Source organism: Thalassotalea sp. SU-HH00458 (assembly GCF_040362795.1).
Lineage (GTDB): Bacteria > Pseudomonadota > Gammaproteobacteria > Enterobacterales > Alteromonadaceae > Thalassotalea_H > Thalassotalea_H castellviae.
Window position 1 is genome coordinate 57,672 of sequence record NZ_BAABWW010000004.1, and the last position, 57,671, is coordinate 115,342.

50 protein-coding genes and 1 pseudogene (1 of these 51 only partly in view) are annotated in these 57,671 nt (G+C 37.7%); 27 read left to right on the forward strand and 24 right to left on the reverse strand.

What is annotated here, in order from left to right; translation table 11 throughout:
- From ABXH06_RS07270 to ABXH06_RS07300, 7 genes are all read right to left on the reverse strand, one after another.
- Positions 1 to 57, reverse strand: partial view of a hypothetical protein gene (locus tag ABXH06_RS07270; RefSeq protein ID WP_353517795.1) — the beginning only. It extends 453 nt beyond the left edge of the window; the window shows 57 of its 510 coding nt (coding positions 1-57); it begins with the start codon at positions 55 to 57; its stop codon lies off the left edge, out of view.
- Positions 54 to 629, reverse strand: coding sequence for an RNA polymerase sigma factor (locus ABXH06_RS07275; RefSeq protein WP_353517796.1), 576 nt, complete (start codon positions 627 to 629; stop codon positions 54 to 56). The genes ABXH06_RS07270 and ABXH06_RS07275 overlap by 4 nt, the downstream gene beginning before the upstream one ends.
- A gap of 197 nt (positions 630 to 826) precedes the next feature.
- Complete coding sequence (locus ABXH06_RS07280) at positions 827 to 976, reverse strand: hypothetical protein (RefSeq protein WP_311583969.1); 150 nt, start codon at positions 974 to 976, stop codon at positions 827 to 829.
- Positions 977 to 1,191: 215 nt separating this feature from the next.
- Complete coding sequence (gene panP / locus ABXH06_RS07285) at positions 1,192 to 2,829, reverse strand: pyridoxal-dependent aspartate 1-decarboxylase PanP (protein WP_353517797.1); 1,638 nt, start codon at positions 2,827 to 2,829, stop codon at positions 1,192 to 1,194.
- Between the two features lie 489 nt (positions 2,830 to 3,318).
- Complete coding sequence (trmB, locus tag ABXH06_RS07290; RefSeq protein ID WP_353517798.1) at positions 3,319 to 4,008, reverse strand: tRNA (guanine(46)-N(7))-methyltransferase TrmB; 690 nt, start codon at positions 4,006 to 4,008, stop codon at positions 3,319 to 3,321.
- Positions 4,009 to 4,033: 25 nt separating this feature from the next.
- The gene (locus tag ABXH06_RS07295; RefSeq protein ID WP_311583975.1) at positions 4,034 to 4,807 is read right to left on the reverse strand and encodes an ABC transporter permease; all 774 of its coding nucleotides are present in this window, start codon (positions 4,805 to 4,807) and stop codon (positions 4,034 to 4,036) included.
- Position 4,808: 1 nt separating this feature from the next.
- A complete protein-coding gene (locus ABXH06_RS07300) occupies positions 4,809 to 5,753 on the reverse strand; it encodes an ABC transporter ATP-binding protein (RefSeq protein WP_311583977.1) in 945 nt (314 codons plus the stop codon).
- A gap of 501 nt (positions 5,754 to 6,254) precedes the next feature.
- On the opposite strand from ABXH06_RS07300, the gene ABXH06_RS07305 reads away from it, so the two are divergent.
- Together ABXH06_RS07305 and ABXH06_RS07310 are read left to right on the forward strand one after the other, a co-directional pair.
- Positions 6,255 to 8,258 carry a S9 family peptidase gene (locus ABXH06_RS07305; RefSeq protein ID WP_353517799.1) on the forward strand — a complete coding sequence of 668 codons (2,004 nt, stop codon included), beginning with the start codon at positions 6,255 to 6,257 and terminating at the stop codon, positions 8,256 to 8,258.
- Positions 8,259 to 8,517: 259 nt separating this feature from the next.
- Complete coding sequence (locus ABXH06_RS07310; RefSeq protein ID WP_353517800.1) at positions 8,518 to 8,832, forward strand: DUF4389 domain-containing protein; 315 nt, start codon at positions 8,518 to 8,520, stop codon at positions 8,830 to 8,832.
- Between the two features lie 170 nt (positions 8,833 to 9,002).
- On the opposite strand, the gene efp is transcribed toward ABXH06_RS07310, so the two are convergent.
- Positions 9,003 to 9,572, reverse strand: coding sequence for an elongation factor P (gene efp, locus ABXH06_RS07315; protein ID WP_311583983.1), 570 nt, complete (start codon positions 9,570 to 9,572; stop codon positions 9,003 to 9,005).
- A 50-nt stretch (positions 9,573 to 9,622) separates the two neighbouring features.
- Between efp and epmB the strand changes: the two genes are divergently transcribed.
- A complete protein-coding gene (gene epmB / locus ABXH06_RS07320) occupies positions 9,623 to 10,639 on the forward strand; it encodes an EF-P beta-lysylation protein EpmB (RefSeq protein WP_353517988.1) in 1,017 nt (338 codons plus the stop codon).
- Positions 10,640 to 10,687: 48 nt separating this feature from the next.
- Positions 10,688 to 10,993 (forward strand): hypothetical protein, encoded by a 306-nt coding sequence (locus ABXH06_RS07325; protein ID WP_311583985.1) that lies wholly within the window; start codon positions 10,688 to 10,690, stop codon positions 10,991 to 10,993.
- Between the two features lie 104 nt (positions 10,994 to 11,097).
- Here the strand turns inward: ABXH06_RS07325 and ABXH06_RS07330 are convergent, their stop codons facing one another.
- Together ABXH06_RS07330 and ABXH06_RS07335 are read right to left on the reverse strand one after the other, a co-directional pair.
- Positions 11,098 to 11,580 carry a DUF3016 domain-containing protein gene (locus ABXH06_RS07330; RefSeq protein ID WP_353517801.1) on the reverse strand — a complete coding sequence of 161 codons (483 nt, stop codon included), beginning with the start codon at positions 11,578 to 11,580 and terminating at the stop codon, positions 11,098 to 11,100.
- Positions 11,581 to 11,782: 202 nt separating this feature from the next.
- Positions 11,783 to 12,634 (reverse strand): sensor histidine kinase, encoded by an 852-nt coding sequence (locus ABXH06_RS07335; protein ID WP_311583989.1) that lies wholly within the window; start codon positions 12,632 to 12,634, stop codon positions 11,783 to 11,785.
- Between the two features lie 362 nt (positions 12,635 to 12,996).
- Between ABXH06_RS07335 and ABXH06_RS07340 the strand changes: the two genes are divergently transcribed.
- The gene (locus tag ABXH06_RS07340) at positions 12,997 to 13,788 is read left to right on the forward strand and encodes a hypothetical protein (protein ID WP_353517802.1); all 792 of its coding nucleotides are present in this window, start codon (positions 12,997 to 12,999) and stop codon (positions 13,786 to 13,788) included.
- Between the two features lie 73 nt (positions 13,789 to 13,861).
- Positions 13,862 to 14,806 carry a hypothetical protein gene (locus tag ABXH06_RS07345; RefSeq protein WP_311583993.1) on the forward strand — a complete coding sequence of 315 codons (945 nt, stop codon included), beginning with the start codon at positions 13,862 to 13,864 and terminating at the stop codon, positions 14,804 to 14,806.
- Positions 14,807 to 14,861: 55 nt separating this feature from the next.
- On the opposite strand, the gene ABXH06_RS07350 is transcribed toward ABXH06_RS07345, so the two are convergent.
- A complete protein-coding gene (locus ABXH06_RS07350; RefSeq protein ID WP_353517803.1) occupies positions 14,862 to 16,247 on the reverse strand; it encodes a S8 family serine peptidase in 1,386 nt (461 codons plus the stop codon).
- A 130-nt stretch (positions 16,248 to 16,377) separates the two neighbouring features.
- Here ABXH06_RS07350 and ABXH06_RS07355 point away from each other — a divergent pair.
- From ABXH06_RS07355 to ABXH06_RS07370, 4 genes and pseudogenes are all read left to right on the forward strand, one after another.
- Positions 16,378 to 16,860 (forward strand): annotated as a pseudogene (locus ABXH06_RS07355) (RNA polymerase sigma factor).
- Complete coding sequence (locus ABXH06_RS07360; RefSeq protein WP_353517804.1) at positions 16,857 to 17,654, forward strand: anti-sigma factor family protein; 798 nt, start codon at positions 16,857 to 16,859, stop codon at positions 17,652 to 17,654. The pseudogene ABXH06_RS07355 and the gene ABXH06_RS07360 overlap by 4 nt, the downstream one beginning before the upstream one ends.
- Positions 17,654 to 18,175, forward strand: coding sequence for a CC0125/CC1285 family lipoprotein (locus tag ABXH06_RS07365; RefSeq protein ID WP_311584002.1), 522 nt, complete (start codon positions 17,654 to 17,656; stop codon positions 18,173 to 18,175). The genes ABXH06_RS07360 and ABXH06_RS07365 overlap by 1 nt, the downstream gene beginning before the upstream one ends.
- Before the next feature lie 678 nt (positions 18,176 to 18,853).
- Positions 18,854 to 20,062, forward strand: coding sequence for an acetyltransferase domain-containing protein (locus ABXH06_RS07370; protein ID WP_311584004.1), 1,209 nt, complete (start codon positions 18,854 to 18,856; stop codon positions 20,060 to 20,062).
- A 428-nt stretch (positions 20,063 to 20,490) separates the two neighbouring features.
- On the opposite strand, the gene groL is transcribed toward ABXH06_RS07370, so the two are convergent.
- The 3 genes from groL to ABXH06_RS07385 form a co-directional block, all read right to left on the reverse strand.
- On the reverse strand, positions 20,491 to 22,143 hold the full coding sequence (gene groL / locus ABXH06_RS07375; protein WP_311584006.1) for a chaperonin GroEL: 1,653 nt from the start codon (positions 22,141 to 22,143) through the stop codon (positions 20,491 to 20,493).
- A gap of 150 nt (positions 22,144 to 22,293) precedes the next feature.
- On the reverse strand, positions 22,294 to 22,584 hold the full coding sequence (locus ABXH06_RS07380) for a co-chaperone GroES (RefSeq protein WP_311584008.1): 291 nt from the start codon (positions 22,582 to 22,584) through the stop codon (positions 22,294 to 22,296).
- A 129-nt stretch (positions 22,585 to 22,713) separates the two neighbouring features.
- Positions 22,714 to 23,223: an FxsA family protein gene (locus ABXH06_RS07385; RefSeq protein ID WP_311584010.1), complete on the reverse strand. Its 510-nt coding sequence runs from the start codon at positions 23,221 to 23,223 to the stop codon at positions 22,714 to 22,716.
- 162 nt (positions 23,224 to 23,385) lie between these two features.
- Here ABXH06_RS07385 and cutA point away from each other — a divergent pair, with 162 nt between their 5' ends.
- Together cutA and ABXH06_RS07395 are read left to right on the forward strand one after the other, a co-directional pair.
- A complete protein-coding gene (gene cutA / locus ABXH06_RS07390; RefSeq protein WP_311584012.1) occupies positions 23,386 to 23,697 on the forward strand; it encodes a divalent-cation tolerance protein CutA in 312 nt (103 codons plus the stop codon).
- Positions 23,698 to 23,701: 4 nt separating this feature from the next.
- Positions 23,702 to 25,522 (forward strand): protein-disulfide reductase DsbD, encoded by a 1,821-nt coding sequence (locus tag ABXH06_RS07395; RefSeq protein ID WP_353517805.1) that lies wholly within the window; start codon positions 23,702 to 23,704, stop codon positions 25,520 to 25,522.
- A 55-nt stretch (positions 25,523 to 25,577) separates the two neighbouring features.
- Here the strand turns inward: ABXH06_RS07395 and ABXH06_RS07400 are convergent, their stop codons facing one another.
- The 3 genes from ABXH06_RS07400 to ABXH06_RS07410 are packed head-to-tail and all read right to left on the reverse strand — an operon-like array spanning position 25,578 to position 29,580.
- Complete coding sequence (locus ABXH06_RS07400) at positions 25,578 to 28,022, reverse strand: bifunctional diguanylate cyclase/phosphodiesterase (RefSeq protein WP_353517806.1); 2,445 nt, start codon at positions 28,020 to 28,022, stop codon at positions 25,578 to 25,580.
- 3 nt (positions 28,023 to 28,025) lie between these two features.
- Positions 28,026 to 29,252 carry a hypothetical protein gene (locus tag ABXH06_RS07405; RefSeq protein WP_311584018.1) on the reverse strand — a complete coding sequence of 409 codons (1,227 nt, stop codon included), beginning with the start codon at positions 29,250 to 29,252 and terminating at the stop codon, positions 28,026 to 28,028.
- On the reverse strand, positions 29,230 to 29,580 hold the full coding sequence (locus tag ABXH06_RS07410) for a hypothetical protein (RefSeq protein ID WP_311584020.1): 351 nt from the start codon (positions 29,578 to 29,580) through the stop codon (positions 29,230 to 29,232). Before ABXH06_RS07410 ends, ABXH06_RS07405 begins: the two co-directional genes overlap by 23 nt.
- Before the next feature lie 404 nt (positions 29,581 to 29,984).
- Here ABXH06_RS07410 and aroQ point away from each other — a divergent pair, with 404 nt between their 5' ends.
- The 6 genes from aroQ to ABXH06_RS07440 all read left to right on the forward strand — a co-directional run bounded on the left by aroQ (position 29,985) and on the right by ABXH06_RS07440 (position 33,425).
- Positions 29,985 to 30,440 (forward strand): type II 3-dehydroquinate dehydratase, encoded by a 456-nt coding sequence (aroQ, locus tag ABXH06_RS07415; RefSeq protein WP_311584022.1) that lies wholly within the window; start codon positions 29,985 to 29,987, stop codon positions 30,438 to 30,440.
- Between the two features lie 61 nt (positions 30,441 to 30,501).
- The gene (gene accB, locus ABXH06_RS07420) at positions 30,502 to 30,957 is read left to right on the forward strand and encodes an acetyl-CoA carboxylase biotin carboxyl carrier protein (RefSeq protein ID WP_311584024.1); all 456 of its coding nucleotides are present in this window, start codon (positions 30,502 to 30,504) and stop codon (positions 30,955 to 30,957) included.
- A gap of 24 nt (positions 30,958 to 30,981) precedes the next feature.
- Positions 30,982 to 32,328 (forward strand): acetyl-CoA carboxylase biotin carboxylase subunit, encoded by a 1,347-nt coding sequence (accC, locus tag ABXH06_RS07425; RefSeq protein ID WP_311584026.1) that lies wholly within the window; start codon positions 30,982 to 30,984, stop codon positions 32,326 to 32,328.
- Positions 32,329 to 32,411: 83 nt separating this feature from the next.
- Complete coding sequence (locus tag ABXH06_RS07430) at positions 32,412 to 33,002, forward strand: hypothetical protein (RefSeq protein WP_353517807.1); 591 nt, start codon at positions 32,412 to 32,414, stop codon at positions 33,000 to 33,002.
- Positions 33,003 to 33,053: 51 nt separating this feature from the next.
- Positions 33,054 to 33,218, forward strand: coding sequence for an oxidoreductase-like domain-containing protein (locus ABXH06_RS07435; RefSeq protein ID WP_311584030.1), 165 nt, complete (start codon positions 33,054 to 33,056; stop codon positions 33,216 to 33,218).
- 12 nt (positions 33,219 to 33,230) lie between these two features.
- Positions 33,231 to 33,425 (forward strand): oxidoreductase-like domain-containing protein, encoded by a 195-nt coding sequence (locus ABXH06_RS07440; RefSeq protein WP_353517808.1) that lies wholly within the window; start codon positions 33,231 to 33,233, stop codon positions 33,423 to 33,425.
- A gap of 43 nt (positions 33,426 to 33,468) precedes the next feature.
- Here ABXH06_RS07440 and ABXH06_RS07445 read toward each other — a convergent pair whose 3' ends face one another.
- Together ABXH06_RS07445 and ABXH06_RS07450 are read right to left on the reverse strand one after the other, a co-directional pair.
- On the reverse strand, positions 33,469 to 34,668 hold the full coding sequence (locus ABXH06_RS07445; protein WP_353517809.1) for a multidrug effflux MFS transporter: 1,200 nt from the start codon (positions 34,666 to 34,668) through the stop codon (positions 33,469 to 33,471).
- A complete protein-coding gene (locus tag ABXH06_RS07450) occupies positions 34,665 to 36,110 on the reverse strand; it encodes an aminotransferase-like domain-containing protein (RefSeq protein ID WP_353517810.1) in 1,446 nt (481 codons plus the stop codon). Before ABXH06_RS07450 ends, ABXH06_RS07445 begins: the two co-directional genes overlap by 4 nt.
- 154 nt (positions 36,111 to 36,264) lie before the next feature.
- Here ABXH06_RS07450 and ABXH06_RS07455 point away from each other — a divergent pair, with 154 nt between their 5' ends.
- A complete protein-coding gene (locus ABXH06_RS07455; RefSeq protein ID WP_311584038.1) occupies positions 36,265 to 36,426 on the forward strand; it encodes a hypothetical protein in 162 nt (53 codons plus the stop codon).
- 182 nt (positions 36,427 to 36,608) lie between these two features.
- Here the strand turns inward: ABXH06_RS07455 and ABXH06_RS07460 are convergent, their stop codons facing one another.
- Complete coding sequence (locus ABXH06_RS07460) at positions 36,609 to 39,035, reverse strand: zinc-dependent metalloprotease (RefSeq protein WP_353517811.1); 2,427 nt, start codon at positions 39,033 to 39,035, stop codon at positions 36,609 to 36,611.
- 276 nt (positions 39,036 to 39,311) lie between these two features.
- On the opposite strand from ABXH06_RS07460, the gene ABXH06_RS07465 reads away from it, so the two are divergent.
- From ABXH06_RS07465 to ABXH06_RS07490, 6 genes are all read left to right on the forward strand, one after another.
- Positions 39,312 to 40,280, forward strand: a complete 969-nt coding sequence (locus ABXH06_RS07465; RefSeq protein WP_311584043.1) for a class 1 fructose-bisphosphatase — start codon at positions 39,312 to 39,314, stop codon at positions 40,278 to 40,280.
- 238 nt (positions 40,281 to 40,518) lie between these two features.
- Entirely contained in the window at positions 40,519 to 41,061 is a 543-nt protein-coding gene (locus tag ABXH06_RS07470) for a GbsR/MarR family transcriptional regulator (protein ID WP_311584045.1), read from the forward strand.
- A gap of 15 nt (positions 41,062 to 41,076) precedes the next feature.
- A complete protein-coding gene (locus tag ABXH06_RS07475; RefSeq protein ID WP_353517812.1) occupies positions 41,077 to 42,486 on the forward strand; it encodes a cytochrome ubiquinol oxidase subunit I in 1,410 nt (469 codons plus the stop codon).
- Positions 42,483 to 43,499, forward strand: coding sequence for a cytochrome d ubiquinol oxidase subunit II (gene cydB / locus ABXH06_RS07480; protein ID WP_353517813.1), 1,017 nt, complete (start codon positions 42,483 to 42,485; stop codon positions 43,497 to 43,499). Before ABXH06_RS07475 ends, cydB begins: the two co-directional genes overlap by 4 nt.
- A gap of 155 nt (positions 43,500 to 43,654) precedes the next feature.
- A complete protein-coding gene (locus tag ABXH06_RS07485) occupies positions 43,655 to 44,575 on the forward strand; it encodes a manganese-dependent inorganic pyrophosphatase (protein WP_311584052.1) in 921 nt (306 codons plus the stop codon).
- Between the two features lie 309 nt (positions 44,576 to 44,884).
- Positions 44,885 to 45,424 (forward strand): GNAT family N-acetyltransferase, encoded by a 540-nt coding sequence (locus tag ABXH06_RS07490; protein ID WP_353517814.1) that lies wholly within the window; start codon positions 44,885 to 44,887, stop codon positions 45,422 to 45,424.
- A gap of 69 nt (positions 45,425 to 45,493) precedes the next feature.
- Here ABXH06_RS07490 and ABXH06_RS07495 read toward each other — a convergent pair whose 3' ends face one another.
- The gene (locus tag ABXH06_RS07495) at positions 45,494 to 48,193 is read right to left on the reverse strand and encodes a M14 family metallopeptidase (protein WP_311584061.1); all 2,700 of its coding nucleotides are present in this window, start codon (positions 48,191 to 48,193) and stop codon (positions 45,494 to 45,496) included.
- Between the two features lie 190 nt (positions 48,194 to 48,383).
- On the opposite strand from ABXH06_RS07495, the gene ABXH06_RS07500 reads away from it, so the two are divergent.
- Complete coding sequence (locus ABXH06_RS07500; RefSeq protein WP_353517815.1) at positions 48,384 to 50,303, forward strand: DNA topoisomerase III; 1,920 nt, start codon at positions 48,384 to 48,386, stop codon at positions 50,301 to 50,303.
- Positions 50,304 to 50,407: 104 nt separating this feature from the next.
- Here the strand turns inward: ABXH06_RS07500 and fadA are convergent, their stop codons facing one another.
- Together fadA and fadB are read right to left on the reverse strand one after the other, a co-directional pair.
- The gene (gene fadA, locus ABXH06_RS07505) at positions 50,408 to 51,571 is read right to left on the reverse strand and encodes an acetyl-CoA C-acyltransferase FadA (protein ID WP_353517816.1); all 1,164 of its coding nucleotides are present in this window, start codon (positions 51,569 to 51,571) and stop codon (positions 50,408 to 50,410) included.
- A gap of 9 nt (positions 51,572 to 51,580) precedes the next feature.
- Positions 51,581 to 53,740 carry a fatty acid oxidation complex subunit alpha FadB gene (gene fadB, locus ABXH06_RS07510; RefSeq protein ID WP_353517817.1) on the reverse strand — a complete coding sequence of 720 codons (2,160 nt, stop codon included), beginning with the start codon at positions 53,738 to 53,740 and terminating at the stop codon, positions 51,581 to 51,583.
- Between the two features lie 313 nt (positions 53,741 to 54,053).
- Here fadB and ABXH06_RS07515 point away from each other — a divergent pair, with 313 nt between their 5' ends.
- Complete coding sequence (locus ABXH06_RS07515; protein WP_311584075.1) at positions 54,054 to 55,229, forward strand: MFS transporter; 1,176 nt, start codon at positions 54,054 to 54,056, stop codon at positions 55,227 to 55,229.
- A 105-nt stretch (positions 55,230 to 55,334) separates the two neighbouring features.
- On the opposite strand, the gene ABXH06_RS07520 is transcribed toward ABXH06_RS07515, so the two are convergent.
- The gene (locus tag ABXH06_RS07520) at positions 55,335 to 57,557 is read right to left on the reverse strand and encodes a bifunctional diguanylate cyclase/phosphodiesterase (protein ID WP_353517818.1); all 2,223 of its coding nucleotides are present in this window, start codon (positions 57,555 to 57,557) and stop codon (positions 55,335 to 55,337) included.
- Positions 57,558 to 57,671 lie beyond the last annotated feature (114 nt).

Below are 57,671 nucleotides of genomic sequence, written 5' to 3' on the forward strand. Positions count from 1 at the left end.
TTTGGGTAATTGTTCCACTTGCTCGTCAAGTGTTGCTTCTGAAATAGGCTTTTTCATACTAACTGCTCACTTAATGATTCTCTTAATAAATTTCTTGCTCGATGATATTGTGACTTACTCGAACCCACTGCCATATTTAACATTTTGGCAATTTCTTCATGTCGGTAACCTTCAACGGCAAATAACACAAAAACTAACCGTGCTCGTTCAGGCAATTGTTGAATTTTTACATCTAAAGCTGACGAAACAGTAGCGTCGATTAACTCAACACTGGCTTCTGTGACGGTTTGCTCTTCAATGCTAAAAATACGTTGTAACCAGTTTTTTTGTTTTCGTAAGTGACCCAAAACAATATTAGTTGCAACGCTATGTAACCACGTTGAAAACTTACTATCGCCACGAAAATTACTAATTTTTTGCCAAAGTTGTACAAACACCTCTTGGCAAACATCTTCAGCACTATCTTTATCGGCAAGCATACGCCAACACAACGCAAAAATTCGACGGTGATAGGTTTCATATAATTGATGAAAAGCTTGTTGATCACCTTGTTGAGCACGAGTGATTAATTCATTCTCATGATCAGCAACGAACAACTCTTTTGCATCGATGACTTTAGACTTATCCAAACAATGTTTCTCAAAAATATTGATACCTATTAACTTAGATGCAGTATGCAGGTATAGGGTTTAAATAGATGTAAATATTTTTTATTAAGTAAGAATATCAAGAATAATACCCTGCTTTTTCGTACATTCAAGGTTATGCACGCATAAAAAAACCGAAAGCCATACAGCTTTCGGTTTTCGTACGTTGGGTTGAGAACTTATTCGTAAGGGCGTTCTAACCACATAATTTGAATTTTTAGATCATCAATTTCTTTTTGCGCGGCTAATAGTTGCTGCTCAATTGATAACTCTTCAGTTTTATTTTCTTCAATGATTTCTGGCATTGTACTCTCTCCAATATGCATCATACGACTCCCGAAAAATGTAACCACAACTGAATTATTACACAACCACTTTCATAATGAAAGCACATCGAAAGATTTATGTTACGAAAAGAAATGAAAAGTTTCATTTCAAGCGCTAATCGGAAGGTTAAAATATCTTAAAAATCAGAAGATTAATCGATATCACACCGATATATAAATCCTTATAAAAGTTTTCAGAATAAACGATTAAAATATCGTTATCGTGAAGTAGATAGACTGATCAGTTTTGGTAAGAAAGTGTGGCTTTCTTTTGCAAGTTCGTTTTGCTCAATCAATACATCCTCTAAAATTTCTCTAGATGTCAATGGATTAGCAAGAACCACACGAAAAACTAGCGTTTTGCGGCCGCGATACTTTTGAACTTCGATACGAGTACGAGAAACAAAAGATTTACCGTTTTCTCGTTGTCGTTTTTGAATAAATTTGGTGAGCTTATCCAATATGCTATTTGCCAGATCTTGGGCATCATCATCCGCTTGCGTTAAAAACGTTTGTACCACTTTAGGATTATATCGGTAGGTTAATAAACATAATTCTGGTTTTGTGATCAATTCAAAATCTGGGTGTTGCTCAATAATATCAGCAAAATAATTCGCTTTATCAATACTTTGATTGATTAATAATTCATAACCGGGACGACTGATCACATGTAAGCTAGCATAAACTAACATTGCCATTCCTGGCCGTGAGCCTTCTAGCGTATGAGAGCCTAAATCTTTTGAGCCTTTCCGTAAAATATATTCTGCATGATGTTCAATGGATGCCACCGATGCCGGATTTTTAAAGACAACCAACCCAGCTCCCATAGGAACATACATTTGTTTATGCGCATCAATGGTAACAGAGTCAGCCAGTTCAATGCCTTGTAACAACGGACGATATTTCTCTGAGAGTAACGTTGCTCCGCCCCATGCTGCATCAACATGGAAGTGACAATCATACTGTTGAGCAATCTTCGCCATTTCAGTTAATGGGTCAATATTTCCCGTCTCTGTAGTCCCTGCAACACCAACAATACTAAGTACACGTATGTTTTTAGCGGCAAGTGCTTGGCATTTTTCTTTAAGTTTTTGGCAATCAATTTTATTATGCTCATCGGTAGGAATAGCTATGACACTATCTTGCCCTAACCCTAAGATATCTGCGGATTTTTTTAATGAGTAATGGCCACGGCTCGACACTAAAATAGCGAGGCCTTCATATTGATAATGTTTGAGTGCCTGAAAGATTCCTTCTCGAGCAACACCTTTAAATGTTCCATCAGGTCCGAGTAAGTTATTCCGAGCAACCCAAAGCGCTGTTATGTTAGCGACTGTACCACCAGAACAAAAAGCCCCTAACGAATGATTGGCGCTATGCATCCATGTATCATAAAAGTTATCATCGTTTTGATACACTAAGCGATGCAGCATTCCTAACACTTGACGCTCTAAAGGCGTAAATGCTTTTGAGGTTTCAATTTTAACGAGGTTTTGATTTAAGCCGACCATTAATTTTGATAGTGGAAGTATAAAATAAGGTAAGGCAGAGGTCATATGACCTATAAAACTAGGGCTTGAAGTATGAACAGATTGCGACACTAACTTATCTAATAAGTGATGCATGTGATCGGAAACAAACGTTGGTTGTTCCGGTATTTTTGAACAATCGAAATCCTTCTCTATTTCAGATAACAATTGTTCTTTTGCCGCAATATGATTACCAAGAAAACCGGCTAAGTTTTCTGAGATCTCTTTCTCTATACGCCCTAATGTAGAATTTGGCGCTTCCGGAATGGTAAAAATTCGATGCAAAGACTCTTGAGTCGCCTGAGCTTTTCTTTTGCTACCCGTCATACTTATTCACTGTTCATAGCTTGAACTAATGCAAGCGATAATGATGTTATAAGTGCGGCACTTTAATAAAATTTACGTCAAATGTCTTGTATTTTCATCGATGCGTTGGTCTTTTATAGTATTTATGCAACTAATGTCGCCAAATATACAAAACCTAACTCTACGATTGCTAAACTGCTTAAGGCCATCATTAATACATTTTTTTTAATATTGTAAGTCATTTTTAATCTTCCTTTAATTGAACTTACAAACCACTATTCAAATTACAAGCCAAAATCATAACTACATGTTTTAATTGAATTTTTAAAATATAATACGCGAAAAGAAGAATTGCAGATTGAAATTTATAACTATTTTTTAGTGAAAATAACCACTATTTATTAGCATTTTTCGTCATGAAATATTCTAAGAATTAAACAAAAGTAGATTTATAAAGGATACCTTTATTGAAGTATTCAGCCTGCTTAAAACAGGCTGGTAATGTACCGCTTACTTAATAGATAACTGCCAACACACTTGTCCGCTTAATTGATATTTCGCCTCAAACGGGGTTAAAGGTTGCTCATCATTAACTTGACTGATGGTACCGGATCTTCCTGTTATATCGGCAGAGAACTGAAACTCTTCTAAATATAATCGCCAATTACTTCTTAAAATGATTTCTTTACCAATAGCGATTATTTCGGGAAATACAGCACTGCCATGCCAACGACGTTGAACATGTTTAGCTTTCGGCCAAGGATTCGGATAGAGAATATAGTGTTGTGATACAGACCATTTCGCTTGTTTAACTAATCGATAAAAATCATTTAAATCGGCACGTACTAAAATGAAATTATCAACTTCATGGGTATCGGTTGAAGTTCTTAATTCTTCGTCATTCCGTTCAATTCGATGAGCAGACTTATCAACACCAATAACTAACGCTTGCGGATTTTTTTTGGCCAACAATCGCGTACTTTGACCTACACCACAGCAAGAGTCTAAGATAATTTCACCTTGGTGCGCTAACACGCGACGATGAGCTAACTCAAATGCTTCTACGGTATGTGCTTGAAAAGGTTTTTTCGATGGGTGTGCCAAATGCTTTTGTACTATTTCAGCCAGTTTTTCGTGTATTCCTGGCTGGTTAGTTACAATCTCTTTTGAATCACCTAATGGCTTGTTGTTAACTGTCACAATATATTCTTAATTAATGAAGTGATTAACTTCTTAAACCAATACCTTTCGTTATTAACGTCATAGCAATAACAAAAAGGGTAATAATAAACGCGGCTAATACTGAAAAAGCAGCCACTAAACTCACATCTGAAATCCCAAGAAAACCATATCTAAAAGCATTGACCATATAAACAATGGGGTTAATTTGAGAAACACCTTGCCAAAATTCAGGTAACAAGGTGATAGAATAAAACACCCCGCCTAAATAGGTAAGTGGCGTTAATATAAAAGTAGGTATGATTGAAATATCATCGAAACTTCCTGCAAAAATAGCATTGATTAAACCGCCTAAGGCAAATGTCGCTGACGTTAGCGCTACCGTAACTATGATGATCCAAATATTATGAACTTGAATTTCCGTAAATAATAATGAAATAAGCGTGACAATACAGCCTACTAAGATGCCACGACACATACCTCCGCCAACGTAACCTGCAACAATTACCCAGTTTGGAACTGGTGCAACTAACATTTCTTCGACGTTTCGTTGCCATTTAGCGCTAAAAAACGAAGAAGCCACATTAGAGTATGAGTTGGTAATAACACTCATCATGATCAAACCTGGGACAATAAATGACATATAGTCAAAACCGCCCATCTGACCGATACGAGAGCCGATTAACTCGCCAAAAATCACAAAATATAAACTGATAGTGATTGCAGGCGGAACTAAGGTTTGCACCCAAATGCGCATAAAGCGGTGAACTTCTTTATGTAAAATACTTTTTAGCGCGATCATATTTCTTGCGGACGACATATTATTGCGCTCCTTGTGTTTGTTTTTCGCTATTGGCACCTGTACCTATGATACTGACAAATAATTCTTCAAGACGATTACTTTTATTACGTAAACTTAATACATTGATATCTTGCTCGGTGAGTTGGCTAAAAACATCATTAATTCGCTGTGATTTTTTTACATCCACTTCGATGGTGTGATCATCAATAATTCGATAACAAAATCCGTTCAGTGTTGGCTCTGCGCCACCGACACTTAAATCAAGCACGATAGTTTCTACATCCAACTTGGCTAATAATGATTTCATATCAGTGTTTTCAACAATAATACCTGAATCAATTATCGCGATATTACGACATAACATTTCAGCTTCTTCTAAGTAATGCGTAGTTAATATAATAGTAATTCCTTGCTTGTTGAGCTCACGTAAAAAATCCCACATTGAGCGACGTAGCTCAATATCAACTCCAGCAGTAGGCTCATCAAGGATCAGCATTTTTGGTTCATGCATTAATGCGCGGGCGATCATCAAACGTCGTTTCATACCGCCTGAAAGCATTCTGGCAGCGTCGTTACGCTTTTCCCACAAGTCTAATTGTTTTAAGTATTTCTCAGCTCTTTCATGAGCAACACTTCTTTCAACGCCATAATAACCAGCTTGATTCACCAAAATTCTAATTAAAGATTCAAATTGATTAAAATTAAATTCCTGAGGTACTAAACCAATATAACTTTTTGCATCTTCAAGTGCTTGATCAATATCATGACCAAACACTTTTACTTGGCCTGCTGTTTTATTCACTAACGAAGTAATAACACCGATGGTAGTTGACTTACCAGCACCATTGGGTCCTAACAAGGCAAAAAAATCACCTTGTTTTACCGTTAAATCTATTCCTTTTAAGGCCTGAAAACCGCCTTTATATACTTTTTTCAAACCAGAAATATCTAACGCATTTTGCATATCTATAACCATTAAGCCAAGTGAGCGAATTAATCTTCTTTTAATGGGGGATAAAATAGAATTTTCAATGAAAAACGATAAATTATCTTTACAAAAACACGAAAAATTCGGATATTTTTTATAGTAAAAAGTATTGCCAACATATTGTATACAATTTAAAGTGTCGCCATTCAAAAAAGGAAATACACTATGCAACGTACAACAGTAAAACTGTGGTTTGTTGGAGCCGTAATGTTCACAGCATTAGCCGCTTGTCAAAGTACAGATAAACATAACAATTAGCAAACGACTTTAACAAACCCGTTAACGCTAGAACGCATTTATAAAGATAGAGAATTTAGCTCAGACAGAATTGGGAGAATTCGTTGGTTAGCTGATGGGAGTGGCTATACAGCCATTGAAAAGTCAGCAACAACAAAAACGGATGAAGATGGCAAAAATCACAGTATCGGAAAAGACATTGTTGTATACGATCCAGAAACATTAGCGCGCAAAATATTAGTGAGTGCCGAGCAATTAACGCCTGAAGGCGCAGAACAACCATTATCAATTGATAATTACATTTGGTCTGATGATAGAAAAAAATTACTTATTTATACCAATAGTAAAAAAGTCTGGCGTTCGAACAGTCGTGGCGATTACTGGGTGTTAAATCTAACGAGCAACGCGCTCACACAACTTGGCGGCGAAAACGTAAAAGCAAGCTCTTTGATGTTTGCTAAATTTTCTCCTGATGCGTCTAAAGTAGCGTACGTGGTTGATAATAATATTTATCTAGAAAATCTAACCTCTACTAAAATCACCCAATTAACGCATGATGCGGGTAACGGTATTATTAACGGTTTATTTGACTGGGTATATGAAGAAGAATTTGGTATTCGTGATGGTTTCCGTTGGAGTCCTAATGGCGAAAAAATTGCTTACTGGCAGCTTGATACCAGTGGTAGTAAAGATTTTCACATGATCAACAATACCGATGAACTGTATCCAACTATTGTGTCATTTCCTTACCCTAAAGTAGGCGAAACGAACGCCTTAGCCAATGTCGGTATTATCGATTTATCCAACCAGAAAACCACTTGGGTTAACCTGCCCAACAACTCACGTGAAATGTATATCCCACGCATGAATTGGTCTGGTAATAGTGAAGAAGTGTTAGTTCAGCACCTTAACCGTAAACAAGACCGAAACGCGCTTTATCTCGCAAATGCCGCAACCGGAAAAGTCAATAAAATTTACACGGAAAAAGATGAGCATTTCTTAGATGGCATTACTGACGCTAAATGGATAAACAATGGTAAAAATTTCATCTGGACCAGTGAGGCCTCAGGTTGGAGACATTTTTATAGCATTTCACGTGATGGAAAAACTAAGCTTGATTTAACGCCAGGCGAGTTTGATACCGTTAGTTTACAAGCGGTTGATGAAGACGGTGGTTGGTTATATTACATTGCATCCCCTAAAAATATCGGCCAACGTTATTTATTTAGAAGTAAACTAGACGCCAGTATCGTTAATCAACAAATTACCCCTGAATCGTTTGCAGGCAACAATAGTTATCAAATGTCTGACGATGGACAATGGGCGATTCATTCTTATTCTTCTTTTACGCAACCAACACAAAAACGATTAGTTAAGCTTGAAGGTCATCAAGAAAAACACATGATGATGGATAACAAAAAGCTTATTGATAAGTTAGCGTCTTTAGAGCAACCCGACCACGAGTTCTTTCAGGTTCAAGCACAAGATGGGTTAACTCTTGATGGTTACATTATGCGCCCTGCAAACTTTGATGCCAGTAAAAAATACCCGATTATTTTTTACGTTTACGGTGAAGCATGGGGACAAACAGTACAAGACAGATGGCGTGGTAACTCATACCTTTGGGATCAAATGCTAACCGAGCAAGGCTATATTGTTGCTTCTATCGACAATCGCGGTACTCGTGCCCCTAAAGGCAGAGAATGGCGTAAACAAGTGTATGGCGCAGTAGGCGTATTATCTTCACGTGACCAATCTGACGCCTTAAAAGCGATGGCAAAACGATGGAATTATATAGATACTAACCGAGTTGGCATTTGGGGACATTCAGGTGGTGGCTCAATGACATTAAATATGATGTTCCGCTACCCAGAGCAATACCATGTCGGTATTTCATTAGCACCCGTACCTGATCAGCGTTTATACGACACTATTTATCAAGAGCGTTACTCTGGCATTTTAGCCGATAATGAAGAAGGCTATAAACAAGGTTCACCGATTACCCATGCGAAAAACTTACAGGGTAACCTATTGTTAGTGCACGGTACTGGCGATGACAATGTTCACTACCAAGGCTCTGAGCGATTAATTAATGAGTTGGTGAAACATAATAAGCAATTTCAGTTTATGTCTTACCCTAACCGCAGTCACGGTTTATGGGAAGGAGAAGGCACAACCCTTCATTTAAAAAGTTTACAGACTGAATATTTTGATCGCTACTTAATGAATAAAAAAGTGCAATAATTATTGATGTTAATAACTATTATCGAAAGCCTGCAAATGCAGGCTTTTTTATTATTTAACGCGCATTCGGAAGGTTATTTATCGATAGTTGCACGTACAAACAATAAAGTAAAAAATGGTCAAATGTGCTGAGATTTAGTTCATTTAACATTACTTAGCAAACAGAAAAACTGTAATTCACTGAAAATTATAATAAAAATAATTGGTTTTGATTTTGCAGAGTATTGATAAAACGCGAAAATATGAACAGAGGTAATAGATGCGAGATTTAAATTCGACCCCAACTAAAAACTGGCAAAATACGAGTGTATGGATGCGCGGCCTATTTATGATCCTATTCGGGTTTATTGGTGGTTTTGCACGATTTATGATCACGCTAATTGCGATATTTCAATTTTTCTATTTATTACTGACCAGAAAAGCTAACTCTGGGCTAAAAGTGTTAGGTCAAAGCTTAAATAACTATATTTACCAAATAAACGATTTTCTTACCGCTAACTCTGACACCTACCCGTTCCCTTTAAGCGGCTGGCCAGAAGATAAATCTACGTATAAGTATTCGTCAAGAAGTTAATCAATCCTGAAACAAAAAAGCTCACTATTCAGTGAGCTTTCCAATATAAATTCTTAACAGTTTTTACGCAGAAAAAAACTTTTAAAACAAGGCATTGTAATCGAAGCATAGTGTTTCTTATGCGAGTGCAACAATAACGTAGTTATCAAAGCTTTTAGCCAGTAAAAATTTTATTTGCTGGCGCGCGATACATACTCACCGGTACGTGTATCAACTTTTACCACTTCACCAATTTGCACAAATAATGGAACACGAATTACCGCGCCTGTTGCTAAAGTTGCAGGTTTACCACCGGTACCAGCCGTGTCACCTTTCAAACCAGGATCTGTTTCAGTAATTTCAATTTCAACAAAGTTAGGTGGATCTACCGAAATTGGATTACCATTCCAGAAAGTAATCGTACAAAGATCACCTTCTACTAACCACTTTTCATTATCGCCAACCGCTTTTTCATCAGCTGCCACTTGCTCAAAGGTGTCATTATTCATAAAATGCCAAAATTCGCCATCGGCATATAAATAACCAAGTTCAGAATCCATAACATCAGCGCCTTCACATGAATCGCCAGATTTAAATGTTTTTTCAAGCACTTTGCCTGAAATAAGTTTACGGATTTTTACACGGTTAAACGCTTGGCCTTTACCCGGTTTTACAATTTCGTTATCTAAAATATTGCATGGTTCGCCATCGATCATAAGTTTAAGACCGTTTTTGAACTGATTAGTACTGTAGTTCGCCATAAGAGTGTTCTCTTTTTATTAACGCAGAGAGTTAAATGTTGAAAATAGAAATGCCGCAAATAATACCTCAAATTCACGATAATTTGCACACTTCTTGGCAAAAAGAATTATCAAATGTGGTAACTGATCCAGAAAAGCTACTCGAAGCACTCAATATTAGTCCGGAAAAATACCGAGCGCACTTTAATGCGAGGCAATTATTTCCGGTTAGAGTGCCTCGTCCTTTTATCGCTAGAATGAAAAAAGGCGATATAAACGACCCTTTGTTAAAACAAGTGATGCCGTTATTACATGAATTCATTGCTACTGACGGTTTTACAACCGACCCTTTGGAAGAACACGACTCAGTTGCCGAAGGTTTATTACACAAATATAAACATAGGGTATTAATGATAGTCAAAGCAGGTTGCGCTATTAATTGCCGTTACTGTTTTCGTCGTCATTTTCCCTATCAAGATAACAGCCCTAACAAACAACGTTGGCAAGAAGCGCTTACTTATATTGCGCAACACAATGCAATTAATGAAGTGATTTTTAGTGGTGGTGACCCTTTAATGGCAAGCGATGAGCATTTAGCGTGGTTAATTCAGCAACTTGAAAATATACCACACATTAAACGTTTACGTATTCATACCCGTATGGCGATAGTGATCCCTCAAAGGATCACGCAAACTTTAGTCAATTTACTTGCAAATACTCGATTAAAAGCCACCTTTGTCTTTCATATTAATCATAAAAATGAAGTTGATCAGCAAGTAATAAAAGCCATAGAGCCATTACGCGAAGCTCGAATTCCTTTGTTAAATCAAAGTGTTTTACTGAAAGCGGTTAATGATAATGCCGAGGTTTTATGTCAATTAAGCGAAACATTATTTGATAACGGCATTACTCCATACTATTTGCATTTATTTGACAAAGTACAAGGTGTTGCACATTTTGATACCGATGACAGCTCAGCAAAAAACATCGTGAAACAAATGATGGCCACTTTACCAGGCTTTTTAATGCCAAAAGTTGTCAGAGAAATTGCAGGTGAAGCTAACAAAACACCATTCAGTTTGGCATAATAGACCGATTAGAAATGTCTGTTAATATTTTAGGTAAGTTTAAACATTATGAGTGCAACAGTTAGTCAACAATTGGTAGAAAATGTTTCTATCATCTTAAAAAAATCATTGGCAGCCGATGCTACGTTAAGTGATTTACGTGAGAAGAACCAAGCAGGTTTTGAAGCTATTTTTACTAAAGATGCTGGTTTTAAATGCTCAGCAAATACCTTTCAACCTTACGTGGAAGAAGTAGCTAACGACTTAGTATTTTGGCAAAAAACATCTGATCAAGCCACGTTAATAGCTATGGTGAAAAAAATTGAGCAACTTTTTACAGTGCTAGGAAATTTTGAACAAAGCTACACAGCTTGATACTTTAGTATTTCAGAACAAGACAGCCGCCTATAAAAAAGCCGAAATAATTTTCGGCTTTTATTTGGCATATGAATGACCTTAACTAGGTCGAGCATTCAGATTTATTGTAAGAGTGTTTTTTCAAACCATTCATCTAACATTTTCTTTTCATAACCTAAACTATCGCGATTATAACGAAGATTTGATCCCATCATAAAATTCATGTCTTTAAGATTAACATCCCCAGATGTCAGCACGTTTTTATTGCCATCAAGCACCTGATATGAAAACTCGATACGTGGGAAAAATATTTCTTTTATCACTCGAATGCGCTGCATGTTTTGATGCACATCGCCGGCTAAATCAACATATTTAACATCAATTAACAGTGTTTGACCTTCCGGTAACTTTTCCGCTAATCCAGAAAAATGCTCTTCAAAATTAGCAAAAACACGCGCTTTAAATTTAGCACGATGGCCGTCACCCGCATGAACATCTCGATATTTATCTGAATTAGTCCACTTAACTTCACTGGTTGCCGCAGAAGAAACAAACGTTAACAACATTGACGATACCGCGAGTAAAGTCACACTTAGCTTTTTCATCAGACTCTCCTTTAACTTTTCGTTAGTTTAAACATGGTTTACATAAACCATTGTACAGATATCAATAAGCTTATTATGTATATTTAATAGACCATCAATTTCATAAAAAAGTCACTTTTAAGTGTAGTTTAATTATATCCAAAAGTTACAATCGCAGAAACTCTCTTTTTGAATGGTTTAACATAACGTTTAAACAGAGAATTTATTTGAACGTAACAGTGACCTGATTGCAACCATCTGACGTTTGCGCGTAATGAAGTTGCCAATGTTGTCGTCTGACGATTTTGCTGACAATACTTAAACCAATACCATAGCCATCGCCACGAGTAATCCCCCGTTCTAACTGCTTTTCTTCGATAACAACGTGGCTTTCAATTGAATTGGAAATGATCACAGATGCATCAACAATCTGAATTCGCACTATACCACTTAAGGTATGTTCAAAAGCGTTTCGAATAAGATTACTCAAGACAATTTGACATAACGTCAATGGTAGTTGATGCGAGCAGTTTTCATCATTGATGATACTGACCTCGATAAACTTATCCTCTATTAAATATTGATGCGTTTTTACCATGCTAGTCACAATGGCATTTAAATCAACAAGTTCGATGGGATAGTCTTTTTCATTTTTCCGACTAAGTAATAAAAGCGCTTCAGTTAACTCTTTCATATTTTCATTGGCACGTTTTATATGAGTAATTTGATCCGCAATTTGTTGAGTGCCGTTTTGCGTTCTTAAATCGATAATATCTAATGCCGAAGCAACAACGGCTATTGGGGTGCGCAATTCATGACTCGCATTTTGTAAAAATTGCTTTTCTCGTTGATGATATTGATGAATACGAGCCATGGTCTGATGTAAAGTATTTGCCACTGTGCCTATTTCAGTTTTGTCTTCCATCACGGCAAAAGACAATTCAGGTTTATTTTCATCAAGGCTCTTGGCCATCTCGGCCAGTTCTTTTAATGGATTCAAGACTTTTTTAATTAAACTTCTGGCAAGGCCAAAAAACAAAGCTATTGCTAATAACGTAATCAATCCAATCGACATGGGCTTTGTTTTTTGCCCTGCATTTTCTTATTTGAATGCGTGTTAAACACATTTCTCCTTTCACCATACTGAATTCAGTTGAGTGTTTTGAGGTATTAAAAAAGCCCGAATATTGTTATTCGGGCTTTCGTTTATTTGGCGATAGGATATAGCGGTAATATAACAATTTGCTACATCATTTCGCCAATATCTGGCATTGTAGGAGCATCACCACTCATAAATACCCATAAAACCTCTGCCAAAACTCCGCTTAGCATTTAGCCTAATTACAATAATTGCAAAATATTTTAATTTTTATGGAATAAAGTCAATGCCTCAACCGTTACCTTTATGAATTAACCAAAAACATGAAGGAAATGATCATGATTAAACTAACTAAAACGGCTTTATTTATTACCTGTGCTTTAACTGCAACAGTAAGTTCGGCAGCAACTGAATTTACGTTTAACGAAGAAACGTCGGTTCAAGCATCTCAATCAACGCAAGCAACACATTCGTCACAACCATCGGAATCGAACGCTTCATTTAATTCATCATCGAGTGCTTCCGCTAGTTTCGCGTTTCGTACAGAAACAAACGGTGACACGGTGGCTGAGCAAGTACCCGACACTGAAGAAGAGGCGGTCCTTGAAGAAGACAATCCCCAACAAGAAGGTAGTAGTTTGGCAAGTAACACAAACAATGCCGTTGAAAATGGCTCGTCGGTAACCGCAGGTGCCACTGAAAATTCAGTGAGTGCGTTGGCAACTTCATCGACATCCTTGATTGCGAAGAGTGCTGTCATAGTAGGTGAAACAAGTAATACCCTTGCATTGACAATTGCTAACAATACCGATGCCACTTCTGAGGTGACAAATTCAGTGATGTCATCCGTATCGGCTATAGGCGAAGAGTCGATGGACACGGCACTAAATACTTCGATTACGCAAAACATTCAATCAGCAGCAGAACTGTCAACAGCCGCTATTGTTGACGATGTTATTGCACAAGATCTTTCAACCAGTTTACTCGCCGCTAGCGAACAAAGTGTACAAAGCAGCATTAATGAGAGTGTTGCTCAAAGTATCAATAATGAAGTGACTAACTCTGTTGATGCTGCCGTTGAAAGCTCAATTGACACGGCACTAAATGCAACGGCATTAACAAACTTCTAACCAGCCAACAAGTTATGCGCATAATTTAATTATGCGCATTTTTATTCCAAACATATTTATTTTCGAGGTTTATATGAAACTTTACCCATCTGTTGTTAGTGCGCTATTTTCAATTACCTTACCCGTATTTGGCCAAGCTGACACCTTAGAGCATGAGATTATTATCAGTAGCGGAGTTAAACATGACAGTAAATTAACCGTGGCTGAAGTTGATGATGTAAGCACAAATGCTGATAGTGCGTTAACATTTGAAGGCGCAGTTAAACTGACTTGGCAAGCGACTGAAAACTTCACGGTAAAAGGAGGGGTTTCGCACCAGCAAACGCGTTATCAGCAATACCATGAGTATGATCTCATTTTAAACCGACTGAATACCGATATAAGTTATAAATTTGCTGATTACACTATAGGGGCAAATCATTATTATATTGATGCAAAGCTTGATAAACGTGATTTTTTATCACTTAATCAATCCAGTATTTACGGGTCTAAATTATATAATAATAAATATTTAATCAGAGTCTCTGGTGAGTTGCAAAACAAAAAGTTAACGAATCAACCGACCAGAAACGCCCAAAATATTGCCAGCTCAATTTCAAGCTTTATCTTTTTTAATCAATTTAACAGCTTTTTATCATTCACTGGCAACATATCGAATGAAAAAGCGAAAGATAATCAATTTAGCTATCAAGGGTTACGCTTTCAAGCCTTAGCGTCACATAAATTTACCGCTTATGATTTTAATCAACAACTACAGCTAGCCTTGCGCTATGATAAAAAACATTACTCTTCGAGTGAGTCACTAACACAAAACCCAACATTAGAACAACCGCAAGACTATACGACCAACAACACACGTAAAGACAATAGCCAAGTGGCAAATTTTTCATGGCTAATTAACCTCAACAACATCTGGTCGTTAGATAGTGAGTTTGAATTAGGAAAATATCAATCTAATAATGCTGCGCTTAATTATCATGAAAGTGTCACCAGCGTAAAACTTAAAGCGCGTTTTTAATATCCACTGAGCAATAATTTACGCTAATCGATAATACACTAGGAGTAAGACAAGGCTACCGACTCAATTTACCAAAACCGAAGATATTGTCTCGGCCTTGCTCTCCTAAATCTATCGCCTGACTTTGTAAAGCATCTAAATAATTTTTCGTTTTTTTCTTAGCACAAGCTGCGAAAGCTGTCACAAATGGTGTAGCTATTGATGTGCCTGTTTCATGAGAAAAACTACCGCCAGCTCTCGCAGTTTTCACCGAGACACCTAGGGCTGAAAAACCAACATAATCCCCTCTATTTGCCCAGCGATAATGCTTATCTTGATTGTCTATGGCCGTAACGCCAATAACATTGTCATAAGCTGCGGGGTACATTGGCGGCGCATTCGGGCCTTCGTTGCCTACTGCGGCAACCATGATGATATTTTTCTCGCTCATCTTGTTAATAATTTGAGCAAGTAAAGGTGTATTGGGGCCAGCTAAACTTAAATTAATCGCATCTACCTGATTCTCAACTAACCAATCTAATGCACTGACTAAATGGTATAAACTCGCAGCTTGGGCGTAGTCATTTTGTGCATAAAATGCTTGTGCCGAATAAAGGGTCGCGTTTGGCAATAAAGCTGGAAGTTCTGGTGCGCTACTTACTAATAAGGCAGACACTGCTGTTCCATGGGCTTTTGGAGGCGTGAGAGTATTATCAATAAAGCTTTTTTCGATCACTTTACTTTGTTTAAAAGCTACGTGGTTAAGATCAATGGCGGTGTCAACTACCCCAATACGTAACGGGTTTTGGCAAATAGCGTTAGACTTTATTGAATTAGCGTTATGGTTATCAGGATGATTATTCGCTGTAAATTGGCTGGCATAAACATAATTTCTAGTTAAATTTTCTTGCCATATTTTTGGGATTAATTTGAACATAGTGTCAAAGGAATTACGATGTTGAGCAACATGAATATTGACGATAATTAATTGCAGATTCGGTAATAGTTTTTGTGCAACTAGTCGCATATCATGCTTAGCGATAAACGCTTTTAATTGCGTGAGTTCATCTTGTTTAATCGTCAATAACCATTGCTGCTCAATAGCACGCCAATTGTTTTCAACAGCGACGTCTTTATATAGTAACTTTTTTTGTTGAGATATTATTGGTAACACCGATGCTAGATGAGTAGCGGGCTGTAATGTTTTTAATTTTTCAGCGGTGATGCGACGTTTTTCTGCTTGCTGACGTTCAATTTTTTGTCTGATGCTGTTAAGTGAATTATTTAGTGGTACATTGACCTTATCAATCACATTCTGCTCAATGCTTTGTGGTATTTTAATGTTGGTGTTTTGAACTTGTGCGAGTGTTTTAGCGGCCGTTGTTGGCAGTATTAAAATAAGCGCTGCGCGTACTGCGACATATTTGATTTTATTTAACCGGTTTTTCTTTAATACACGCATACCAAACCTTATATAATGAAACGAATCTTAACTAAATAACGTATAAGAAAGACAAAAATTCCCTTTATTTTAAAAAGAATGGAATAAATCATATCTTGAATCGTCTACTCATTATAGAGGAGATAAAAACATGAAGAATGAAATTATTGCATTGATTCCGATGATCCGCCGTTTTGCTTATTCATTAACGGGCAATCATCATGATGCAGATGATCTATTACAAAACACCATTGAACGTATATTAACCAAAGGTGTGCCAGAAGACGTTGAATTAACGAAATGGATGTTCCGTGTTTGTCGAAATTTATGGATTGATGAATACCGTTCTCGTCAAGTTAGGCAAGCGGCAACACAGTCACCTGAACTACACGAGCAAGCGGTTCAAGGTTAACAAGAGCAAACACAAAAACTTCGTGTAAGAGAGGTTAATCAAGCAATGTCAGTATTACCCACAGATCAACGCTCCATTTTATCGCTCGTTGCCATTCAAGGCATGTCGTATAAAGAGGTATCAGAAACACTAAGTATCCCTATTGGCACTGTGATGAGTCGACTGGCGAGAGCTAGATCGAGCTTAAGTCAATGTTTACCTTTTCAAGGAGTTGAATCATGAAAAACTTACCTTACAACGATGAAATATTATCGGCATTTCTTGATGCAGAATTACCTGAAGCGCAGATGGAAGAAATTCGTCAAGCCATACAAGAAAATGAACAACTTGCTGAGCAACTCAGTCGTTTAGCTATGGTAGACAGCGTGATTGCCCAGCAATATGAGCAAATAAATCAACAACCGCTACCTGCGAGCATTACACAGTTACTTGAGGCATTACCTGAAGCCAATGCCGATCATGAGACTATTGAAAAGGCAAAAGGGTTTTCTACCGGCTCTAACAGCAATATAAAAGACAGTAACAATGTGGTGAGTTTGTCATTATGGCGACGCTCGAAACAGGCAATAAAAGAACATTATGCCATTGCCGCAAGTTTCACCGCTATGTGTGGTTTTGCTAGTGCGTTATTTGTGCTCACTCCTAATGAGAATGCACACTGGCAAGAGATTGCTGCCTTATTAGAAGTACAAACAAGTGGCGCTTCTAAAACATTACCCACAGGTGAAACCTTTAGTGTAGCCTTAACCTTTGAAAATGCTCAGGGTGATTTTTGTCGCAAATATACCATTGAGGGAGCGGAAAAGTCTCAGCAAAGCTTAGCGTGTCGAGTAAATGAACAATGGCAACCCACGTTAACTTTATACCAAAATAAATCAACCACACAGCAATATCAAACGGCAACCACACAAAATATGGTTAGGGAATATATTGATAAAAATGCTGTTGGTGATTTCTTAACAATTGATGCTGAAAAGCAAGTGATAAAACAAAACTGGCGTGAGGAGAATAAATAATGAAAAAGTTACTAACGAGTTTAATCATATTACTAAGCGTTACCGGTTGTAGTTCAGTTCATGAATATAAACCAGTGAACCATACTGGCTATGGCTATCAAGAAAGTGTGCTTAATGACAATGTGATACGTGTACACTTTACTTCACGTAGTAACAATAAATTAAAAGTAATTGACTACACTTTGCTACGTTCAGCCGAGCTTACGTTAAACCAGGGCTATGATTGGTTTGTGATCACACATCGTGAGGTGTATGTTGATCGTAAAAAAATTAATTCATCACTTTCACTGCAACGACATTATCAAACATCGACTCAATGTGGTTTATTAACTTGTAGTAAAACACCTAGTCATAATACAAGTGTTGGCTTATCGATTAATGATAAACCCCAAGAAGATATTGAAAGCATCATGGAAATAAAATTAGGAAAAGGGGTTCGCCCTGATGAAAAAGACAGTTTTGATGCGCGCCAGTTAAGCGAGAACTTACGACTAAAATATCAAATATCCAGTGATGCTTAACTTTGAATATTATCCCAGTTAACACGAGACTGGTTTTAATCCACCTCTTGAAAGTTAAAGGCAACCACATATAACTTTTAAAATGGCAGGACAATAATCTAACAAGCCCAATAAACAATATTTGGGCTTGTATACCTTTAACTTACCGGCTAACAATTAAAGGTTGAAGCAACACAGTTTATTTTGCTGAGACTTTTGGAAATTAAAAGTTCAGGTCAAAGCTACTACATTTTTTCGCTTCTTTATATGACCGATGCATGGTTCACTATGATGTCATTTCACGATCTTGTGTTGCATTTACAGATGGTTATTCACCCTGCTGCATTGTATCTTAATAATGCGTGAAATTTCGAAAATAAATCTGCTTTGCTAAATTTAAAGCGAGCTTATTCAGTTGAGTGCAATGGGCGCTCATAACGCATAATTAAGACAAGACAATAGCGTGATAGTTTTGATTAACAAATCAAAAAATAAATAACACGAAATGAGATTCCACCCTTGATACCCCCATAAATTAATTGCCTGGTTAAACAGTTGAAACTTGATGAAGTAAGATGCTTGATAAGTAAAGGGGCATTTTCGTATTGAAATGAGATATGGTGCTATATTTAATTAAATCCTATTAACTCAGTACATTATTTTAAATGGAAAAATAATACGATAAAGGGAAAATAACGGATGAAAAATTTCTCTGTTTCACAAGATTTCAGATCTTACCGCCTCACCAATATTGATATGTTACGAGGACTGGTTATTATTATTATGGCAATCGATCATGTTCGTGATTTTTTCATGATTAACATGATTCAAGATCCTATGTCTCAACCTGATATTCCAGCCAGTATTTACTTTACACGTTGGATCACGCATTTTTGCGCACCTGTTTTTGTGTTTCTAGCCGGCACTTCTGTTGGTTTAATGGCGACTCGTAAATCTAAGCATGATTTGGCTGCATTTCTAGTAAAAAGAGGGATCTGGCTAATTTTTGTGGAAGTAGTCTTTATTTCTTCTCTCTATACCATGTCTCCTTTTCAAGGAATATTGCAGTTTGGCGGCTCTACATTAATTGCACTACAGGTCATCTGGGCAATTGGTGCTTCTATGATAGTTCTAGCAGGATTCCAGTATTTAGGGGCAAAGACTTGTCTAATCATTGCTGCAATTATACTGCTTGGCCACAATGCACTTGATACAATTTGGCCAGCAGGAAATTTGTTTTCCGGTACTAATCCTGTTTGGTATGGACTTCATGTTCAATCTTCCATTAAAGCCGGTCCTCTTCATATTGCGTTTGTCTACCCGCTACTCTCTTGGATAGGTGTTATGTTATTGGGTTACGGCACTGCCTTTATTTTTGAGAAAAAACCTGAAACTCGGGATCCCATACTAATAAAATATGGCCTAATAATGATCCTTGCTTTCATTGCCTTGAGATTATCAGGGCTATATGGTGATGCAAACTCCTGGAAATTGTCGGAGATTGGCCTAGTTGCAACAATATTCGACTTTATGAACGTAACTAAATATCCACCCAGTCTGCTTTTTCTACTTATAACCTTGGGGCCTATGGCAATCTTATGTGGCTATGCTGATCGAATGACAGGTTGGCTTAAAGATACCTTGGTGATGTTTGGTCGAGTACCTTTTGCTTTTTACCTGGCTCATTATTGTTTAATCCGTCTTTATAGTTTCATTCTGGGAAATATTCAAGGGTTTGACAGCAGTGAGCTGTTAGTATTCTTTTTCTTTTTTCCTAAAGGTTATGGAGTAAGTTTGGAGTGGGTTTATGTGATTTGGGCACTGGTTATTATTACACTCTACCCTCTTTGTAAATGGGTTGCAGAGATAAAGGCTCAACGAAAAGACTGGTGGTTAAGTTATCTCTAGATGAAATGGTTTAATTTTCGATATCTGTGCGCACAAAGTGAGCTTTATGCGACAAAACGTTAAAGGAGTATTCTCGCGCTTTTTTATCTGATAGCATAAATTAAATCTTCAATGTACTACTAAGTTATTGAAAAATAGTCAGATTGAAAATTTAAATCGTCCGGTTACGTATCAAAGAAGGCATTAGATTCGACTAAGAGACAGTTTTTATGTTGCCACAATTGCTCAATAACAAAAGTATTATTAGATATTGATAAACAGCTAATAAAAAGCCCGAATAGTGATATTCGGGCTTTTATTTAATAAGGGATTGGACTTATTTAGGTGCAGGGTAAATTGTTTAGTTCAAGGCGCTTTATAATGACGTTTAGTGTTTCTTAAACGAGTGATAAAGCAACGATGAAATAGGCAATTTAAACAAGCATAAATTACATCATACCGCCCATTCCGCCCATGCCGCCCATGCCGCCCATATCAGGCATTGCAGGAGCTGCACCACCATCTTTAACCGGCGCGTCTGTGATCATCGCTTCTGTTGTTAACATTAAGCCAGCAACCGACGCGGCAAATTGTAACGCTGAACGAGTTACTTTAGTTGGGTCTAAGATACCCATTTCTAACATATCGCCGTATTCGCTGTTACCGGCATTGTAACCGTAGTTACCTTCGCCATTACGTACTGCATTTAACACTACTGAAGCTTCGTCACCACAGTTGTTCACGATTTGACGTAAAGGCGCTTCCATCGCACGAATTGCAACGTTGATACCGTGAGTTTGGTCTTCGTTAGCACCTTCAAGGTCTTTAATTGCGTCAGCTGCGCGAACTAATGCAACACCACCACCAGCAACAACACCTTCTTCAACGGCTGCGCGTGTCGCATGTAATGCATCTTCAACACGTGCTTTTTTCTCTTTCATTTCAACTTCGGTAGCGGCACCAATTTTGATAACGGCAACACCGCCCGCTAATTTCGCTAAACGCTCTTGTAATTTTTCTTTGTCGTAATCTGAAGATGACTCTTCAATTTGACCACGAATTTGAGCAACACGAGCTTGAATGTCTGCTTCTTCACCAATACCGTCAATAATCGTGGTGTTGTCCTTAGAGATAACAACACGTTTCGCTTGACCTAAATCTTCTAATGTTGCTTTTTCAAGCTCCATGCCGATTTCTTCGGAAATTACGGTACCTGCGGTTAATGTTGCAATGTCTTGTAACATTGCTTTACGGCGATCACCAAAACCAGGCGCTTTAACCGCTGCTACTTTCACAATACCACGCATGTTGTTTACAACTAATGTTGCCAACGCTTCGCCTTCAACATCTTCAGCAATAATTAATAATGGTTTACCGGCTTTAGCAACACCTTCAAGCGTTGTTAATAGTTCACGGATATTAGAAACTTTTTTATCGACTAATAAAATAAATGGGTTTTCTAATTCAACACTGCCGCTTTCTTGGTTATTGATGAAATATGGTGATAAATAACCACGGTCAAACTGCATACCTTCAACAACGTCTAATTCGTCAGTTAATGCTTGACCTTCTTCAACGGTAATAACACCTTCAGTGCCTACTTTATCCATTGCTGTAGCAATGATTTGGCCAACGGTTTCATCAGAGTTAGCAGAAATAGTACCTACTTGTTCGATAGCTTTGTTGTCTGCACATTCTTGAGAAGCACCTTTAAGCGCTTCAACAGCAGCAATAACTGCTTTGTCGATCCCGCGTTTAAGATCCATTGGGTTCATACCCGCTGCAATTGATTTTAAACCTTCATTAACAATTGCTTGTGCTAAAACTGTTGCTGTTGTTGTACCGTCACCCGCTTCATCATTGGCTTTAGAAGCAACTTCTTTCACCATTTGAGCGCCCATGTTTTCGAATTTATCTTCTAATTCGATTTCTTTCGCTACTGACACACCATCTTTAGTGATAGTTGGGCCACCAAATGATTTATCTAATACTACGTTACGACCTTTAGGGCCTAAAGTTACTTTTACTGCATCAGCTAATACGTTAACGCCTTTCAGCATTTTAACACGTGCGTCGTTACCAAATAATACGTCTTTTGCCATTGTCTTAAATTCCTATATTCAAAATATTCATTAATGCTTTGCTTTAAACTAGTTAGCTATAGAGCAAAGAAAAAGCGCGGAGCTTACGAAAGTAAGTGAGCACTTTTGATGCCGCTATAAGGCTTAAATAGCGACAAGCTAAGTGATTAATTATTCTACGATTGCTAAAATATCAGCTTCGCTAAGAATTAATACGTCTTCGCCGTCAATTTTTTCTGTTTTAACGCCATAACCTTCATTGAAGATTACTTGATCGCCAACTTTAACGTCTAATGCACGTACTTCGCCGTTTTCTAAAATACGGCCGTTACCTACAGCTACAACTTCACCGCGCGTTGACTTTTCTGCAGCACTACCTGTTAATACAATACCGCCAGCAGATTTTGACTCTACTTCTTTACGCTTAATGATTACGCGATCATGTAATGGACGAATGCTCATTTATTTTCTCTCCGAGATGTTACTTAACTTAAAGGTTTAAATTAGGGTTATTAAAAAATTGGTTTGTAAATACCTGTGAAAATAAGATGGGGCTTATTTAATACTTCACAAGCCCTAAATCATATTTTTTTAATCTTTACGTTCAAACTCACCATCAATGGTTTTTCCTTGATGCGACTCATTATGTAAATCAGCAGGGTTTTGTCCAAAATCATTCTGGTTAAAGTCCGAATGATTAAAGTGCTGAGAATGCACACTAAAACCTGCACTAGAAGAAGATATATTGGTTTTTAAATGCTGTTGCACCGAGTTAATCAATGCCTTCCGTATTTGGGGCACCAATAAAGATAACCCGAAAAAGTCAGTCACAAAACCTGGCGTCACCAGTAAAACACCAGCCACTAATAATAAAAGCCCGGCAACTATTTCATCCGATGGCATTTCACCTTGAGCCATTTTAGTTTGCACGGACTGTAAAGTTGCTATGCCTTGTTGTTTGACATTTTTAGCGCCAAGCCATGCCGTAATAATGACAATTGCAATGGTTGGCCAAGCCCCTAAGATAGCGCCAACATTTATAAGCACCATAATTTCAATGATTGGAACAATGATAAAAAGTAAAAATAAAACTCTAAACATAAAATTTCTCTTTTAATAGATGAAACAAATATGGGGTTGTTCAGGTCTTTTTCAAGCATGAAGCTTCAGCAGAGTCATTGCAATTTAATCTGCTTGTTGATTCAATAGCAAAAATAGCAAGTTAGATTGTTTATTTAAGCTTAAGTTAAGGAAACATCATTAATGTATCAGGTTGTGCTTTGTACCTGCCCTACAATGACGTCAGCAAAAGAAATAGCGACACATTTAGTGCAACATAAATTAGCGGCTTGTATCAATATCATTCCCAATGTTATGTCTATTTATCGTTGGCAAAACGTTATTGAACATAGCGAAGAAATACAATTATTGATTAAAACCGAGAGTGTCAAATTTGATATTGTAAGCCGTGAAATCAAACGCTTACATCCTTATGATACTCCTGAAGTTGTCGCTTTGAACATCCAGCAAGGTGATACGCATTATTTAAACTGGATCAAAGAATCATTGAATTAACATTATGAAACAATTATCACGTGCTTTATTCTTGTTCGCGCTATTTTTTTCCACCCAAGTAAGTTTCGTTACTTTTGCACAACAATCAATTTTTGACACATCCTCCTCACTGTTTAGTAACGAAGATGAGTTTTTAAAGCCAGTGCAAGCCTTTGTATTTAATTTTGACCAAAATAATAGCCAAGTTGCGGTCACGTTCGAGATAGCTGAAGGTTACTACTTATACAAGCAACAATTTAAATTCACCGCTGAAAACAGTGAGCTTGCTGAGGTTGTTTTGCCCATAGGCATTGACCATGAAGATGAATTTTTTGGTAAACAACAAATTTATAAAGGCTCGTTAGCCTTTGCTGTGCCATTAATTTCAGTTGCCTCGGATGGTTTATTACACATACGATATCAAGGTTGTGCTGAGAAAGGCTTATGTTTTCCACCCATAACCAAAACGATCAGCTTAAGTAAAATCAGCACAAATAATTCAGCTGTATTATCAGCACTTGCTCAACCGACCGCCGAATCGACTAGCTCAAATAATGTTGCTGACGTTGATAATGATGTTAGTGAGCAACATGAGCTAGCGGCAATGTTAGCAGGTAACAATGTTTGGCTGACATTAATCGCTTTTTTTGCCGGCGGATTATTATTGTCTTTTACCCCCTGTGTATTCCCTATGTATCCTATTTTGACTGGGATCATTGTTGGCCAGAAAGATAAATTATCGACGAAAAAAGCCTTTAGTTTATCTTTCTTTTATGTACAAGGCATGGCGCTTACCTATACCGCATTAGGCATTGTTGTTGCACTTGCTGGGGCAAAATTTCAAGCCATGTTTCAACATCCTTATGTATTAATAGCTTTAAGTATATTGTTTATCTTTTTAGCATTATCCATGTTTGGTTTATTTAATCTTGCGCTGCCAAGTAGTTGGCAGAACAAACTCAACAATATCAGCAATGGCCAAAAAGGCGGTTCATATTGGGGAGTGTTAATGATGGGCGCTATTTCAGGTTTAGTTGCCTCACCATGTACTACTGCGCCTTTAACAGGAGCACTGTTATATATTTCTCAATCAGGTGATATTGCCTTAGGTGCGTCTGCGTTATACGCATTAAGTTTAGGCATGGGTTTACCGTTATTAATTTTAGGCAGTTCCGGCGGAAAAATTCTACCTAAAGCGGGCGGCTGGATGAATGTCATCAAAAATATCTTTGGTTTGCTATTGTTAGCCGTGCCTATTTTCTTATTAGAGCGCTTTATTCCTGCAATATTCACTCAAATATTATGGGTAAGTTTAATATTAGCTAGTGCCACTTATTTTTATGTGGTGAATAGAGATACCAAAACTAACTTTGCTTTTGGCGTAAGAAGTTTAATCATTTTTCTAATGATGTTTTATGGCGCTCAAAAAGCCTATCATTTAATTCATCCGGAACCGGTAAATTCTGTCGTCACACATTCAGAAAATACCTTTATTAAAGTGGCGTCATTAAATGAACTCCAAGAGCAAATTAGCTTAGCAAATACTCAAGGAAAAACAGTTATGGTTGACCTTTATGCAGACTGGTGTATTGCTTGTAAAGAGTTTGAAGAATACACTTTTCCGGATGCAGCAGTTCAAAAAGCGCTAATGAATACCGTAATGATACAAATAGATTTGACCGATATGGGCAGTGAAGAAAATGTTGAATTTATGGGACACTTTGAAGTATTCGGATTACCATCAATATTATTCTTTGATTTGCAAGGCAAGGAGCTAACCACGAAACGCGTCACTGGTTTTATGTCTGCTGAACCTTTTGCCGCACATGTAAAGGCCATTTTTTAGCTTGTGAGGTTTTCTAATCTAACGTTAAAGACATCAAAATAAGGCTCAAAGTCGTTTAGTCAAACACGACTTGAGCCGTTGTTTTCCAATAACCATCACTAATTTGGCTTTTTATGAAATCAAATAATTCAGCTTCAGGTATCGGTTTAGAGAAATAATATCCTTGGATAATATCACAATCATTTTCCGCTAAACTTCTCAATTGAGCACCAGTTTCAACCCCTTCGGCAACCACTTTTAAGCCCAAATTTTTCACCATGGCGATCGTTGATATAATAATTTGATAATCAGCATGATTCTCTAACATACCAAAGATAAAGCTTTTATCTATTTTAATGACATCAACTGGCATTTTTTTGATGTAAGCTAACGATGAATAACCGGTACCAAAGTCATCGATAGCAAAACTAAAGCCGATCTCTTTTAGTGCATTCATCATTTCTATTGCTCGATCAATATCTTTAACTAACGTTTGTTCGGTCAGCTCTAACTCGAAACATTTAGCAGGTAAATTAAACTCAGCTAAAAGAGCACGAAGAAAACTAGGTAAATTAACATCTATAAACTGGCCTGCGGATAAGTTAATGGCAATACGCACTTCATTTAAGCCTAAATTCCGCAATTCTTGGCAGTGCTCAAAGCAACGACGAATAATCCAATAACCTAGCTCAACCATATGCTCAGAGTTTTCCAAAATTGGAATAAAATCATCCGGTGAGATCATGCCTTTCTCAGGGTGTTTCCAACGTAACAAAGCTTCAAAACCATATAACTGCTTACTCTTAGCAACAATTTGCGGTTGTAAACTTAAACTAAATTGACCTTTCGCTAATGCTTGGCGAACTTCCGACTCCATCATGACTCGATGCGCAACTCGTTGATACATATCTTGATGATAAATATGGAATTGGTCGCCACCATTATCTTTAGCTTCGTACATGGCGATATCAGCCTGACTCACCAATTGCTCTGCTTTAATGGTTTCATCATCACTAAAGGCAATACCAATGCTGGTAGAGACATAAAAGATACTCGATTTAATTTTGATTGGTTTCTTAAAGCGTTCTAATATTTCTTGAGCAATGGGCTCTGCTTCTTCAGCTGAGGTAACATTGTTTAATACAATAACGAATTCATCCCCGCCAAAACGACACGCTAAATCAACATTTCTTATGCTTAAGCGAACACGATTTGCTGCTTCAATTAATAATTTATCGCCTTCACTGTGACCATGACTGTCATTTACTTTTTTAAAGTCATCTAAATCGAGAAACAAGATTGCCACACCTTGTTTATAACGAGAAATATTCGCCACGGCTTTTCTAATCTGATAATTAAGCATATTTCGATTAGGTAACCCGGTTAGCAAGTCATACATGGCAATATTTTCGAGCTCTTTGGTTTTTTGCTCTATTTCAATGTTCAGTTGCTCTAATTCATAACTTAATTCGGTAGCTGAATCAGCAACAATATCTAATTCGTCTACTAATAATCGGCGTCGTTTTAATCGAATTTTTCGAAATTGTTCAAATTCTTTTTTCGCGAGAAGTGGTAACGCATTGGATAATGTAAGAATTCTATTGGTAAAAGGGTTAGCAACCAAGTAAACCAAGATAGCTAAAGTGATAAAGATTAACGATGAGGATAATAAAAACTGAAATCGATATTGTTTATATTCATCTTTTATCGAGGTAACATCATCAACTAACGACAAATAAAATTGTTTTTTATCTGTCTCAGCTAACATCATTAAATTCATTAAATAACTATTACTATGAATATCGACTTGAAACCCTAGCTCTTTCACTTCATCAACGTATACGTTTTTGCCGATATTATCGATGAGCCCTTGCATCAATCCAACATTTGACGTTGATAAAAATTCGGCATCTGAAACTAACACTTTGTTTTGTTTATTAAAACTGACAACCGCAATTTCACTGTTTAATGCTTGGTTTATCGAATAAATAACATCTACCAGTGACATTGTCATCACAATAACCGCTAAGTCACCTTGCCGATTAAGTATCGGGACGGCAATAAGTTGTTCACAATGCTTTGCACAATATAATTGATGAAAAGGCTCTTGTTCTGATAGCACTTTTAAAGCGGTATTTTGTGCATATTCGGTTAATTGAACCGTACTAAATAGCAGTTGATTTTGATTATCGATCAACCAAACATTTTCAACATTATGGTTGAGCTGCAACGCATCAACTTGCCTGGCTAATGCCGTAGACAAGCTTACTAAATTACTTTCATTATTTAATTGGACAACATCGCTAAACGATTCGATCCAAAGCGTTAATTTTTCGCGAGCAATACCAGTATGTAATGCAAGCTGGCTTTTACTTTGTTTAACTTTTTCAACTTGAAATTGCTTAAATTCATTATTTAAACGTGAAATTGATAACAGTGATATACCCGCACTAAGAATCAATAAAGCACTAACGACTAGAATCAATAGTTTGGCAGGAACACTAACAAATAACTTTTTCATTCATTAAAACCAATACATAAATTGAACGGCCCACATACTCCACCTACGCTGATTATTTAATTCCTTATTTGGCGAAATAACTGGCGTTAATCGTGACGTACCCTCAACCCAATGGTGCTCTACATTAATCCTCATATTGTCTGCTAACAGATAAGATCCTCCAATAGTGATATCATTTTGATAGGCAAAGTAACTTGGAATTGCTCCCCCTGAATTTTTCTCCAATTGACTACCATTTTTATCTTTTTTATCGGCATAAAATTTTTCAACTCTCGCTAATAATGACAATTGATTATTATATTGAAATCTTGATTGAATATATGCCCCTAAGCCTGTAGCGCCTCTTCGATAATCCTCAAAATAAAATCCCCTTTGAGTAAATTTTGATTGGGTAATTTCGCCACTAAATTCCCACTTTTCCCCTTCATAAAGAAAATTACCGGCTAATTGCTGGAAACTAAATAGGCCATCGGCATAAAAGTCAGTATTCGCTCGCTCATAATAAAAATCAGAATCCAGCACTGAAAAACCAAACTGCCATGGAGAAAAAAGCGGTTGCCAATAAAGACTTGCTTGGGCATCAAATCTCTGTTTGCCTTTGCCTTTCACTAAGTCACCCAAAAGTAATTTGACATCTTTAGTATCTAACGACGATGAACCATAGTTAAAATATAAATCAAAATCTCCATAGTTATTAGAGCTATAAGCCACCTTAGCAGAAAAGCCATCACTCCCCATGGCGATGTCTCGAAAGCCATCAAAATATTTAGCCTGTGGCAGAATAATGCTTGGTCTAGCATGAGGAACATCGCGTGTGCTTGAATACAAAAAGTTGTTATTTTTGAATCGGCCCAAGTATAGATTCACTAACCAATGTTCATCTTGAAAGACAGCAAAATCTAGCAGAGCATAATCAATCCTTGCTCCTTCAACATAACGATTTCCACCATCTAAATAAACAGCTTGGCCCGTCACCCTAAAATAATCGTTGAGTTGATATGAACCATTGATGCCTATTTCTGTTAACTCGGCGGAAACATCCCCGTCATTATTAACAAAAGTACTGCCGTCAACATCGATTAAACCTTGTGCGATGAAACCATGCACTTGCCATGCTTCATTATTATTGTTTTGCCCAAGAGCTTGAGCAACGAAAAACAAGGTAATGAAAGCCATGATAAATCGCGTTTTAGCTTTAAAATAACTGCTATATTGAAATTTTAATAACATTTACATCTGCTTCCTTATTGAAATCATCAACATATCCAATTGCCCCAGGGGTATTGCTAACAGCTTTAAGTAATGCATCTTGAGATTGAACCACCGTTGGTGCTACGCCTAATCCTGAAAACGTTAACTTATTCCAAATCCGATCAAGCTTATATGGGAATATATTTAATATATTTTTTGAAAAGTTTTTATGAATGACATGCTGGCTTGGTAAAACGAAAACAACAATGGGGGTATTATTTGCCCAACGTATTTGTCGTATTGAATAAATACGTCTAAGTTGAGCTGTGGTCATTGTGTCTACATTTACAGAAGCATGAGTAATCACATGCATTGCCTTACTGGGCGATGCAATTGTGATACTTAACACTATCAAGCACAAAGAAAGAATACGGTTGATGACGATATCCCTATCAATTAATCCAAAACAATAATGAACAGTATGGAATAAACTTCATACTGTAAACTTGCTAAGTCCCTAAAAAATCAGCAATTAGAAACTCAGTAATCAATTATAAGTTTAGCTAAAACTAATTAAATAACAAAACTTTATCTTGCCAGCTTTTACAACAAAAGAGATTAGACCAGTATTTTGCTGCTAAATTCGTCGAAAACACTATAATAATCGAAAAATTGATTTAATTTGTTGAATTAATCATAAAGAATTCCATCGCAACGTTTTTTATGTGATGATAAACACAATAATGGCTTTTATTAGGTATTTCTCAGAAAATGACAACAAAGTTTAAAGTTTTAGTGTTAAATGGCCCGAATTTAAATATGTTAGGCAAGCGTGAACCTGAAATATATGGCTCATTGTCTCTTGATGAGATAATAAACGATTTAGTGCTGCGTGCTAATAATCTTGACATTGAACTTACTCATTTCCAGTCAAATGCTGAATTCGAAATGATTGATGAAATACATAAAGCATTTCAAGTGGTAGATTTTATTATTATCAACCCTGCGGCTTTCACCCACACCAGTGTTGCATTAAGAGATGCCTTGTTATCAGTAAATATCCCTTTTATTGAAGTGCATTTATCTAACGTTCATGCCAGAGAAAATTTTAGACAACATTCGTATTTATCGGATGTTGCACAAGGCGTGATTTGTGGTTTAGGCCCTATAGGTTATGGCTATGCTTTAACAAGCGCGCATCAGTACTTAACCAAGAATTTGTCATAATTGATGTAAAAATATCAATTATAAACTTACACAATATATAAACAGTTAAAAAGGTAATCTCATGGATATTCGTAAAATAAAAAAATTAATAGAACTAGTTGAAGAATCAGGGATCAACGAACTAGAAATTTCTGAAGGTGAAGAATCAGTAAGAATTAGTCGTGGTGGCACAGTAATGCAAGCTGCACCAATGGTTCAACAAGCTGCACCAGTAGCAAGTGCTGCTCCAGCACCGGCACCAGCAACTCCATCGGCTGAACCTGCAGCTCCAGCAGCATTATCAGGTCATATTGTTCGATCTCCAATGGTTGGTACTTTCTATGCTTCTGCTTCACCTGATGCACCGGCTTTTGTTGAAGTTGGACAACACGTTAATGCTGGCGATACATTATGTATTTTAGAAGCAATGAAAATGATGAATCAAATTGAAGCGGATAAATCTGGCGTAATTAAAGAGATATTAGCCAATAACGAAGATGCTATTGAATTCGACCAACCGCTATTCATCATTGAATAAGCCCACTAAAAGAAGGGTAATTCCATGTTAGATAAAGTACTTATCGCCAATAGAGGCGAAATTGCGTTGAGAATACTGCGTGCTTGTAAAGAGCTAGGTATTAAAACTGTTGCTGTTCATTCGACAGCAGACAAAAACCTCAAACATGTTTTATTAGCAGATGAAACCATTTGTATTGGTAAAGCACCAGCACCTGATAGTTACTTAAATATACCGGCCATTATTACAGCAGCTGAAGTCACAAATGCCGTTGCAATTCATCCTGGTTATGGCTTTTTAGCGGAAAATGCTGACTTTGCTGAGCAAGTGGAAAAATCAGGCTTTGCTTTTATCGGCCCAAAAGCCGAAAGCATCCGTATTATGGGTGATAAAGTTGCCGCGATCAAAGCCATGAAAGAAGCTGGGGTACCATGTGTTCCTGGTTCTGACGGGCCGTTAACTGATGATGACGCATTGAATATTGCGCACGGTAAACGTATTGGTTATCCGGTCATTGTAAAAGCAGCTGGCGGCGGCGGTGGTCGTGGTATGCGTGTTGTTCGCAGTGAAGAAGAGTTGCTAGAAGCAATCGCTTTAACCAAGAGAGAAGCCGGCACAATTTTCAAAAATGATATGGTTTACATGGAAAAATTCCTTGAAAACCCACGTCATGTTGAAATTCAAATTATTGCCGATGGGCAAGGCGGCGCTATTCACTTAGGTGAGCGAGATTGTTCTATGCAACGTCGTCATCAAAAGGTAGTTGAAGAAGCACCAGCGCCAGGCATTACTCCGGAAATGCGCGCTAAAATTGGTGAACGATGCTGTAAAGCGTGTATTGATATTAACTATCGCGGTGCTGGTACGTTTGAATTTTTGTATGAAAACGGCGAGTTCTATTTCATTGAAATGAATACCCGTATTCAAGTTGAACACCCCGTTACCGAAATGATCACCGGTGTTGATTTAATTAAAGAGCAATTACGTGTTGCTGCTGGTCAGCCGTTATCTTATACCCAAGAAGATATAAAAATTGCAGGGCATTCAATTGAATGTCGTATTAATGCTGAAGATCCACGTACTTTTATTCCTTCACCGGGTAAAATCACCCGCTTTCATCCTCCGGGGGGAATGGGTGTGCGTTGGGACTCTCATATTTATGCAGATTATTCAGTACCACCACATTATGATTCGATGATCGGTAAGCTTATTACCTACGGTGATAACCGTGATGTGGCCATTGCTCGGATGCGCAATGCATTAAATGAATTAGTGATTGACGGTATTAAAACCAACATTGCCTTACATCAAGATATTTTAAATGATCAAGGGTTTGTCAATGGCGGTGCAAATATCCATTATTTAGAAAAGAAACTTTCTGAAAACGAATAATCCTTCTTCTCGCTGATAAAAAGCCTGCTTATGCAGGCTTTTTTGTTTAAACTACCTGTGAATTTATTACAGGTGACCAATTCATGCAAAAACTAATAACTGCAATATTTATTATTCTTTATTCATTAAATGCCCAAGCTGATGCGCCTTTAGTATCAATTGATAGTCATGATCAGTTTTTCAATAACATCAAACAGCATTGTGGTAAGGCATATGCGGGAACAGTTACTGTAGATAATGCCAAAGGTGATGGGTTTTCTAACAAACAACTAATTATGCATGTTAGAAGTTGTAGCGATGACACCCTACAGATTCCATTTCATGTTGGTGAAGATGCTTCGAGAACCTGGATTATTACAAAAACCGGCTCAGGATTATCTCTAAAGCACGATCATCGACACAAAGATGGCAGTAACGATGAATTAACTATGTACGGTGGCCATACAGTTGACGCAGGTTGGCCACAAGTACAATCTTTTCCAGCGGACCAATACTCTAAAGAAACATTTGTTCGCGGTGGAATTCCACAATCGATAGGCAATACTTGGCAGATGTATATCTATCCGGAGAAATTCACTTATCGTTTAATTAGGCAAGGTAGAGAGTTCCGCGTCGATTTTGACTTAACAAAACCCATTAAAACACCTGATGCTCCATGGGGATACCACGATTAATCGAGACTATTTAAACATCTTGACGAAAAACTTTAAGAGCTAATTCATCCTATGTCTGAATTATTAGAAAAACCACAACCACCAGCCGAAGGTGAATGTTGCGATAGAGCTTGTACCCCTTGTGTGTGGGACCTTTACTATGCAGAACGTAAAAAATGGCGTTTACAACAAGTTGAACTGCAAGAAAAAGCAGCAAATCAAAAAGATGATGATTAATGTTAAATGAACATGAATAATCCTTTAAACACTAAACCTGTGCCGCCTGCTGATGATGATTGCTGTGGCGGCGGATCATGTTCTCCTTGCGTATGGGATCAATATTATGCTGACTTAACGCAGTGGCAACAACAAACAGAAAATCGGGAAGATACCCGACAATCCCCCCTCTTTTCACAACAAAGTAAAGAGAATACTTACCGATAAACCTTCTTTTAAGTAGGTTAAATAACGAGACTCTCCCTCGTCGTTAATTTTTTAAATTTGTATTCACCCAATGTGGAAGTTGGCATAACAAAACCACAATAACCGAACACCACATTAACAGTGCAAAAGGCAATGCACTGCCATCATAAAAATACGCAAGAATTGGCCCAGCAAGTGAGCCGATACCAAACCTTAATGTGCCAATAACCGCCGTGGCTGTGCCTGATTCTCGATTAAACTCTAATAATATCAAGGCATCTGTATTGACGGCAATCATTGAAATACTGCCCATCAAAGGTAATAAAACCGCCACTGTATAAATAAGGGATAACTGAAAATACTGCGCAATGACTAATCCACTGGAAGCTAATAAAGCAACCACTAAACCGTACGATTGCATTTTTCTTGAACCCTTTCTAGTCACTAAACGAGTGTTAATAAAATGTGCCGTCATCAAAGTCATGACGTTAATGCCAAATAAAAAACTAAAGGCAAATTCAGACACCTTAAAAACAGTTAAATACACAAAAGGAATTGCGGTAATAAAAGCAAAAAAAGCTAAAGAAATAGCCATAGAGCTCAATAAATCTAATTGCGATTTTTTATGACCGAAAACAATTTTATATCGTGCTAAAAAACTCACCCTTTTTACTTCGATAACTTGTTTTCTTTCCGGTAAAAAGCGATAAGCCAGGCATAAAATTAACAAGCTATATATGCCCAAAACCGTGAAAATAGCCTGCCAGCTATGCAGTAATAAAACGCTGCCAATACTAGGGGCTATCATAGGTGCAACCATCATGATCATAGAAACATAAGAAAAGCCTTTGGCCGTATTATTACCATAACGTTCTTTTATTGTGCCTGGCACAACAACCGTGGCTGCGCTACTTATAAACGCTTGCGCAAATCTTAAAGTTAAAAAGTGTTCAATTGATGTTACAAAAGGAATCGCAAAACTGACGAGTGTAAAGCCTGAAATACCTATGATGACTAATGTTCGTCGGCGATATTTGTCTGCCAATGGACCAAAAAACAATAATCCTAATGCATAACCTAACAAATAAATGCTTAAGCTATTTTGAACAGACGACATATCAGTAGATAATTGCGCGGCAATAATAGGCATTGCCGGTAAATACATATCAATGGCTAAAGGTGAAACCGCAATGATTGAAGCTAATAATGGTAATAATAGCTTTAACGAAACCTGATGATTAGTTTGCTCAGAAGTTGTCATCATTTTTTCGAATACTCAGAAACAAGGCTACCTAAGGTTGCCACCGCGTGATCTATTTTTTCACTCCACTTAATACCAAAACTTAATCGCATATAATTTTTATATTGGCCAGAAGGAGAAAATATTTCTCCCGGAGCAAAACTTACCCCTTGCTCAATCGCTTTAGAAAAAATCTTACTGGTATTAACATGAGAACGACAACGTATCCACAAAACACTTCCTCCTTGCGGTTTTGAAATACACACTTCATGAGGAAAATGTTCCGCGACAAGTTCTCTCATTCGCTCTAGGTTGTAACGTAAGGTTTTCCTCAACACCTGTAAATGACGATCATATTCGCCACTTAATAAATAATCCGTTAATGTCCATTGTTGTAGCATAGCCGTAGAACAAGATTGAGCACGTTTAATTCTTTTAGCTGTTTCTTCAAACTTACCTGGGATCAACCAACCAATCCGATAACCAGGAGCAGCAGTTTTCGAAAAAGAAGAACACGTCATCACCAAGCCTTTTTCAGAATATAATTGAGCGGGTACAGGTCTTGTTTCAGTAAAATAAATATCGCTGTAAACATCATCTTCAATCAGTGGAATATCTCGCGACTCTAACATTTTGACTAGTGCCTGACGTTGTTCGTTAGTCATCAAAGATCCCAACGGGTTATTAATCGCCGTTGAAAATAAGCAAGCCGTTACCTTATGCTGATCGAGTACCTTCGCTAATTCATTAACACACACACCTTCCTCGGTGCAGGTGTAAACTTCTAGCGCTTTCATCCCTAAACTCTCAATCAGCTCAATTAAACCAAAAAAACAGGGAGACTCAACAGCAATTATATCGCCTCTTTTCGCCACACATTGTAAGGCAATGGATAACGCTTCTTGAGCACCGCTCGTGATCACCATGTCCTGATGATTCACATCAACACCTAATTCTTGATACCGTAAGGCTAACGTTAAGCGCAGTTTTGCATCACCATTAATCGGGCCATAACTCACGGCTTTTTCCGCCACTCGACTTAACACAGAACGCATTAATCGCGCCAAAGCCTTATCTGGTGGATGAGCATTAACAGGGTTGGATATTCCTAACGCAACTGTGTCAGGTAAATGAACGGCGTCATATACTTGTTCTATTAAACTTCGACACGATACTTCAACCGGTTGGCAGCAAGCCCATTTAGCTCGCATAGGTAATAAAGTTCTTGCTTGTTTGGCTTTAAGATAATAACCAGATTGTGGACGAGCCGAAATACAACCTTGTCGTTCAAGCTCAATATAAGCTTGCTTGACAGTAGGCACGCTTATGTCAAATTGTCGACTGAGCTTGCGTAAACTAGGCAGCTTATCTCCTGCTCGTAGTGCGCCACTTTCAACTTGTCGATCGATAAAATCGATCACTTGCTGATATAAAAATTCTGAAGATGATTTATCGAGTAATCGCATGATAACGCCGTTTCCAAAACCTAAACTTGAATTACAAACTGTATAGGTATCATTTCTATTTTTTTGTGTATGTTATTACATCAAATTTTCCTTAAACTGTCCATCAATCATTCATATCTCATGACATTTTTGAGATCAAAACTAAGGAGTTTATATGCGTTTAATCAAATCAATACATTCGTGGTTCAAACAATGGTTTAGTGCAAGTTTTAACAGCAATATTTATGAAAGTCTTGCTGCGGTTGAAGCACCATTAAACTCGCTTCGAATAGCTAGATTAGTTAAAGATCAAACTGAGAAATGTTGTCAACGCTAACTTAGTTAGTCGTTTTGAATAATGAAACTAGTGACTTCTATCTTTTTTGCAAACCACTTATTTACCATTAAGTGATATTGCACTACGGCTTGTCGATTCCTTCCTCTTCAAGCCGTTTTTTCTGCAACAAATGAACAGTTAGGTTAACGGTTCATTTTTAACAATTTTAATAGCCTTGCACATTAATAAACACTGCCAATTGGTGAACCCGGCGGCATTTTAATCGTTGATTTAGGTGTCATTAATTTACCTTGACCTAAACTATATTCAATTTGATTTTCTAGTAATGAAAACTGTGCAGCCATCGCTTTATATTTTCTCGATTTTTGATTTTCTTTCAACCAACGCTTTAATTGAGTCAAGCTATAAAACACTTCAGACCTTACTTCGCTCACTAATCCCTTTTGATGCCATAATGCTAGTAAATGCTCAACCACTTGCTGATTAACACGTTGTTGGGTCAGTACTTTCAAAGCTTTTTCAGGCTTACTTTTTATCGTAGATTTTATCAATTTATCGAATAATTCTGCGATTGATAAAACATCAGTATTTAACATCGATTGCTGTTGTAATCGTGCTAAACGTCCCGCGTTTAATAGTAATGTTAAGGTATGTTTTGCACTGGCTTCAGCAGCAGATACCGGGTCAAAAGTTAAGCCTGTATTACTGATAAAGCTTTCACGATCTCGATAGTAACCATATGCTTTGGGGGGAATTAACTTAATTATATGCTCAGGTAAAGTGAGCACGTCGGGTGAAAGAGTAGACAGTAAGGCATTCAATGCTGCTGTTTGCGTTTTACCGTCAACGGTAGCTAATTCAACGTTTTGATTTTCTTCACGCACTTGATAACTATAATCCACCCCAGCAATCAATTTAGCGGTAGCTTCAACCTGAAAACGATGAAAATTATAGATTGGCACTAATACCGGCTCTATTTCAGACAACGGTGTCCCTACAGGAATACTATTAACACCAAAATCAGCAAGAGCTTTTTCTCTTACCGCCAACATTCTTAATAATTCTTGGCTGGCATTTTTACCGTTGTCCCATAAATGTCCGGTGTTATGAGCACCAGAATGTGGGCGTGCATCAGCATCAGACACATATAGCAAACCTTTTTCTTGAGCAGACTTAATCGTACTCGCTAAAAAATTCGATTCATTTTCTTCGGTTAAATCACTGTAGCCATACGCGATAACATGTTTATCCCACACACCAATTTTATCATCGTAAGCCTTTGATAAATCAATTTCACCATTGTTGAGAGTAATAAACGGATGCGGATAATCCATCACAGATGCGCGATCATTCGTACTCGCGGCAAAGTTATGAGCGATACCCAACGTATGACCCACCTCATGAGCCGATAATTGACGAATTCTCGCTAATGCCATTTCTTTCATCGCAGAAGTATCAGTTTCTGCAGTGTCAAAAGGTGAAGTTAAACCAAGAGCAATCAAATAGTCTTGTCTGACTCTTAAAGAGCCTAAAGTTACATGACCTTTCATGATTTCACCGGTACGAGGATCAATAACCGATGAACCATATGACCACCCTCGTGTAGCTCTGTGTACCCATTGAATCACGTTGTAACGCACATCCATTGGGTCAGCATCAGCAGGTAACATTTTCACTTGAAAGGCATCTTTATAACCTATCGCTTCATATGCTTGATTCCACCAACGAGCTCCGTCTAACAATGCACTTTTAACCGGCTCTGGTACGCCAGCATCTAAATAATAAATAATCGGTTCAACGGCTTCGCTGACTTTCGCCGCAGGATTTTTTTTCGTTAATCGATGACGAGGGATCACGCGTTTAATTAATGGTTGATCAATATCACTCGCATAGTCAGCGTAAGAGTGTGACCAAAATCCACTGAATGGATGAAAAGCACGCGTTTGATAATTATCATCCGGTAATTTAATTAATGAATGATGAAGATTTACGGTAATCGCACTATTTTCAGGGGTTACCGTGCGTAAGTATTTACCAGCACCGCTGCCTTTATAAGTAACGGTTGCCTCTAACTCGGTATTTTTGGGAAATGCTTTTATACGTTTTTTATACAAACCACTGCGGCTAGCGTCTATCTTAAAATTGCCTTCTTTACGTCTTTTTAAGGTATCCGAAATATTATGAATATCTGAAAGTAAAAAAGGGGTGTAATCAATTAAAACCACCGCTTTGTCTTTAGAAGTAGTTTCAACCTTAAACCCCCAAATAATTGAGCTGGCAAACGCTTCATTAACTGCTTTTTTTTCTAAAACATTTTGACTGTTTGCTCGATAATAAGTATTTTTTTGACGAAGAAACACTTTATTGCCAACTCGTTCAAATTGCACTAAACGTGTATCACCTAATTGACCACGATCAAGGCCAATATCATTTGAGCCAATACCATGAGGCATTGAGCTTTGAAAAAGAAACGCTTGATCAAATTTATCAATGGCTAAGTAAACTTTGCCTGCTTCATCATCTAAATAAAAAGAAAAATAGCCTTCTTGTAAGGTTTTTCCTTTTATAAAATCACCAAAGCTAGTTGACGCGTGCAGCGAAAAAATACTGCAGGTGAGTAATAAAAGAATATTTTTGAGCAATTTCATATATTTTCCTTTTCAATTGCGCGATACAGAGAAATTTTTCACCGGTAATTAGAGAAAATGGCTACTGATTAACCGGCAATTTATTGTTATAATTAAGATGAACGTCAAAATGAAAATAGGTAATTTTCGGTTATATACCATTTAAGAAATTAGTTTTTCGCATCTGACGATTTAACGCACCTGCTTTACATGAACAGTAAAGGTTCAATAAAGCCAAATAAATATAATATACAATTTACTCAATAACGAGTAAAAATCTTAAAATTAGGTAAAACAATGCAACGACTTGCCCCAGCTTTACGTGAAGATAATGTCTCATTAGATTTAATTTCCCTAATAAAAACCATATTAGCGGCGACAAAAGAAATTTCCTTTCGTGTAAGCCAAGCGCACTTAGGCGGTTTATTGGGTTCAACCTTAGATGAAAATATTCAAGGCGAAGTACAAAAAAAACTTGACGTTGTCGCCAATGAATTAATTAAAGATATATTGTTGGAGTCTGGATTTGTTAAAGCAATATCTTCTGAAGAAGAAGATAATTCAGTTGCCGGTGATGAAGATGGTAAGTTTCTCGTTTCATTTGATCCATTAGATGGTAGTTCAAACATCGATATTAATTCATTAATTGGGACTATTTTCTCAATTCATGAAGCAATTCCAGGCATGGCTGCTGATGATCCAGAGCAATTTAAACAAGCAGGTCATAAACAAGTGTGTGCCGGTTATGTACTATACGGTCCGTCAACCATGTTAGTCATGACAACAGGTAAAGGCACGCATTTTTATGTGTTAGACAGAACCCATGGCGGTTTCTTACTAGTTGAACGCAATGTGCAAGTGCCACAAGACACCAAAGAGTTTGCTGTGAATATGTCTAATCAACGTTTTTGGCAAGCCCCTATGCAAAATTACATTAATGATTTATTAGCCGGAGATACTGGGCCGCGCGGCAAAAACTTTAACATGCGCTGGATAGCAGCAATGGTGGGGGATATTCATCGAGTATTGCAACGAGGTGGGATATTTACCTACCCTGCCGACAGTAAAAATCCAGAGCAACCGTATAAATTACGGTTAATGTATGAAGCGAACCCAATGAGTTACCTTATTGAACAAGCGGGTGGTTTAGCTATGACTTCGAAACAACGCATTATGGATATTGAACCCGAAAGTATTCATCAACGCGTAGAAGTTATCATGGGCTCTAAAAATGAAGTTGAAGCCTGTTTAGCTTATTACCAATAAATTTTTTAAATAAACCTGTCTGCACTTGCTAACTTATGATGCAGACAGGTTTAGTTCACTACTCTCTTTCAAAAAATCTAAAAACTGCTCGGCTAATTTTTCTTAAAGTGTCAGCAAAACTATCGATATTCTGTTAAAAAAAACGTTATTTAATTGACATAAATCAATAAAGGTTTACAATTTTCAGAAATTACTGAAAATTCAAAAATAACTAAAAATTATTTTTGGGAGATAGCTTATGACCGTCACACCAATGCAACAATCACTTATTTCTCATTTTGGTGAAATGGGTTCTCGCTGGGGACTAAATCGCACTTTAGGTCAAATGTATGCATTAATTGTATTAACAGAGCAACCACTAAATGCAGATCAAATTAGCGATGCGTTATTAATTTCTCGCTCTAATGTCAGCATGGGAATTAAAGAATTAAAATCTTGGAATTTAATTAAGCTGCAGCACATTCCAGGCGATCGCAAAGAGTATTTTTCAGCACCAAAAGATATTTGGGAAATAGCACGCACCTTAATTATTGAAAGAAGGAAGCGCGAATTAGACCCAACGTTATCAACCTTCAGGGATGCGCTGTTACAAGATCCCGCCAACGAAGCAGATAAGTACACTCAACAACGTGTACAAGACATGCATGACTTAATGGAAATGGTCACAATTTGGAGCACAGAGCTGCAAAACATGTCTTCAGATAAATTATCCACGCTACTTAAGCTGGGCTCAGGGGTTGGTAAAATTTTAGATGCCAAAGAAAGATTTTTAAGTAAATAACGGAGTGCTACCGCCATGTTAGATGTTGCTGCGGATCCAAATGAATTAAGCTTTATGCTGTCACGCATTCAGTTTGCATTAAATATTAGTTTTCATATTCTTTTCCCGACTATCAACATAGCCTTATGTTGGATGTTGTTATTTTTTAAAGTACGTTATAACCAAACTCAAGATGAAACATGGCAACGTATTTATCGTTTTTGGGTCCGTATTTTTGCGCTAACGTTTGCCATTGGTGTGGTTACCGGTATCACAATGTCGTTTCAATTTGGCACAAATTGGCCAGGTTACATGGAAACGGTTGGCAATATTGCAGGACCATTACTCGGTTATGAAGTATTAACGGCTTTCTTTTTAGAAGCTTCGTTTTTATCCATCATGTTATTTGGGAGTGAACGAGTGTCTGCGCGTGTTCATACGTTTGCCACGTTACTTGTTGCTATTGGCACGACGATGTCAGCCTTTTGGATTCTCGCACTTGACTCATGGATGCAAACCCCACAGGGTTATGAAATGATTGACGGCGTTGCTTATGTTACCAGTTGGCTAGAAGTTATATTTAATCCCTCTATGCCTTACCGAGTTACGCATATGCTTTTAGCTTCGGGACTTACTGCTGCCTTTTTTGTTGCTGGAATTTCTGCCTATCGTATTTATAAAGGTGACCATAAACCTTCCGCGAAAGTGGCCCTTAAATTTGCAATTTTCGTAGCGGCTATCACCATACCCTTACAAATTTTTGTTGGCGATTTACACGGGCTAAATACGTTAAAACATCAACCAGCCAAAATTGCTGCCATGGAAGGAGCTTGGCAGACAGAACAAGGGTTACCTTTAGTATTATTTGCCATTCCGGATGGAAAAGCCCGTGAAAATCATTTTGAAATTGCTATCCCAAATTTAGCGAGTTTAATTTTAACTCATGATATCAATGGCGAAGTAAAAGGGCTAAATGAGTTTAAAGGAGAGCACCCACCTGTTGCTCCCGTGTTTTTCAGCTTTCGTATTATGATTGCCGTTGGTTTATTAATGTTGCTTTCCTCTTGGTTGGGCTGTTACTTTTTTATCTATAAAAAACAATTTCCTGCTTGGTTATTAAAAAGCACCATAGCGATGACTTTTTCAGGCTGGGTAGCCACCATTGCGGGTTGGTATGTTACCGAAATTGGTCGACAACCTTATTTAGTCAGCGGTTTACTCCGAACGCGAGATGCTGTTACCACAACACCTCCAGAAAATATTGCCGTTTCATTAACCATCTATGCATTAGTGTATGCATTTGTACTTTTTGCTTATATCAGCACTTTGTTTGTTATGGCACATCGAGCAATTAATTTAGAACAAAAAGATTTAACACTTTCAGACATGCAAAACGAAAAATTACTGGAAGCGCCTACTAAAGAATCAACCGGGAGTGCCTTATGATAATGCCAGAAAATGATTGGTTACCAGCGATATTTTTAGGGTTAATGGCATTATCGTTTTTAGTGTATGCCATTTTAGACGGATACGATTTAGGCGTTGGTGTATTACTACCAAGAGATACCCCGCTACAAAATAACCAAACGCATCGCGATACGATGATATATTCTATCGGACCATTTTGGGACGCTAATGAAACTTGGCTGGTAATGGCGATAGGCCTGTTGTTAATTGCTTTTCCAAGTGCCCACTCAATTATATTACAAGCGTTATATCTACCTACTTCTCTCATGTTAGTTGGTCTGATTTTACGCGGTATTTCTTTTGATTTTCGCACTAAAGCACCAAGCAAAAATAAAACAAAATGGGACTTAACCTTCAAAGCAGGATCATTACTTGCCACGTTAAGCCAAGGCTATATGTTGGGTCGTTATGTAACGGGTTTTGAAGACACGCTATTTGGTTATAGTTTCTCTGTGCTCGCCAGTATTTGTGTTACTGCAGGCTATTGTTTTATCGGCGCAGCATGGCTAGTCATGCGAACAGAGGGAGAGTTGCAAATTAGAGCAGCAGCTTGGGCGAAAAAATGTAATTTATTAATGGCGATTGGTATTTTTGCGGTTTGTGTCACTAACCTGACGTTTAATCAAACGATTATGGATAAATGGTTAACGTTTCCGCAAATATTAATCATGGTGCCAATTACGGTGTTATTTGCTTGTTTATTTGGCACTGTCCATATTTATTTAACAAAAGTGCCGATGAAAAATGATGTCGGTTGTTGGTATCCTTTTTTCTGTGCCACGTTAATTTTTATTTTATGTTTTATAGGCTTAGCCTATAGTTTTTATCCCTATATCGTTTGGCAAAAAATAACCATATGGGAAGCGGCAAGTGCCCGTAATTCTTTAATGTTTATTTTCGTTGGTGCCGTTGTCGTGTTACCAACTATCATAGCTTACACCATTTTTTCTTATCGAGTATTTTGGGGTAAAACCACTAAGTTGAATTATTAATTGAGTTTACTGGGTTAAATAATCCCGTGAAGCATCAACTCAGTAATAAGTGGTTTATACATTAAACGAAAAAAGCATAAAAACAGCTGGTAAATTTTTACCTTCTCGATAAGTTTTTGCTAGAATAGCGGCAAATTAAGAAAGAGAGATTTACCATGCCTAATTATGTTGTCGGACACAAAATCCCTGACTCAGATTCAATTTGTTCAGCTATTGCCCTTTCATACCTAAAAACAACGTTAGGTGAAGAAACAGTACCTGCACGTTTAGGTGAACTTTCACCTGAAACCTTATTTATTTTAGATAAGTTTGGTTTTGAACAGCCAGAATTAAAAATGAGCTATGCCGGTGAAAGCTTATATATTGTTGATCACTCAGAACGTACCCAAGGTCCTGATGACATTGATGACGCGACTATTTTAGGCATAATTGATCATCATAAATTAGGTGACATTACTACTTCTACTCCCTTAGAAATATGGGTTCGCCCAGTCGGTTGTACCAATACCATTATTAAAATGATGTATGACTTTCATAACGTTGAAATTCCTAAAAATATCGCTGGTGCTATGATGTGTGCGATTTTATCTGACACTGTTGTTTTTAAATCACCAACCTGTACCACGGCCGATATAAAATGTGTTGAAGCATTAGCAGAAATTGCCGGTATCGACGACCCACAAGCAGTCGGCATGGAAATGTTTAAAGTGAAGTCAGCTGTTGAAGGCACGCCGGTTCGTGACTTAGTGCTTCGAGATTTTAAAGATTTCGATATGAACGGCAAGCTCATTGGTATTGGTCAACTTGAAGTGATTGACTTAGCTATTTTTGACGAGATGAAAGCCGACCTTGAAGCTGATATTGCGGCATTAAAAGCAGAAGGTAATCGTCACAGTGTGATTTTACTGTTAACTGACATCATGAAAGAAGGCTCTGAAATGTTAGTCGTCAGTGACAATGCTGATTTAACGGAAAAAGCTTATGGCAAAGCAACCGTTGATGGCAAAGTATGGTTAGATGGCGTGTTATCTCGTAAAAAACAAGTTGTACCACCGTTACAAGAATCTTTAGCGTAGAGGCTCAATCGTTTTAACGTAATACAATAGAAATGTAGATAAAGCTCTGTGACAAATAACGTTACAGAGCTTTTTATGTTCAGGATGAACGGTATGTCGTGGTGCCAAGGATGGCAATAAACGACAATGTTCAGGCCTCTCTTAGGCATCCTGCCTTTCAAGGCATTAGTGCATCCATGCTCATTGAATTACGGTATGTTGAAATTGCAGGAGCATAATTTCGTGTATGTACGACAAGCCGCAGGTGTATTTCAAAATTGTTAGCGTGTTATATTAAGTCAGTAAGAATTAAAAAATACAGGGACTTATATGAACATTGAACACTCTCCTCGTTTAACCTATCGATTAATGGACGAGCATGATGCTGAACTTTTGTTTCAGCTCGACCAAGACCCACTTGTAATGAAGTACATCAGTAATGGCGAAATATCCTCGCGAGAAAAAATAAATGACGTGTTTATTCCTCGTATGCTGGCTTATCGAAATGCAGATAAAGGCTGGGGATTGTGGCAAGTATCGATCAAAGATAGCAATGAATATATTGGCTGGGTACTTGTAAGGCCCATGTACTTTTTTTCTGATAACCCTGAGTTTGACAACCTTGAACTCGGTTGGCGATTTTTTCAATCGTCATGGGGCAAGGGCTACGCGAGTGAAGCCGCTCTACACATCAAAAACACTTTGGCAACAAATAAAAATTATCGCGCTTTTAGTGCCATAGCCGATGAAGGTAATTTAGGCTCAATCGGTGTTATGAAAAATATTGGTATGTCTTACTTAAAAACATATCGACATATTGACCCGTTATTTGAATGTGATGTCTCGTATTATCAAATAGCTAACAACTAGTTAGTGCTCACTTCCAAAAATAAAAAGCCAGCGAATGCTGGCTTGATTAATTAACTAATTATTGCTTTATCACCGTAATGGTAAGGCATGTGCCGCTGACCTAAATATGGTGTTTAATAACATAACATTTAAACCATCAAGATAAGCTCTTGTCGTCGGTTCTTGCGTGAAACTAATGACCATGCCTTTAGCCATAGGTTGGTGAATCAAGTAAGGTTTGTATGCTAGTTGTTTTTTATTTTCTTCCCAAAGGTAACCACTGGCTAACACATTATCAGCACTGCTAAACCAGGCAACGTTCTTTCCTGAGGCGAGTTTAATTGGCGTATATATGTCGTTCCCGTAGGCAATTGCCGTTAAATTTTGATTTACGCCAGCCGTTAACCAATGCTCTTGATCGACTTCAATATTGGCTAATACGCCTGCGACAAAATCGGGTTTTTCTTTTGTATTTTCGCTAGCCTTTATCAAACTTTCTTTTGATGTAAATAACTGGCCAGCTATTTCTGAGTCTTTGGCAGACTCTTTAGCAGGCTTCTTTTTATCTGCCTTAGCTTTAAAGGCCCTTTCTCTTTTCACTGCTAGTAAACCAATGGCTTGATCTGCGGCATACTTAGTCGCTCTACCAAAGGTAATTAACACTCCACCGCGTTTTACCCATTGCTTGATATTATCAGCACCACTTTTACCTAGCGCATCCATATAATTGCCCGACGGTAAAATAAGTACTTGATAATTCGATAAATCAGCCCTTTTAAGCATAGGCGTACGGATTGCTGTTACGGGATAATTAAATTGTCGTTCGATAACAAATCGTGAATTTCCCGCACTCAGTGAGCTTACCGGCTCATCCCATGCCATCGCTATTTTAGGTGCGATCATATTGACAGTATTGCCACTACCAAAACTAGGCCCTTCGGTAACCCAACTGGTATTTACGCCAATAACTTTTGCACCCGTTTGAGCAGCGATTTGCTCTACTTTGCTCGCCAAGCCGTCGTCATTAGCACGCTTTTCAATGATCAATGAACCTGCAGAGAAATGATGCTTATTATCTAAAACAAAGGCTTTATCGGCACTTTTAACAGAAATACCCTGTAATAATGCTGCCGTTAAAAAACGACCTGCCGCCATGTCACCCCACTCAACGACGAAGCCAACAGTTGCATCAATATTTGATACATGGCCAACAAGGTGATCATCAGCTTTCACAAATTCAGTCGTTACTTTTATCGCTTTATTGCAATGCTCGACATCAACATCAAACATTAACGGTAATGACCAACCTGTTGTATCGTATATTTCATCATGTAGTTTTCGACTACGACGACGCTCTTGCTCCTTTATGAACTTACTGTCCATATCGACTTGTTTACTAAAGGTTGTTGTGACAAAGCGTCCTTTCGGTTGTGCTGAATCAATAAAGTAAGCACCCGCTTGGTAGGTTTTCCCACAACTTTTAAATGCTTTTTTCGCTCGATGCACTTCAACGTCATGTTGTGCCATTAACGTAGCTAGGCGATGAGTACCTGCTTTATTACGTTGATTAGGTAAAATATAAATACGCTCTTTTTTATCTTTACCTGCAGCAATTGCATTTACTTGATAATCGTAATAATCATTTAATAACTTTTGATGATTTTCTGATACTGCTTCAGCCGTTGATACAGAAGCCACAAAATGACGGTGCACGGTATTAAAATACGTTAAAACTTCACCGGTTTTCTTTTTATATAATTCACCTCTTGATGAAGAAACTTCATAGGTTGAGGCCGACGCACCATAAAAGGTTGGCCAACTATCGCCATAACCAGGGTAAAAAGCATCAAATATTTCACGGGTGAAAAAGTCAAAACCTAAACGGTCAAAGTGTTTACCGTTATTGCGACCGACAATAGCAATATTATCTATTTGCGTTTTGGTCATATGAGGATTAAACGGTTGAGCGGAAGGTGAAAAGTAATAACTTTGATCACCGCCCATCTCATGCAAATCAATCACCACTAATGGACGGTATTTATTGATTGTTTTAATTCTACCGGCTGTTTCAGGTTGTGTGATGGCTAACCAGTCTCGGTTCATATCAAACAAGTAATGATTGGAACGACCACTTGGCCATGGCTCATTGTGTTCGGCACTTAAACGATCGTCACTGTGTTGCATACCAACCGTTGAATAGTAACGACTGGTAAAGCGAGTACGCCCATCGGGGTTTTGTAGAGGATCAATAAACACTAAGGTATTGGCTAAAATCTTTTGATTGGTAGGTTCATCAGGTGCCGCCAATAAATGATAGGCCATCATCATTGCCGCATCTGTACTACTTATTTCGTTACCATGAACACCATAGCCTAGCCATACTGAAGCAGGTAATTGAGTAATTAGTTTTTTCGCTGTTTTTTTATCGGTTTTTCGAGGGTCTGACAACTGCTGCATTTTATTGGCAAAGTCATCAAGGTTTGCAATATTGTTAGCGTTACCTATCGCCACATATATTAGCTTTCGTCCTTCCCACGTTCGACCATATTCAAGCAGCTTTATTTTTGTCGGTTCAGCGCTTGCTAATGCTTCAAAATATCGCAGCATATCAGAGTAATTCGTAATGCGATCTCCCACCTCGTAGCCCAGTACTTTCTCAAAAGTAGGGATAGAATCGCGGTATTCGCTACCTGGCCACATTTTGCTTGAAGCTGAGTTAGCAAACGAATTTACAGAAATAAGCAAAGTAATCAGTACTGAGCAAATAAATGATAAATATTTGAATATCATGTGATAAAAAGTCCGAAGAAAAAAAGATGCCACTAACCTATCGTTAAGTTTGTATTTTATCAACACTAAAACTGACAAACGGATAAAGTCGTTATAAATGACCCTTATTTTTTATTAAAAAACCCAACCAACTGGATATATAACCAGTATTAAATTACACTATGCTTATTTGTCAAAGTTTAACGATTTCATGAAGCTTTATCTTGCTGAAAAACCCAGTTTAGGTCGTGCAATTGCCGATGCACTCCCAAAACCTCATAAAAAACATCAGGGGTTTATAGAAGTGGGCAATGGTGATGTCGTTTCATGGTGTATTGGGCATATTTTAGAGCAAGCCGATCCTGATAATTATGACGACAAGTATAAAAGGTGGCAATTAGATCACTTGCCGATTGTTCCCGATAAATGGCAACTGAAACCCAAATATAAAACGAAAAGTCAGCTTAGCGTCATCCGAAAATTAGTCAAACAAGCCGACCAATTGATCCATGCGGGAGATCCAGACAGGGAAGGACAATTATTAATTGATGAAGTTATCGATTACCTAAATGTTGATGAAGATAAAAAAAAGCGAACTCAACGGTTATTAATCAGTGATTTAAATCGTTCGGCCGTTCAGCGAGCGCTACAACAATTGCAATCCAATACTGCATTTATGCCTTTATCCGTGTCTGCTTTAGCAAGAAGTAGAGCCGATTGGCTATACGGTATCAATTTAACCCGCGCTTACACCATTCAAGGCGGCAAAGTAGGTTATCAAGGCGTGTTGTCGGTCGGTAGAGTACAAACCCCTATTTTAGGTTTAGTGGTCAACAGAGATGATGAAATTAACCAGTTTGTTGCCAAACCTTACTATCAAGTAACCGCAGATATTCAGACAAAAAATAGCGAAAGCTTTATCGCTACATGGCAACCGAGTGCAGCTTGCCAGCCTTATATGGACGATGAAGGCCGTGTGCTAGTAAAAAGCCTCGCTGAAAACGTTATCCAGCGTATTACAAATCAACCAGCGAAGGTTAGCACGGTTAAAAAAGAACAAAAACAGCAACCACCACCTTTGCCTTTTAACCTTTCTGCTCTGCAAATTGCCGCCGCGACGCAATATTCAATGAATGCAAAATTGGTGTTAGACGTTTGCCAAACTCTGTATGAAAAACATAAATTGATCACTTACCCTAGATCCGATTGTCGATATTTACCAGCCGAACAGCACCAACAAGCAACGACTATTTTAAAACATTTATCGCAATTAGATGGCCCCTTGAGCGAGGCCGCTATTAATGCCAACTCGGTATTAAAAAGTAAGGCTTGGAATAGCAAAAAAATAACAGCTCATCACGCGATTATACCTACAGAAAAGCCGTCACAAAACATCACCTTAAACAGTTTTGAAAAGAACGTTTATCAACTGATCACCAGACAATATCTTGCTCAATTCTATCCAGCTTATTTATATAACCATACGAAAGTTGACCTAGATATTGCCGGCGGCTTATTCACAGCGAGTGCAAATGTCCCGAAGCAAATTGGCTGGAAGTGTTTGTATAAAAAGGAAAATAAAAACAATGAAGCTGATGCGGTACAATATTTACCTGAGATAAACAAAGGGGACATTTTACATTGCCAACAAGGTAACTTGTTGAAAAAAATGACCCAAGCACCTAAGGCCTTCACTGATGCGACATTATTAGCCGCTATGACCGGCATCAGCCGTTTTGTTACCGATAAACAGCTTAAATCGATATTAAAAGCAACTGATGGTTTGGGAACGGAAGCAACGCGGGCTAACATTATCGAATTATTATTTAAGCGAGGATTCTTAAAGCGACAGGGAAAACTAATTCATGCAACAGATGCAGGCAAAGGACTAATTAATGCATTACCTGAGCAATGTACAACCCCCGATATGACCGCTCAATGGGAAGCTATGCTAAATAACATCAGTGAAAAAAAATCAACTTATCAAAACTTTATGCAGCCTTTATCCGAAACAATACATGATTTAGTTACGATTGCATCTAGCCATTTACCCACCTCTTTAAAAGGGATCAAATCAAGCCAAAAGCCTGCTTATATGAAGAAACGTAGGCGGAAGAAAAATGCTGTCTAAAGTTAGTTTGAATTCATCAACACGCTAACCGTTCAATTTTAAGCAAACAAAAAAGCTCACCGCAGTGAGCTTTAAAAAACAATTAGGTGTAAAATTTAGAAATACTAAACTCTCTCAATAACCGTTGCGATACCTTGGCCTAAGCCAATACACATAGTTGCTAAACCAATATTAACATCTTGGCCTTCCATCAAGTTCAACAACGTACCTGTGATACGAGAGCCAGAACAACCTAATGGGTGACCTAAGGCAATAGCGCCGCCGTTTAGGTTGATCATTTCATCAGCTCTGTCTTCTAAACCTAACGCGCGAACACAAGATAACGCTTGTGCAGCAAAGGCTTCATTAAACTCAGCTAATTCGATATCCGCCAGTGTTAAACCTGCTCGTTTTAACGCTTTTTTCGTGGCTGGCACTGGACCAAAGCCCATGGTTGATGGATCGCAACCAGCAACCCCCATTCCGCGAATTTTAGCGCGCGGTGTTAATCCAAGCTCTTTTGCTCTATCCGCTGACATCACTAACATTGCAGATGCACCATCAGATAATGCTGATGAAGTACCAGCGGTAACTGTGCCATTAACAGGATCAAACACGGGGCGTAAGCCTGCTAAGGTTTCTACCGTAGTTTCAGGACGAATCACTTCATCATGTTCAACAAGAGTTAACGCGCCCATGGCATCATGACCTTGAGTTGCGACAATTTCATTCGCCCAACGACCATCAAGTGTAGCTTGGTGAGCACGTTGATGTGAACGAGCAGCAAAAGCATCTTGCTGTTCACGGGTAATACCATGTTGTTTACCGAGTAACTCAGCAGTTAAACCCATGTTTCCCGCAGCACGAGAGATGTATTTACTTAACGCCGGATCAAAATCCACGTCATACATCATAGGAACATGGCCCATATGTTCAACACCGCCAACAATGAAAACATCGCCTTGACCCGCCATAATATTCGTTGTGGCATCATGTAATGCTTGCATCGATGAACCACATAAACGGTTCACAGTAACGGCACCGACAGACTTGGGAATACTTGTTAATAATTGAGCATTACGAGCAATGTTAAAGCCTTGTTCTTTCGTTTGCTTAACATTTCCCCAAATAATATCTTCAATTAATGCTGGATCTAAATTTGGGTTTCTCACTAATAGCTGTTGCATTAAGTGTGCAGATAACCCTTCAGCACGTACGTTACGAAAAACACCCGCTTTAGAGCGCCCCATTGGTGTACGAATACAATCGACAATTACGACTTCTTTCATGATGGTCTCCTAAGCTGTTTTAACGTCAGTAGTGAAATAAGATTTACCTGAGGCTGCCATATCTCGCATACCCTCTGTAACTTGATAAATTTCACCTAAGTGGGCAAATTTATCTGCCATTTCGATAAAGTTAGTTAAACCAACGGTTTCTAAGTAACGAATTGGTCCGCCTCTAAATGGTGGGAATCCCAAGCCATAAATTAAGCCCATGTCAGCTTCGGCGGCGGTATCAACAACACCTTCTTCTAAACATCGAACCACTTCGTTCACCATAGGGACCATTAAGCGAGCAATAATCTCATCGGCAGTAAACTCTTTTGACTCAACTTTAAACAAATCATATGCAGCTTGGGCAGCAATTTTTGTTGGCTTGCCACGTTTGTCTTTACCGTAATCAAAGAAACCACCACCATTTTTCTGTCCTAAACGATTAGCATTGTATAAAGCGCTAACAGGATCATTATCAATTTTTGCCATACGTGTTGGGAAACCAGCCGACATAACACCTGTACAATGATCCGCCGTGTCAATTCCTACAACATCTAACAAGTATGCTGGACCCATTGGCCAACCAAACTGTTTTTCCATCACTTTATCAACTGCAGTAAAGTCAGCGCCTTCAAGCACTAACTGACTAAAACCGGCAAAATATGGAAATAGTACTCGATTGATATAAAAACCAGGACAATCATTTACAACGATAGGTGATTTACCCATTTTAGCGGCATATGCAACCACAGTTGCGATTGTTTCATCGGATGTTTCTTTGCCACGAATAATTTCAACTAAAGGCATTTTATTGACTGGATTGAAAAAATGCATGCCACAAAACTTATCTTTGCGCTTTACACTCTCGGCAAGTAAATCGATCGAAATAGTTGAAGTGTTTGAGGTAATAACTGCATCTTCGGCAACATATGTTTCAACTTCAGCTAATACTGCCGCTTTTACTTTCGGATTTTCAACAACCGCCTCAACGACAATATCAACGTCTTTCACGCTGTCGTAACTAAGCGTTGGGGTAATATTGTTTAACACGCCTGCCATTTTCTTAGCATTAATGCGACCACGATCAGCAAGCTTTGATAAAATACCTGCAGCCGTTGTTAACCCTAAATCAAGCGCTTGATTGTTAATATCTTTCATGACAATCGGCGTGCCTTTATATGCTGATTGATAAGCAATACCGCCGCCCATAATACCGGCACCTAACACAGCAGCACGTTCAACGGATTTCGTTGCTAATTTACCAGCCTTTTTGGCTTTACCTTTAACCACTTGGTCCGCAAGGAACAATCCAATTTGCGCGGTCGCGGCATCCGTTTTCGCTAAAGCTGCAAATCCTTGGTTTTCTAGTGCCATTGCACCTTCTCGACCTAATCCAGCCGCAGCTTCTATCGTTTTCACGGTTGTCATAGGTGCAGGGTAATGTTTGCCTGCTTTTGCTGCGATCATGCCTTTGCAAGTAGTAAAAGTCATCACAGTTTCAGTTGGCGATAACTTTAAAGGCTCTAATTTTGGTAGACGTTTGGCGCGCCAATCTAACTTGCCATCAATCGCTTGTTGTAAGGTAGTTAAAGCAGCTTCACGTAAATTTTCAGGTGCAACAACGGCATCTAAAACACCTGCCGCTAAAGCCTGTTCAGCTTTATGCGCTTTACCTGTCGACATCCACTCTATGGCGTTGTCAGCGCCAATAAGGCGCGGTAAACGAACGGTGCCACCAAAGCCAGGCATTAACCCAAGTTTGACTTCTGGTAAACCAATAGAACATGTTGTATCGGCAATACGATATTCACACGCTAAAGAAAATTCACAACCACCACCTAACGCAAAACCATTTAACGCCACGACTTTTGGTAGTTCAATATCTTCAAAAGCATCAAAAACATCAGAACCTTGTTTTATCCAAGGAATAAGTTCATTTTCGGGCTTCTTGAAAATTTCTAAAAATTCTGTGATGTCTGCACCAACAATAAAGTTAGCTTTACCCGAGGTAATTAATACCCCTTTTGCTTCATCGCAGTTGTTAATCGCTGCAATAACCGCTTTATATTCTTCAAATGTAGCCTGATCGAATTTGTTTACCGAACCTTCAGCGTCAAATTTAAATTCAACAACGCCATTGTCCAATAACTTGGCAGAAAGGCTTTTGCCTTGAAATAACATGCCTAGTCTCCTCACTTTTCATTAACGTAAAATTAGGGGTTAATAGTTGTGCTTTTAATAATAGTCGATTGAGTGTGCCTTGAAAGAAAACTAAAAGCAATAAATTTAAACAAGCGTTTTAAATATACGTATGAAAAAATATTATGTTATAGAGATTATAATCAACCTTTTTTATACAACTAACTGATTAATGGAAATAAATATATTAACTGTATTAGATATAATGAAATTCGAGTACAAATAAACAACAATATAAATAGGTAATACTGGTGATTTACCGTAAAATATATTTTATTTTTCTCTCAAGATTGATATGAATTTATCTAAGATCACCCAACGCCCCGAAAACCTTTTGCTTGCCATGGCATTTATTATGCCGCTCGTTTTCTCTGTTTGGATGGCACTACTTAATAACTTTGTTATAGAAAAAGCACATTTCACTGGGAAAGAAATCGGTATCTTACAAAGTTTACGTGAGGTACCTGGCTTTTTAGCTTTTACGGTTATTTATCTCTTACTTTTTGTAAAAGAACAAAAATTGGCAATTATTTCGCTATTTATTACCGCCTTTGGCGTTGCTGCTACAGGTTATTTTCCAAGTGTCTACGGCTTATATATCACTACAGTTATTATGTCGGTAGGGTTTCATTACTTTGAAACCGTTAATCAATCCTTAACTCTGCAATGGATAAATAAAGACAATACTGCGCATTTCATGGGAAGAATGTTATCGGCAAAGTCTGCGGCATCTCTATTAGCTTTTAGCAGTATTTGGCTATTAATGGAAAAATTTACGTGGTCATATCAAGCCACCTACACTTTATTTGGCGGTATCGCGATAATATTTACCTTATTCTTAGCCCTGACTTTTAAACAGTTCCCTGTTCATGTTGAACAAGATAAAAAACTGATCCTAAGAAAGCGATATTGGTTATTTTACGCTTTAACATTTTTCAGTGGTGCACGCAGACAAATATTTGTTGTTTTCGCTGGCTTTTTAATGGTTGAAAAATTTGGATATAGCGTGGCTGATATTAGTGCTTTATTTCTAATAAATTATATTTTCAATTGGCTGTTTGCCGCTCGAATTGGCAAATTAATTGGAATTATTGGTGAACGACGAATTTTAAAATTTGAGTACATTGGTTTGATCACACTGTTTATCGCATATGGCTTAGTTGAAAACTCCACTGTCGCAGCCGTCCTCTATGTTATTGACCATTTGTTTTTCGCATTAGCCATTGCGATTAAAACCTATTTTCAAAAAATTGCTAAACCTGAAGATATTGCTTCAAGTGCTGGTGTGAGTTTTTCTATTAACCATATTGCTGCAGTAGTAATTCCAGCTTTATTAGGCATGGTATGGATTATTAACTCTTCTTGGGTATTTTATGTCGGCGCTGGCTTTGCTTTTTGTTCGTTATGTTTAGCGCATTTAATTCCAACAACACCAAAACAGGGCATTGAACTTAAATTTCAAGAAAGTTAATGCGCCAAAAATGCCGAAAAAAAAGTTGTGTCATTTTTTAGAAAAACGACACAACTTTTATTGGGTTTGCTAGGTGTTAAGCCCATTACATTTTGTTAGAAATCATTAAGAGTTATTCTTTAAAAACGCCAAGAACTCATCAGCAGGCATAGGTTTAGCGTAAAAGAAACCTTGTACTTCATCGCAAGCTTGAGATTTCAAATGTGCTTCCTGATCTTTATCTTCTATGCCCTCAGCAATGACTTTTAGGTCCATTTGTTTGCCAAGATTAATAATAGTGTCAGCGATAATTGATTGACCTGGTTTTGCAATGTCGATAACAAATGAGCGATCAACTTTTAAGCGATCTAACGGGAGTTTCTGTAAATAGCTTAAAGATGAGTATCCAGTACCAAAATCATCTAAAGCGATACTAATACCTTCAGCTTTTACTTGATTTAATGCATCAATAACAATCTGAGGTTCATCCATCAAAATGTTTTCTGTAATTTCAAGTTCTAACTTACTTGGATTGACTTGATAATGCTTTATTGCATCAATAATACTGCTTACAAAATTTTCACGTTTAAATTGAGGAATTGAAACGTTTACTGAAATACTAACGTCATTATATGATTGTTTTTCTAAACTTTTAATTTGCTTACAAGCTTGTTTAATTACCCAATCACCGATTTCAATAATAAGCCCAGAATATTCCGCTAAAGGAATAAATACGGCAGGAGAAATAAACTGTCCATCGGCAGTTCGCCAGCGTAAAAGTGCTTCGGCGCCAATCACTTTGCCAGAGTTGAGGTTCAATTGTGGTTGATACCAAAGCTCTAAACGGTTTTCTGCAAAATCTGTACGTAACTGACGGATCATGCCTAATCGCCATAACGTTTTATCTTCCATTTCTTGTTTATAATAAACAAAATGTTCTTGATTACTCTTCTTAGCTAAATTTAATGCAATATTGATTTGATTTAACACTTTCACGCCACGTGAGCCTGCATCATCTTTATGGCATAAACCAAAACAAGCATTGATGGGTAAGTATTGCTCACCAGCAGAAAAGGCTTGTTTAAATAAATTATTTAAATTTTCAGGGGTGAGGCAATCAGCAGGTCCAATAATACCAAAAACATCGGCGCCAACTCGTGCAAATTGACAATTCCCCTCCATAGCTTTCATTCGTTCGGTGACAGCTAATAAGAGTTGATTACCTAAGTCTTGCCCTAAACCATCATTAATATCACTAAAATGATTAATATCGATTAAACCAGCAACTAAATCTTGCTCATTACTTTGCGCAAAGTCATCTAGTAAATTAACAAATTCTAATCGATTGGGTAAATCAGTTAACCAATCTTTATAAGCCGCGTCTCTAAGCTTTTGAAATAAATGTACATTTTCATAACCGATTGAAATATTTGTCAGAAATACTTCGATCAATTGCTTATCAATATCATTAACAGGGCTATTTAACTCAATATATATAACCGCTCTAAAACCACCACTTGAGAGATATAAACTAATATTTTCATCAGTAAATAAATGTTGTTTCTGCTGGAAACAGCTCGTGATCTGCTTTTGAGCGAAATTATTATTCAGTGCATCTAATTTCTGTTTTGTTTTATCTGCAGACAAACCTTGATGACCCAAAATATATAAGCTTAAATCATCAGCACCATCAACTATCCCCTGCCCTCTAGCGCAAAATACACTAAACTCACTATCACTTAATAATTGTAGTTGTGATAATACGCCATCTGCGTATTCTTTAACGGAATGTAATTCTAATAAGTCGGCTGCCGCGCCTATGATTTTTTCAAGACCTATGCGGTTTTGCGTGACGGTTTCAATTTGCTGATAAGAGCGAATAGCAGCGTAAACAGTAGTAACTAATTTTCGGCGGGTTAATTCAGTTTTCGTTTTGTAATCATTAATATCATAATCTTTAATGACACTTTCTTCTGGCGCATAGCCCGGCTGACCGGTGCGTAACACAATACGAATATCTTGACGGGATAACGTTTCACGAATGTGTTTAACTACATTTAATCCTGCATCATCAGTTTCCATGACAACATCTAATAAAACTAAGACAATATCATCATGTTGTTCAATTTGTTGACAAGCATCTTTACCTGAGTAGGCATGAATATATTCTAAACGTTGACCTAAAACGACTAGGTCTGACAACGCAAGCTGAGTGACCGAGTGTATTTCGGGATCATCATCAACAATTAATACTTTCCAAGTATTGCTTGTTGAGTTCTCTAGTATTTCATCTTCATCACTATCATCGATAAACAAAAAATCGTCGTTAGTTTCCTCAGAAGCCTGCATATAATCCTCAAGAAATGGCAATTAAACCATTTTAATTTCAGTGACTTTTAACTAGTTTTTTTATTCTTGGTTCCAAGACCCATAGTAACATAATAAAAGTGAGTGACAGAATAT

What these genes read in the sequence shown, in the direction of transcription:
- ABXH06_RS07300 (WP_311583977.1), bottom strand. Translation starts at nt 5,753, where the DNA reads ATGCAAAATGCGTTAGATATTTCTGGTTTGAAAAAAGTATATAAAGGC.
- fadB (WP_353517817.1), bottom strand. Translation starts at nt 53,740, where the DNA reads ATGTTATTTCAAGGCAAAAGCCTTTCTGCCAAGTTATTGGACAATGGC.
- groL (WP_311584006.1), bottom strand. Translation starts at nt 22,143, where the DNA reads ATGGCAAAAGACGTATTATTTGGTAACGACGCACGTGTTAAAATGCTG.
- ABXH06_RS07310 (WP_353517800.1), top strand. Translation starts at nt 8,518, where the DNA reads ATGCGAGATTTAAATTCGACCCCAACTAAAAACTGGCAAAATACGAGT.
- ABXH06_RS07435 (WP_311584030.1), top strand. Translation starts at nt 33,054, where the DNA reads ATGTCTGAATTATTAGAAAAACCACAACCACCAGCCGAAGGTGAATGT.
- ABXH06_RS07450 (WP_353517810.1), bottom strand. Translation starts at nt 36,110, where the DNA reads ATGCGATTACTCGATAAATCATCTTCAGAATTTTTATATCAGCAAGTG.
- ABXH06_RS07370 (WP_311584004.1), top strand. Translation starts at nt 18,854, where the DNA reads ATGAAAAATTTCTCTGTTTCACAAGATTTCAGATCTTACCGCCTCACC.
- ABXH06_RS07385 (WP_311584010.1), bottom strand. Translation starts at nt 23,223, where the DNA reads ATGTTTAGAGTTTTATTTTTACTTTTTATCATTGTTCCAATCATTGAA.
- ABXH06_RS07455 (WP_311584038.1), top strand. Translation starts at nt 36,265, where the DNA reads ATGCGTTTAATCAAATCAATACATTCGTGGTTCAAACAATGGTTTAGT.
- ABXH06_RS07360 (WP_353517804.1), top strand. Translation starts at nt 16,857, where the DNA reads ATGAAAAACTTACCTTACAACGATGAAATATTATCGGCATTTCTTGAT.
- ABXH06_RS07330 (WP_353517801.1), bottom strand. Translation starts at nt 11,580, where the DNA reads ATGAAAAAGCTAAGTGTGACTTTACTCGCGGTATCGTCAATGTTGTTA.
- aroQ (WP_311584022.1), top strand. Translation starts at nt 29,985, where the DNA reads ATGACAACAAAGTTTAAAGTTTTAGTGTTAAATGGCCCGAATTTAAAT.
- ABXH06_RS07515 (WP_311584075.1), top strand. Translation starts at nt 54,054, where the DNA reads ATGAATTTATCTAAGATCACCCAACGCCCCGAAAACCTTTTGCTTGCC.
- ABXH06_RS07350 (WP_353517803.1), bottom strand. Translation starts at nt 16,247, where the DNA reads ATGCGTGTATTAAAGAAAAACCGGTTAAATAAAATCAAATATGTCGCA.
- ABXH06_RS07345 (WP_311583993.1), top strand. Translation starts at nt 13,862, where the DNA reads ATGAAACTTTACCCATCTGTTGTTAGTGCGCTATTTTCAATTACCTTA.
- cydB (WP_353517813.1), top strand. Translation starts at nt 42,483, where the DNA reads ATGATAATGCCAGAAAATGATTGGTTACCAGCGATATTTTTAGGGTTA.
- ABXH06_RS07475 (WP_353517812.1), top strand. Translation starts at nt 41,077, where the DNA reads ATGTTAGATGTTGCTGCGGATCCAAATGAATTAAGCTTTATGCTGTCA.
- ABXH06_RS07430 (WP_353517807.1), top strand. Translation starts at nt 32,412, where the DNA reads ATGCAAAAACTAATAACTGCAATATTTATTATTCTTTATTCATTAAAT.
- ABXH06_RS07495 (WP_311584061.1), bottom strand. Translation starts at nt 48,193, where the DNA reads ATGATATTCAAATATTTATCATTTATTTGCTCAGTACTGATTACTTTG.
- ABXH06_RS07520 (WP_353517818.1), bottom strand. Translation starts at nt 57,557, where the DNA reads ATGCAGGCTTCTGAGGAAACTAACGACGATTTTTTGTTTATCGATGAT.
- ABXH06_RS07335 (WP_311583989.1), bottom strand. Translation starts at nt 12,634, where the DNA reads ATGTCGATTGGATTGATTACGTTATTAGCAATAGCTTTGTTTTTTGGC.
- ABXH06_RS07485 (WP_311584052.1), top strand. Translation starts at nt 43,655, where the DNA reads ATGCCTAATTATGTTGTCGGACACAAAATCCCTGACTCAGATTCAATT.
- epmB (WP_353517988.1), top strand. Translation starts at nt 9,623, where the DNA reads ATGCCGCAAATAATACCTCAAATTCACGATAATTTGCACACTTCTTGG.
- ABXH06_RS07445 (WP_353517809.1), bottom strand. Translation starts at nt 34,668, where the DNA reads ATGATGACAACTTCTGAGCAAACTAATCATCAGGTTTCGTTAAAGCTA.
- ABXH06_RS07380 (WP_311584008.1), bottom strand. Translation starts at nt 22,584, where the DNA reads ATGAGCATTCGTCCATTACATGATCGCGTAATCATTAAGCGTAAAGAA.
- ABXH06_RS07460 (WP_353517811.1), bottom strand. Translation starts at nt 39,035, where the DNA reads ATGAAATTGCTCAAAAATATTCTTTTATTACTCACCTGCAGTATTTTT.
- ABXH06_RS07295 (WP_311583975.1), bottom strand. Translation starts at nt 4,807, where the DNA reads ATGTCGTCCGCAAGAAATATGATCGCGCTAAAAAGTATTTTACATAAA.
- ABXH06_RS07490 (WP_353517814.1), top strand. Translation starts at nt 44,885, where the DNA reads ATGAACATTGAACACTCTCCTCGTTTAACCTATCGATTAATGGACGAG.
- ABXH06_RS07470 (WP_311584045.1), top strand. Translation starts at nt 40,519, where the DNA reads ATGACCGTCACACCAATGCAACAATCACTTATTTCTCATTTTGGTGAA.
- ABXH06_RS07365 (WP_311584002.1), top strand. Translation starts at nt 17,654, where the DNA reads ATGAAAAAGTTACTAACGAGTTTAATCATATTACTAAGCGTTACCGGT.
- cutA (WP_311584012.1), top strand. Translation starts at nt 23,386, where the DNA reads ATGTATCAGGTTGTGCTTTGTACCTGCCCTACAATGACGTCAGCAAAA.
- ABXH06_RS07465 (WP_311584043.1), top strand. Translation starts at nt 39,312, where the DNA reads ATGCAACGACTTGCCCCAGCTTTACGTGAAGATAATGTCTCATTAGAT.
- accB (WP_311584024.1), top strand. Translation starts at nt 30,502, where the DNA reads ATGGATATTCGTAAAATAAAAAAATTAATAGAACTAGTTGAAGAATCA.
- ABXH06_RS07340 (WP_353517802.1), top strand. Translation starts at nt 12,997, where the DNA reads ATGATTAAACTAACTAAAACGGCTTTATTTATTACCTGTGCTTTAACT.
- accC (WP_311584026.1), top strand. Translation starts at nt 30,982, where the DNA reads ATGTTAGATAAAGTACTTATCGCCAATAGAGGCGAAATTGCGTTGAGA.
- fadA (WP_353517816.1), bottom strand. Translation starts at nt 51,571, where the DNA reads ATGAAAGAAGTCGTAATTGTCGATTGTATTCGTACACCAATGGGGCGC.
- ABXH06_RS07500 (WP_353517815.1), top strand. Translation starts at nt 48,384, where the DNA reads ATGAAGCTTTATCTTGCTGAAAAACCCAGTTTAGGTCGTGCAATTGCC.
- ABXH06_RS07280 (WP_311583969.1), bottom strand. Translation starts at nt 976, where the DNA reads ATGATGCATATTGGAGAGAGTACAATGCCAGAAATCATTGAAGAAAAT.
- efp (WP_311583983.1), bottom strand. Translation starts at nt 9,572, where the DNA reads ATGGCGAACTACAGTACTAATCAGTTCAAAAACGGTCTTAAACTTATG.
- ABXH06_RS07395 (WP_353517805.1), top strand. Translation starts at nt 23,702, where the DNA reads ATGAAACAATTATCACGTGCTTTATTCTTGTTCGCGCTATTTTTTTCC.
- ABXH06_RS07405 (WP_311584018.1), bottom strand. Translation starts at nt 29,252, where the DNA reads ATGTTATTAAAATTTCAATATAGCAGTTATTTTAAAGCTAAAACGCGA.
- panP (WP_353517797.1), bottom strand. Translation starts at nt 2,829, where the DNA reads ATGACGGGTAGCAAAAGAAAAGCTCAGGCGACTCAAGAGTCTTTGCAT.
- ABXH06_RS07400 (WP_353517806.1), bottom strand. Translation starts at nt 28,022, where the DNA reads ATGAAAAAGTTATTTGTTAGTGTTCCTGCCAAACTATTGATTCTAGTC.
- ABXH06_RS07440 (WP_353517808.1), top strand. Translation starts at nt 33,231, where the DNA reads ATGAATAATCCTTTAAACACTAAACCTGTGCCGCCTGCTGATGATGAT.
- ABXH06_RS07325 (WP_311583985.1), top strand. Translation starts at nt 10,688, where the DNA reads ATGAGTGCAACAGTTAGTCAACAATTGGTAGAAAATGTTTCTATCATC.